At 71.6% G+C, this 45,035-nt stretch carries 42 protein-coding genes and 9 pseudogenes; 32 read left to right on the top strand and 19 right to left on the bottom strand.

Translation table 11 applies throughout. The features are described 5' to 3' along the window. The first annotated feature begins 462 nt into the window (after positions 1-462). Positions 463-918, top strand: a complete 456-nt coding sequence (locus ABZS71_RS29820; RefSeq protein ID WP_355853397.1) for a hypothetical protein — start codon at positions 463-465, stop codon at positions 916-918. A 381-nt stretch (positions 919-1,299) separates the two neighbouring features. On the opposite strand, the gene ABZS71_RS29815 is transcribed toward ABZS71_RS29820, so the two are convergent. From ABZS71_RS29815 to ABZS71_RS29805, 3 genes and pseudogenes are all read right to left on the bottom strand, one after another. Next, positions 1,300-1,560 (bottom strand): hypothetical protein, encoded by a 261-nt coding sequence (locus ABZS71_RS29815; RefSeq protein WP_356215041.1) that lies wholly within the window; start codon positions 1,558-1,560, stop codon positions 1,300-1,302. Between the two features lie 173 nt (positions 1,561-1,733). Continuing rightward, positions 1,734-1,871: pseudogene (locus ABZS71_RS29810) on the bottom strand (IS5/IS1182 family transposase); the annotation flags it as partial. Positions 1,872-2,528: 657 nt separating this feature from the next. Then, positions 2,529-2,666 (bottom strand): annotated as a pseudogene (locus ABZS71_RS29805) (antitermination regulator); the annotation flags it as partial. 251 nt (positions 2,667-2,917) lie between these two features. Between ABZS71_RS29805 and ABZS71_RS29800 the strand changes: the two are divergent. Both ABZS71_RS29800 and ABZS71_RS29795 read left to right on the top strand, forming a co-directional pair. Beyond that, a complete protein-coding gene (locus ABZS71_RS29800; RefSeq protein WP_356215045.1) occupies positions 2,918-3,679 on the top strand; it encodes a GAF and ANTAR domain-containing protein in 762 nt (253 codons plus the stop codon). A gap of 39 nt (positions 3,680-3,718) precedes the next feature. Continuing rightward, positions 3,719-4,462 (top strand): GAF and ANTAR domain-containing protein, encoded by a 744-nt coding sequence (locus ABZS71_RS29795; protein WP_356215039.1) that lies wholly within the window; start codon positions 3,719-3,721, stop codon positions 4,460-4,462. Positions 4,463-4,549: 87 nt separating this feature from the next. Here ABZS71_RS29795 and ABZS71_RS29790 read toward each other — a convergent pair whose 3' ends face one another. Then, positions 4,550-5,317 carry an anti-sigma factor antagonist gene (locus tag ABZS71_RS29790; RefSeq protein WP_356215037.1) on the bottom strand — a complete coding sequence of 256 codons (768 nt, stop codon included), beginning with the start codon at positions 5,315-5,317 and terminating at the stop codon, positions 4,550-4,552. A gap of 170 nt (positions 5,318-5,487) precedes the next feature. On the opposite strand from ABZS71_RS29790, the gene ABZS71_RS29785 reads away from it, so the two are divergent. Beyond that, on the top strand, positions 5,488-5,832 hold the full coding sequence (locus tag ABZS71_RS29785; RefSeq protein WP_356215035.1) for a winged helix-turn-helix domain-containing protein: 345 nt from the start codon (positions 5,488-5,490) through the stop codon (positions 5,830-5,832). Between the two features lie 202 nt (positions 5,833-6,034). Here ABZS71_RS29785 and ABZS71_RS29780 read toward each other — a convergent pair. Both ABZS71_RS29780 and ABZS71_RS29775 read right to left on the bottom strand, forming a co-directional pair. Then, a pseudogene (locus tag ABZS71_RS29780) lies at positions 6,035-6,559 on the bottom strand (hypothetical protein); the annotation flags it as partial. Positions 6,560-6,624: 65 nt separating this feature from the next. Then, on the bottom strand, positions 6,625-6,804 hold the full coding sequence (locus ABZS71_RS29775; RefSeq protein ID WP_356215033.1) for a hypothetical protein: 180 nt from the start codon (positions 6,802-6,804) through the stop codon (positions 6,625-6,627). A gap of 255 nt (positions 6,805-7,059) precedes the next feature. Between ABZS71_RS29775 and ABZS71_RS29770 the strand changes: the two genes are divergently transcribed. Then, positions 7,060-7,386, top strand: a complete 327-nt coding sequence (locus tag ABZS71_RS29770) for a plasmid stabilization protein (protein ID WP_356215031.1) — start codon at positions 7,060-7,062, stop codon at positions 7,384-7,386. 223 nt (positions 7,387-7,609) lie between these two features. Beyond that, positions 7,610-7,939 (top strand): annotated as a pseudogene (locus ABZS71_RS29765) (thiopeptide-type bacteriocin biosynthesis protein); the annotation flags it as partial. A 234-nt stretch (positions 7,940-8,173) separates the two neighbouring features. Here the strand turns inward: ABZS71_RS29765 and ABZS71_RS29760 are convergent. Next, positions 8,174-8,509, bottom strand: a pseudogene (locus tag ABZS71_RS29760) (DUF317 domain-containing protein); the annotation flags it as partial. A gap of 35 nt (positions 8,510-8,544) precedes the next feature. Here ABZS71_RS29760 and ABZS71_RS29755 point away from each other — a divergent pair. From ABZS71_RS29755 to ABZS71_RS29730, 6 genes are all read left to right on the top strand, one after another. Then, positions 8,545-8,907 carry a DUF6233 domain-containing protein gene (locus ABZS71_RS29755; protein WP_356215029.1) on the top strand — a complete coding sequence of 121 codons (363 nt, stop codon included), beginning with the start codon at positions 8,545-8,547 and terminating at the stop codon, positions 8,905-8,907. A gap of 727 nt (positions 8,908-9,634) precedes the next feature. After that, on the top strand, positions 9,635-10,141 hold the full coding sequence (locus ABZS71_RS29750) for an ANTAR domain-containing protein (RefSeq protein ID WP_356215027.1): 507 nt from the start codon (positions 9,635-9,637) through the stop codon (positions 10,139-10,141). A 28-nt stretch (positions 10,142-10,169) separates the two neighbouring features. Beyond that, a complete protein-coding gene (locus ABZS71_RS29745; protein ID WP_356215025.1) occupies positions 10,170-11,516 on the top strand; it encodes a four-carbon acid sugar kinase family protein in 1,347 nt (448 codons plus the stop codon). A 14-nt stretch (positions 11,517-11,530) separates the two neighbouring features. After that, positions 11,531-12,568, top strand: a complete 1,038-nt coding sequence (gene pdxA, locus ABZS71_RS29740; RefSeq protein ID WP_356215023.1) for a 4-hydroxythreonine-4-phosphate dehydrogenase PdxA — start codon at positions 11,531-11,533, stop codon at positions 12,566-12,568. A 53-nt stretch (positions 12,569-12,621) separates the two neighbouring features. Next, positions 12,622-13,938, top strand: coding sequence for an MFS transporter (locus tag ABZS71_RS29735; RefSeq protein ID WP_356215021.1), 1,317 nt, complete (start codon positions 12,622-12,624; stop codon positions 13,936-13,938). Then, positions 13,935-14,723 carry a DeoR/GlpR family DNA-binding transcription regulator gene (locus ABZS71_RS29730; protein ID WP_356215019.1) on the top strand — a complete coding sequence of 263 codons (789 nt, stop codon included), beginning with the start codon at positions 13,935-13,937 and terminating at the stop codon, positions 14,721-14,723. Before ABZS71_RS29735 ends, ABZS71_RS29730 begins: the two co-directional genes overlap by 4 nt. A 144-nt stretch (positions 14,724-14,867) precedes the next feature. Here ABZS71_RS29730 and ABZS71_RS29725 read toward each other — a convergent pair whose 3' ends face one another. From ABZS71_RS29725 to ABZS71_RS29700, 6 genes are all read right to left on the bottom strand, one after another. After that, on the bottom strand, positions 14,868-15,230 hold the full coding sequence (locus ABZS71_RS29725) for a hypothetical protein (RefSeq protein ID WP_356215017.1): 363 nt from the start codon (positions 15,228-15,230) through the stop codon (positions 14,868-14,870). A gap of 64 nt (positions 15,231-15,294) precedes the next feature. Continuing rightward, on the bottom strand, positions 15,295-15,870 hold the full coding sequence (locus ABZS71_RS29720; RefSeq protein WP_356215015.1) for a thioredoxin domain-containing protein: 576 nt from the start codon (positions 15,868-15,870) through the stop codon (positions 15,295-15,297). 310 nt (positions 15,871-16,180) lie between these two features. After that, entirely contained in the window at positions 16,181-16,762 is a 582-nt protein-coding gene (locus ABZS71_RS29715; RefSeq protein ID WP_356215013.1) for a hemerythrin domain-containing protein, read from the bottom strand. 257 nt (positions 16,763-17,019) lie between these two features. Beyond that, a complete protein-coding gene (locus ABZS71_RS29710) occupies positions 17,020-17,763 on the bottom strand; it encodes a TIGR03943 family protein (protein ID WP_356215011.1) in 744 nt (247 codons plus the stop codon). Beyond that, positions 17,760-18,770, bottom strand: a complete 1,011-nt coding sequence (locus ABZS71_RS29705) for a permease (RefSeq protein WP_356215009.1) — start codon at positions 18,768-18,770, stop codon at positions 17,760-17,762. The genes ABZS71_RS29710 and ABZS71_RS29705 overlap by 4 nt, the downstream gene beginning before the upstream one ends. Before the next feature lie 177 nt (positions 18,771-18,947). After that, positions 18,948-19,154 carry a hypothetical protein gene (locus ABZS71_RS29700; protein WP_356215007.1) on the bottom strand — a complete coding sequence of 69 codons (207 nt, stop codon included), beginning with the start codon at positions 19,152-19,154 and terminating at the stop codon, positions 18,948-18,950. 302 nt (positions 19,155-19,456) lie between these two features. Between ABZS71_RS29700 and ABZS71_RS29695 the strand changes: the two genes are divergently transcribed. Next, positions 19,457-20,344: an SDR family oxidoreductase gene (locus tag ABZS71_RS29695; protein WP_356215005.1), complete on the top strand. Its 888-nt coding sequence runs from the start codon at positions 19,457-19,459 to the stop codon at positions 20,342-20,344. A 233-nt stretch (positions 20,345-20,577) separates the two neighbouring features. Here ABZS71_RS29695 and ABZS71_RS29690 read toward each other — a convergent pair whose 3' ends face one another. Further along, complete coding sequence (locus ABZS71_RS29690; protein ID WP_356215043.1) at positions 20,578-20,835, bottom strand: DUF6328 family protein; 258 nt, start codon at positions 20,833-20,835, stop codon at positions 20,578-20,580. Beyond that, positions 20,836-21,201 (bottom strand): annotated as a pseudogene (locus ABZS71_RS29685) (CocE/NonD family hydrolase); the annotation flags it as partial. A 1-nt stretch (position 21,202) separates the two neighbouring features. Here ABZS71_RS29685 and ABZS71_RS29680 point away from each other — a divergent pair. Together ABZS71_RS29680 and ABZS71_RS29675 are read left to right on the top strand one after the other, a co-directional pair. Beyond that, a pseudogene (locus tag ABZS71_RS29680) lies at positions 21,203-22,130 on the top strand (CocE/NonD family hydrolase C-terminal non-catalytic domain-containing protein); the annotation flags it as partial. A 281-nt stretch (positions 22,131-22,411) separates the two neighbouring features. Then, the gene (locus tag ABZS71_RS29675; protein WP_356215003.1) at positions 22,412-22,975 is read left to right on the top strand and encodes a type 1 glutamine amidotransferase domain-containing protein; all 564 of its coding nucleotides are present in this window, start codon (positions 22,412-22,414) and stop codon (positions 22,973-22,975) included. A 145-nt stretch (positions 22,976-23,120) separates the two neighbouring features. Here ABZS71_RS29675 and ABZS71_RS29670 read toward each other — a convergent pair whose 3' ends face one another. After that, positions 23,121-23,969 (bottom strand): MFS transporter, encoded by an 849-nt coding sequence (locus ABZS71_RS29670; protein WP_356215001.1) that lies wholly within the window; start codon positions 23,967-23,969, stop codon positions 23,121-23,123. A gap of 711 nt (positions 23,970-24,680) precedes the next feature. On the opposite strand from ABZS71_RS29670, the gene ABZS71_RS29665 reads away from it, so the two are divergent. The 12 genes from ABZS71_RS29665 (at position 24,681) to ABZS71_RS29610 (ending at position 38,144) form a co-directional block, all read left to right on the top strand. After that, positions 24,681-26,060, top strand: a complete 1,380-nt coding sequence (locus tag ABZS71_RS29665) for an MFS transporter (protein ID WP_356214999.1) — start codon at positions 24,681-24,683, stop codon at positions 26,058-26,060. Positions 26,061-26,156: 96 nt separating this feature from the next. After that, positions 26,157-27,131, top strand: coding sequence for an NAD-dependent epimerase/dehydratase family protein (locus tag ABZS71_RS29660; protein WP_355853334.1), 975 nt, complete (start codon positions 26,157-26,159; stop codon positions 27,129-27,131). Between the two features lie 48 nt (positions 27,132-27,179). After that, entirely contained in the window at positions 27,180-28,856 is a 1,677-nt protein-coding gene (locus ABZS71_RS29655) for a carbamoyltransferase C-terminal domain-containing protein (protein ID WP_355853331.1), read from the top strand. 23 nt (positions 28,857-28,879) lie between these two features. After that, complete coding sequence (locus tag ABZS71_RS29650; protein WP_356214997.1) at positions 28,880-29,938, top strand: glycosyltransferase; 1,059 nt, start codon at positions 28,880-28,882, stop codon at positions 29,936-29,938. 1 nt (position 29,939) lies between these two features. Further along, the gene (locus ABZS71_RS29645; RefSeq protein WP_356214995.1) at positions 29,940-30,623 is read left to right on the top strand and encodes an HAD family hydrolase; all 684 of its coding nucleotides are present in this window, start codon (positions 29,940-29,942) and stop codon (positions 30,621-30,623) included. Continuing rightward, positions 30,620-31,678, top strand: a complete 1,059-nt coding sequence (locus ABZS71_RS29640; RefSeq protein ID WP_356214993.1) for a glycosyltransferase family 9 protein — start codon at positions 30,620-30,622, stop codon at positions 31,676-31,678. The genes ABZS71_RS29645 and ABZS71_RS29640 overlap by 4 nt, the downstream gene beginning before the upstream one ends. Beyond that, positions 31,675-32,640, top strand: a complete 966-nt coding sequence (locus ABZS71_RS29635; RefSeq protein ID WP_356214991.1) for a glycosyltransferase — start codon at positions 31,675-31,677, stop codon at positions 32,638-32,640. Before ABZS71_RS29640 ends, ABZS71_RS29635 begins: the two co-directional genes overlap by 4 nt. Continuing rightward, complete coding sequence (locus tag ABZS71_RS29630; protein WP_356214990.1) at positions 32,637-33,881, top strand: glycosyltransferase; 1,245 nt, start codon at positions 32,637-32,639, stop codon at positions 33,879-33,881. Before ABZS71_RS29635 ends, ABZS71_RS29630 begins: the two co-directional genes overlap by 4 nt. A gap of 266 nt (positions 33,882-34,147) precedes the next feature. Next, positions 34,148-34,786, top strand: a complete 639-nt coding sequence (locus ABZS71_RS29625) for an SIS domain-containing protein (protein ID WP_355853317.1) — start codon at positions 34,148-34,150, stop codon at positions 34,784-34,786. 12 nt (positions 34,787-34,798) lie between these two features. After that, positions 34,799-36,247 (top strand): D-glycero-beta-D-manno-heptose 1-phosphate adenylyltransferase, encoded by a 1,449-nt coding sequence (rfaE2, locus tag ABZS71_RS29620; protein ID WP_356214988.1) that lies wholly within the window; start codon positions 34,799-34,801, stop codon positions 36,245-36,247. Positions 36,248-36,297: 50 nt separating this feature from the next. Beyond that, the gene (locus ABZS71_RS29615; protein ID WP_356214986.1) at positions 36,298-37,326 is read left to right on the top strand and encodes a glycosyltransferase family 9 protein; all 1,029 of its coding nucleotides are present in this window, start codon (positions 36,298-36,300) and stop codon (positions 37,324-37,326) included. Beyond that, positions 37,323-38,144: an SDR family oxidoreductase gene (locus ABZS71_RS29610; RefSeq protein ID WP_355853304.1), complete on the top strand. Its 822-nt coding sequence runs from the start codon at positions 37,323-37,325 to the stop codon at positions 38,142-38,144. The genes ABZS71_RS29615 and ABZS71_RS29610 overlap by 4 nt, the downstream gene beginning before the upstream one ends. Positions 38,145-38,202: 58 nt before the next feature. Here the strand turns inward: ABZS71_RS29610 and ABZS71_RS29605 are convergent, their stop codons facing one another. Next, positions 38,203-39,108: a glycosyltransferase gene (locus tag ABZS71_RS29605; protein ID WP_356214984.1), complete on the bottom strand. Its 906-nt coding sequence runs from the start codon at positions 39,106-39,108 to the stop codon at positions 38,203-38,205. Between the two features lie 91 nt (positions 39,109-39,199). On the opposite strand from ABZS71_RS29605, the pseudogene ABZS71_RS29600 reads away from it, so the two are divergent. From ABZS71_RS29600 to ABZS71_RS29590, 3 genes and pseudogenes are all read left to right on the top strand, one after another. Further along, a pseudogene (locus tag ABZS71_RS29600) lies at positions 39,200-39,427 on the top strand (sigma factor-like helix-turn-helix DNA-binding protein); the annotation flags it as partial. Positions 39,428-39,557: 130 nt separating this feature from the next. Then, a complete protein-coding gene (locus tag ABZS71_RS29595) occupies positions 39,558-40,121 on the top strand; it encodes a DUF2243 domain-containing protein (protein WP_356214982.1) in 564 nt (187 codons plus the stop codon). Positions 40,122-40,171: 50 nt separating this feature from the next. Further along, positions 40,172-40,906: pseudogene (locus tag ABZS71_RS29590) on the top strand (cytochrome c oxidase assembly protein); the annotation flags it as partial. A 682-nt stretch (positions 40,907-41,588) separates the two neighbouring features. On the opposite strand, the gene ABZS71_RS29585 reads toward ABZS71_RS29590, so the two are convergent. After that, positions 41,589-41,828: a hypothetical protein gene (locus ABZS71_RS29585; RefSeq protein ID WP_356214980.1), complete on the bottom strand. Its 240-nt coding sequence runs from the start codon at positions 41,826-41,828 to the stop codon at positions 41,589-41,591. A 186-nt stretch (positions 41,829-42,014) separates the two neighbouring features. Here ABZS71_RS29585 and ABZS71_RS29580 point away from each other — a divergent pair, with 186 nt between their 5' ends. Further along, positions 42,015-42,770 (top strand): SDR family oxidoreductase, encoded by a 756-nt coding sequence (locus tag ABZS71_RS29580; RefSeq protein WP_356214978.1) that lies wholly within the window; start codon positions 42,015-42,017, stop codon positions 42,768-42,770. Positions 42,771-42,786: 16 nt separating this feature from the next. Here ABZS71_RS29580 and gcl read toward each other — a convergent pair whose 3' ends face one another. Continuing rightward, entirely contained in the window at positions 42,787-44,580 is a 1,794-nt protein-coding gene (gene gcl, locus ABZS71_RS29575; RefSeq protein ID WP_356214976.1) for a glyoxylate carboligase, read from the bottom strand. Positions 44,581-44,734: 154 nt separating this feature from the next. Between gcl and ABZS71_RS29570 the strand changes: the two genes are divergently transcribed. Next, entirely contained in the window at positions 44,735-44,908 is a 174-nt protein-coding gene (locus ABZS71_RS29570) for a GntR family transcriptional regulator (protein WP_356214974.1), read from the top strand. Positions 44,909-45,035 lie beyond the last annotated feature (127 nt).

The following is a 45,035-nucleotide window of genomic DNA, read 5'->3' as shown; positions in this document are numbered from 1 at the left end:
CCGATGCACACCGTTCGCTTCCGCCCACTCCGTAAGGTTCATAGACAAGATCATAACATCGCTTGAACCCGCTAACACTCACTCAATCGACCGCAGGGGCGAACAGTTGAACACCCCTCCGACGGCGGGGGATCACTGGGCTGGTACGAGCTGTGAGGTGAAAGGAAACGAAGCCATCCGGGCTTCACGCTGAACCTTGGCAAACGCGGGCCGTTACCGGCCACTGGGTAGGGTCAGGCCATGGTTTTCGGAAGGAACAGGAACCAGGATCCCCCAGTGCCCGCCGTGGACTGGCGAGAGGTCAGCAGGTTCAGGATAGACATCGTGGAGCGGGAAATGGGTCCGCATCGCAAGCGCCCGGTTTGCGGGCCCAACGCCGTGCGTGTGCCCCGGCGTGACGGCCCGGACCGGGTCAACGCTCCCTGTGCCTTTTTCCGCTCGAGTACGGTCGGGGTGCGCACGGTGGAGCGTGTTCTGTACGAGGACCGGGAGGCGCAACGGGTGCTGTGCGCCGTCGAGGAGTGCGCCGCTGAGGGGGAGGAGCGTCGCTACCGGGTGCGCGACGGCGGTGGCGTGGACATCGGGACGATCCGGCGCGTGCCACCGGCGCGGAAGCTGCTGCGGCACACCTGGCGCATCGAGCAGCCGGACCAGCCCGAGATCGTGGGGCGCAACAAGTGGGCCACCCTCGCACCCAAGGAGGCGGCGGGTCGGGCGGCGGGGAAGTTCCTCGGCGAACTGGTGGACTCCGCGTTGTCCTTCGGGGCGGAGGGGGACAACGGGCCGAAGGACCGGACATTGCTGTGGCTCGCGGGGGAGGAGCAGGTGATGCAGTCGGTGGGCAGAGACTTTCGCATCAAGAAGCGTTGGCTGGACCGCAGGCTGGCGTTCGCGGTCGCCGTGCTCGGCGACCGCTGAGGCGTCGCAGCGACCTCCAGTTGCCCGCGAAGGCGCTGGTCCTGGTCCCGGCCTCGATCGGCCGGGACCGGACCAGGGAGCACGTGATGGTCAAGGCGCTGCGCTGACTGAACAACCCACAGAGCCTCAGGGTTCGTCGCATTGGTCGAGCAGGTGGGCCAGGGCGGTGGCGTTCGAGCACCATGGTCTGATGGCGCAGGGCAAGGATCTCCGCATCCAGGGGCCGGGCTGCCGGGCGCGGCGCCGGCCCGGATGATTTACCGACGCGCAAAACCGTCGACTTCGACGACAGCTTCAGCGAAGGCTCGGGGCGCTTCCTGCGGCACGTTGTGACCGACCTTCAGAGTCTGGTGGTGTCGGTCGGGTCGGTCGCCGTGAAACTCAGGCCCGTGGCACGTGACCGGCGTCGGGCCGGCCACGCAGTGCGTGGCCCAGCAGAGCGTGGATTTCGTCGGCTGCCGCCTCCAGCGGGGCGAGGCTCCGCTCGGCCCGGCACATGATGACCGCGCCTTCGACCGCGGCGATGATGAACGCGGCCAGCCGCTGTCCCCGTTGGACAGACAGCCCGTGCCGGATCAACAGATCGGCGAGCGCGGCCTTCCAGCGGGCGAAGACCGCGGCTGCCGACCGGGCGCTTGTCACGGACGAGAGCACTCCCACCTGGCGAGGAACTTACTAGGGCATCAAGGGCAATCTGCCTACTTCAAACGCCCTCTAAGAGGTCGCTTTCTCCTGTTGTTTCATCCCGGAATCTACGGTTGGTGGGTCTTTGCGGGTCACGCCAGGAGGTGGTGTTCTCACCGGTGAGGCGGCGGGCTATGGAGAAGCGCGATGGCGGATTCGGCGACCCAGCGGACGCGGCCGAGCCCAGATCCGTGGGGCTGTCCGCGGCGCGCGATCCGCGGAGTGATGCGCCGTTCGTGGAGCCGTCGGCGGTAGATGTCGTAGTTGTACCAGCTGCGGGCGGCCGCAAGGTCAGTCGGGCTTCTTCCACGCCGCTCATGAAGGTCACGCACACCCGGGTGGCCGCTTCCACCTCGGCGAGCACGGCTTCCCGGTTGGTGGCGTCCCGTACCAGCGAGGTGGCGAAGGGGATCAGCTCGTCGACTCGGCAGGGCGACGAGCAGAAACGAAGACGCCGCGGTCAACGGAGCGGCAGGCGGCGCGCTATGAAGTGGTGAGGTAGGCAACTCGCCCTGTGCCCCTGCGCGCTGGACGCGACCAGTGAGAGTGGCCTGCGGCACGCCAATGGGCGGCCCCGGAAGACAGACGTGAAGCCACAAGCGAGTCGCCGACCTGGCTCACACAGCCGCCGAGTCAGCCGTGCGGCGCTCAAGGGAACCCCGCCGCTCTTGTTCGGTGCAACGACCACGCGAAGGGGAACTGGAGACCGGGAGGCCCGCGCATCTCGGCGTTCACCGGTTAGCGAGCGCGCCAAACGACGACGCGAGAGGAGATCATGGTGCCGCACGACAGGTGGGCGCGGGCGTGGCAGTGGCTGGGACGGGCCAGGTTCGTGGGCGGACATAAGTTGCAGGACCTTGAGTTGATTGGCAAGAGCGCGCTGGCGGCGAGCGCATCGTGGTGCGTGGCACATGACCTGGTGGCCGGATTCCGGCCGCGTCGCACCCCTCGACGATCTCCACGGCAGACGCGGTGATGCGCTCCAGGGTCGCGTCCACCGAGTCCTGCGCCAGCAGGTCTCGCGCCATCGTCGCCATCTGCGCGGCGAACCTTTCCCAGCCCATGACCACCGTTCCGCTCGCCATCATCCGCGTCTTTCGCACGCCCACGATGGGAAGTGGGCGTTAGCTCGTCGTCAGAGTAACCGGGGGCGCCAGGAGGCCGTGCAAATGTGTGCGGCGGTGATTCAGCGGATCTCGGCGTCTGGATGACGCATCCGGTGCGTATGCGGGGCGCAGCGTCCGGGTGGCGTGAGGAGCGCTGGGATATCATCAAGCGGAGGCAACGCCGACCCGGCTCGCTGGAGAGCATCGTGATGGAGGACGACGGCCGGTCCGACGGCGCTCCGGACGGGCTGGCCGAGGAGCGGTGGCGGGTCGCCTATGCGCTGGCGGACGGTATACGCGGTATTCCGGCCGAAGGCGTTCCCGCGAAGTTGTGTGAGATGTGCCTGCGGTTGCTGCCCGTGACCGGCATGTCCCTGTCGGTACAGGCGGCTGGGCCGGGTATGGAGACCCTGTTGTGCACGAGCGACAAGGTCGCCGCTCAGCTCGCAGAAATCCAGTACACGTTGGGCGAGGGACCTCGCCTGCGGGCGACTACGCTTCGCGCGCCCGTCTTCGCCGCTGATCTGCTCCGCGGCCCGGAGGTGAGCCGGTGGCCGGTGTTCGCTTCCCAAGCGCTGCGGGTGGGGGCCCAGGCCGTCTTCTCTGTTCCGCTCGGAGGTCCGGTCACGCCTCTCGGCACCATGGACATGTACCGCCGGGAACCCGGTTCGCTGTCGCCCCGCGATGTGCGTGTCGCCCTCTTCGCCGCCGATGCCATCTATGCGGCTATCAGGACGCTGGGCCGGCGGAGCACACAGGAGCCCGAGGAAGGCGTAGCGTGCTTGCAGGGGGCGGAAACGGACCGGGATGAGGTCCACCAGGCGACTGGGATGATCATGGTACTGCTGGCGGTGGGGCCCGAGGAAGCCCTGGCCCGCTTGCGTGCCCGCGCGTTCGTGCAGGGGAGAACCGCGACCGAAGTGGCGCACGACATCGTCAACCGGACGTTGGACATCACCGAGCATGACTGAAGCGCGAGCGGGGACTGGCAGCACGCCGAGGAGGCAACCATGAGCCGCGAACAGCGGCTGGCCAGGGCGTTCGTGAGCTTGTCGGACACCCTCAGTGACGACTTCGATCCCCTGATGCTGTTCCATCGACTGGTCGACGACTGTGTGACCTTCCTCGACGTGGACGCCGCGGGGGTGATGATGGCCGACGCCCGCGGCGGCCTGCGGGTCATGGCCTCATCCAGCGAGGAGGCCGCGTTCCTCGAACTGCTGCAGCTACAGGGTGGCGCGGGGCCATGCGTGGACTGCTACCGCAGCGGTGAGGCCGTGGGGGTGTGCGACATTTCCCGCGAGGAGGCGCGGTGGCCCGCCTTCGTGCCGCCGGCCCTTGAGGCCGGTTACCGGTCGTTGCACACGGTGCCGCTGCGTCTGCACGAGCGGGTGATTGGCGCCGTCAATCTCTTCCGGCACGACATGGGCGAGCTGCCGCATGATGACGAGCAGGTGGCACAGGCCCTGGCAGACGTGGCCGCGCTCGCCCTCATGCACTGGTCCAGAGAGCCCACCAACAACGATGAGGTCGTCACCCAGGTGCAGAGCGCGCTCGCTGCCAAGGCCATCCTGGAGACCGCCAAGGGTATGGTGGCGCAGCACGCGAGCGTCTCGATCGAGGAGGCTACTCGCCACCTGCGCGCGTACAGCGAGCGGCACCGCATCCGCCTGACCGACACCGCCCAGGCCCTCACCCACGGCACTCTGGACCTGACGGCCGTCTCTACGCACGCGGGCCAGGAACTCACCTGATGCCGCACCACGGCCGGGAATAGCCGTGATACCGGACGCGCCCTCTCGCTGACGATCACGTTTCAGCGGCACTTGGGCGCGCTGGGCCTACTGGGCCTGAGTGCCCTGCTCTTGTACCGCCGCAGCCAGATGGCCGGCGAGGGGGTCGGGCAGGGCTTGGCCGTTGACGGTCTGCAGGAGCGCGTCGGCGATCAGGTGCACTTTGATGTTGCTGCGCTGGGAGGCGGTCACCAGCACCTGCCAGGACTGCTGGCTGGTCAGCTGGAACAAAGCCATGAGGATGCCGCGGGCCATGTCGATCGTTGGCCGGGTCTGCATGGCCCGGCGCAGCTGGGCGTTCTCGGCCGCTTGATCGTCGCCGGATGATCCCGCTATCCGTGGCAGCCATTCCGAGGACGGCATGTGCTGTACGGCCGCGACCGCATCATCACCGGCGCGATCTGCCGGATCTCCCGCCTCGACGTACGCGGGATGGGATGAGGAGGCCGGATGCTGAGCCGTCCCCTCCTCTCCGGCGGTGAACAGTGGAAGGGTGCTGGTCAGGGCGAGCAGGCGCGCCACGGCCGGGCTGGTGGCACACAGGATGAAGCTCTTGGATGCCTGGAGGGCGCGGTGGCGCACGCGCAGCAGCACGTTGAGGGCGGAGCAGTCGCAGAACTCGACTCCTGCGAGATCCAGTTCCAGGCCGCCCACAGCGTGGTCCAGTGCGTCGCTCAGCGTGTGCTGCAGTACCTGATCGCTCTCCAGGTCGAGCTCACCGGACGCTGTCACGATGAGCCGGTCGCCGACCGTGTCGACATCCAGTGTCACAGGCGCCGGCGTCTGTGTTTCCTGCCAGGCGGTGACGCACTCCATGCAGGGCCCCTCGTCTCGGGCAAGAGTCGTGTCATGGGACATGGGAGCTCCCAGGGCATACCGTCGTCGCTGTGCTCCCAGGATCGCCATAACTCTGATTCACGTCAACCATTACATGAAACAGAGTTCCTGTTTTTGAACGCGTGAACCAGACACCGTATTGTGGTCAGATGGACCGAGCACCGGAACCGCATGCAGGCTGGACGTTCCTGACCAACCATGCGCGGGTACTGATCGTGATCTTTGAAGATCACACCATCCGTGTCCGCGACATCGCCGCCCATTGCCAGCTCACTGAACGCGCCGTGCAGAAGATCATCGCCGACCTCGAAGAGGGCGGATACCTCACCCACGTCCGACAGGGCCGGTCGAACGTCTACCGCATCGCGCCCGACACGTCTCTGCGTCATCCGGCAGATGTCGGCGCCACTGTCGCAGACCTGCTGTCAGTCCTGGCCCGCCAGGAGGATGGGGACGTAACCACCCTCGCCGCCGAGTCGCACGAGGAGCGCTGACCCGGCACCGGCGGCCATTCAGGATCAGACGTTTCCCAGCCTTGATACGTCGTCCACGGCGGCCTCTCTCCGTTCCCGAGGAGCCTGCTGCGTGTCCGTCGCAGCTTTTACGGGCACTCGGCCCGAGAACGGGACCTATGAGGAGGATGCGTGCAGCTGTCATTCCTTGAACCGCTCTTCGACCAGAGATGCCGCGCAGTCTCGCGCGCTGGGCGTCGGTCCTGGCGGCGAGCCGGGGGATCCACGGCCGCAGCCGATCCACGCTCAGGGTGCTTGCGGGGAAGGTGCCGGGCTTCGGCTTCGGGCTGCCGGTGAGGCGGGCCAGTTGGGTGAAGGTCTTGGACGTCGCGACGCACGAGACGGGTGCCGGGAGGTCGCGCAGTTCGGCCGTGGCCTCGCTGATCACGGAGCGTACGTAGGCCCGCAACTCCTTGACCTCCCGTTTCTTCACCGGGGTAGTTTCCGGGAGGTGGTGGCGGGTGAGGCGTCCCGCGCCCAGGGGGACGGAGATCGCGGCGTCGGGCTCGGCGCGGGTGCCGGAGGCGATCTCCATGGAGCCGCTGCCGATGTCCAGGGGCAGCATCCGGCCGGCGGACCAGCCGTACCAGCCGCGCGCCGCCAGGAAGGTCAGTCGCGCCTCTTCGAGACCGCTCATGAAGCTGGCGTGGATTCCGGTGGCGGCCTCGATCTCGGCGAGGACGGCCTCCTGGTTGGTCGCATCCCGTATGGCCGAGGTGGCATAGGCGACCAGGTCGTCGACGTGATGGACGCTCGCGACCGCGCCGGCCTCGGTCAGGCGCCGACGACACGGCCTATCGCCGCCTGGCCGATCACTCCCTGCCGGTCCGTGGCCTCGGCGAGGCGCACCGAGCGCTTCAGCGTCGCCACATGCTCGGGCGGCCCGCCCGGGGCGAGGTCAGCGATCTGGAGATGTACGGAACGGGAACCGATATCGAGCACTCCTAGCCGCATGCGCAACGAGTGCCCAAGAGGTTCGTCTCCAGTCCGCGCGATCGGTTCCCCACTATCTGGCCGCTCGGTGGTTAGAGCCGCGGTGTTGAGGGGGACTCGGGTCTCGATGCATTGGGGCCTCGGTGCCTGGACGCCGAACGTCGGAGACGGCAGAGGCATCATGGAACACATATGGCCATGGAGCATTTCCTTGGCGCATGCTCCGGTCGGAACGGGGCGCCTCGCGCGAGGAGGCGCAGAGAGAAAGGCAGTGACATGCCTGCTGGTTCCAGTTCCAAGCGTGAACGACAGTACGAGCACATCAAGGAAGGCGCGGAGAAGCGCGGCACGTCCACACGCCGTGCCAAGGAAATCGCCTCCCGTACCGTGAACAAGGAGCGCGCCCGCTCGGGTGAGGCCGAGTCGGCCAGCAAGACGTCCACCCGGGACCCGAAGTCCGCACCTCAGCGCGGTGGCGAACGCTCACACACTGGCCCCAAGGGCCCTACCCGTGACCAGCTGTACAACGAGGCGAAACAGCGCGGCATCGAGGGCCGCTCGCACATGACCAAGAAGCAGCTGGCCAAGGCCCTCGGCCGCTGACCGCCGGCCAAGCATCGAGCCGTACGCCGGGGCGCTGCCGATCTGCGGGACGGACAACCGGCTCAAGGGCATGTGATCGCTCCCCACATCGTGGGGCAGGTCCTCGGCGCGGGCAAGGACCCCGAGCGGCACGGTCGCGGTTCCACGCCAACCCCCACACCCTCGCCACCCGCGTCCAGCCACAACTAGCCCGCCTCGCCGACCGGCTGCACCACCGCGCGGCCTGCTCGGCCCCGGCGCTCTGCGCCTGGAACCGTACGAGCAGGAAATCGAGCGCTACGGCGGGCCGCAGGCCACCACCGCCGTCGAAGACCTCTTCTGCTCCGACAGTCGTCTCGCCCTGGCCGCCCTCCCCCACCCCGAGGACGAGCCCCTCCTCGCCGCCGCCAGCGCGAATACCTGCCACTGGGCCGCGAGGGCGGCCGTGCGCTTGCGGCGTGAACCGACCTTCAGCGCGACCGTCACGGCGACCACGAGAGCGACGGCAACAAGGACGCCGGGGGCGCATTGCCGCATCCTGCATCGTGCCATCACAGGGTGGCAAGCCCCAGGGACATCGAAGACCGGCCGACCGGCGACAGCGCCTCCCCCGAGCCAATATCCATCCCGACTGCCGGGGTGCAGCTCTGCTGACCTTTTCCGGCATGCTGCTCCCCACCGTCCGACCGCAGTGGCAGGGAGCCGCAGCCTGTTGTGCACACCGACCGTTCCGGCCAGGGAAGCAAGAAGCCCGGCCCTCCAATTGGGAGGGGCCGGGCTGCGTGCGTCGGGAGGTGAGCGGGGGACGTTAGATGGCTGGCGCGCGCAGGAGGCGCTCCTGGGTGGCCTCGGGCAGCACCCGGCGCAGGACCGGTGCGGTCGAGCTGAGGGATGCGGCGAAGGAGGCCACGAGGTCGTGCGCGACGCTGGCCCCGAAGGAGGCCGCCCACAGGCAGGGTGCGCCGAGCGAAGGCTCGGCCCACGCCTGCCACCCGGCCGGTCCCGCCTCATCGGCCTCGGCGGTCAGGGCGCGCGGGTCGGCGTCCTGGATGAGGGGCGGAACCTCCCCGAGACTGATGTGCGAGGTGAACGTCGGGTCCGTGGCTGCCGCGTGGGGCTGGTCGATGTCGCGGAGCCAGCCGTGTGGAGGTCGCCGGTCCCCATCCGTGGCGTTACCTCGTGGGCGTCCCCTCCTGGGTCGCGCGCCCGGACGGTGTCGAGGCGGCCGAGTACACCGTCTGGGTGACGGATCGGCAGCTGACGCCCATCGAAGGAGTGGATCTTTCCGGCGTGCCGACCCGGCGTCTGCCCGGCCCTCCACCACAGACGGCCCCCGGCTGGGTGGTCCGCCCCGCGCCCCGGCGCCGGGGCCGGACGGTCGTGCACGAGGCCACGTGCCGCCACGCCGCGGGCGGCGGAACGGAGCTGGGCACGCAGGAAGCCGTGGACGCCCTGATGCGAGAGGGCGCTCGTGCCTGCACCGACTGTGACGCGGCCGCTGTACTGGTCCCGGTGCTCGAACTCGGCCAAGGGCACGGATAGCAGAGCGATTACCGCTACCCTCTGCCTGCTATTGAGATCCCGGAGCCCACCGGCCCGCCATACCTCGATCCCGACCGAGGGGATCCGGAGCGGCCGGTCTGCGGAATCTGCCCGGCCACCCGGTACCCACGAGAGCAGTTCGTCGTCTACAGCAGGCCCTCCTGGGGATGTCCCTTCAACTCGGTGAACGGGCATCGCTACACCCACGACGAGGGAGTTCCGGCCTGCGTGCACCCGGACAAGGTCGGCCTGGATCCCGACAGGATCGCCCCGCCTCCGACGGCATCGCCGGCCAAGGAAGGGCACCGCCCCGCCTCCAGGGTTCGTGGACTTCCTGGAGTACTCACCTCACGCGCTGGCGAGGCCGGTCATGAAGCGCCGGTCCGCCAGGACGCACCGGGTTCGGCAGGATGCCTGCGAAGTGCGCCGCGCTGCTTCAAGGTCCTCCGAGGCGGGAGATAGACGTTGTCTCGGTAGGGACGAAAGCCCAGGCGCTCCCACCCTTGGGTCGCCTTGGCGGTCACGCGGTCCCACTCGGACCTGTCCATCAGACGTCGGCTGCTGAGGTCGGTGACGCCTGGCGAGCAGGCGATGGCCCGGCAGCCGGGCGGATGGCGGCGCTCTTGGTGAGGAGGCGCACGCCGCGGCAGGCGTGTGCTGGGGAGCGCGTGGGGCAGGTGCCTTTATGCGACCTCGCCAGCGCAGAGTTTCCCGACGTGCCCGAAGTGTGCCGACCGGTTGGTCCGCATGCGATGACACCTCTGAGCGGACAGAGCTGCTGGAGCAGGAAAACGCGCAGCTCAGGTATGCGATCAAGAGCCGCCCGGTGATCGATTTGGCCCGGGGGGCGCTGATGGCCAGCTTCGGCTGCACTGCCAGCGACGCGTGGGAGATTCTGGTGGAGGTGTCCCAGAACAGCAACATCAAGCTGCGGGCGGTGGCCGAGCAGGTGACGGCGGCAGTGAGCGGACAGGAATCGCTGCCCCCCGCCCTGCAGAGCCATCTGCAGACAGCCTTGGAGAGACGGCGGCCGGGCTGGTCGAGCCCTCCTGCGCAACGCCGCCCCAGCGCGCCGCCGGCAGACCGAGCATCAACTGTCGCGCGTTCCCAGGTGAACGATCCGCGCAGAATCGCGATGCCTGCACGTCTCTTGACAGGTCCATCAGGCAGCCATCACGGTTTGATGACTGGTTCACGCAGGGAAACTTGCGCGAACCAGTCAGTCAAGCGATGACGCCGACGGCAGCCGAGAGGGGAAACCCGTGGCACAGGTGCTCGTGGTCGCCGATGACCTCACCGGCTCCAACGCCACCGGCGCGCTCTTCGCCCGCCTCGGACTGAGGGCGGTCACGGTCAGCGACCTCGCGCACGTGCCGCGCTATGCCGACCGCGTCGACGTCCTGGTCGTCAACACCGGCTCCCGGCACTTTCCCCAGGCGGACGGCTATGCCGCCGTCCGCGCCGTCGCCGAGGCCGCCGGCGACGTCTCCCTCGTCGTCAAACGCGTCGACACCACCCTCCGCGGGAACCCCGGCCGTGAACTCGACGCGGTCGTCGAGGCACTGACCTCCCGGCACCCAGGGGCCCGGGTCCGGGTCCTCGCGGTTCCCGCGTTCCCGGACGCCGGCCGTACCACCGTCGGTGGCATGCACCTGGTGGACGGGGTGCCGCTGACCCGCACGGCGGTCGCCCGCGACCCCTTCGACCCCGTACGCCACTCTCGCGTGGCCGCCGTCCTCGGTGATCAGAGTGCGCTGACCGTCACCGAAATCCCTCTCGACATCGTCGAGTACGGCCCCGAGGCCGTCGCGGCGGCGCTGCGCACGTCCGCCGACGTCGTGGTGTGCGACGCCACCGAGAACGAGCATCTGCGCACCGTCGCCGTCGCGGCCGCCCGGGTGGCGGCCGAGGACACCGTGCGCTGGGTCTCGCTGGATTCCGGCCCGTTCGGCGCGGCTTTCGCGACGGAACTCGGCATCCGGCAGGCCGGCGCCGGCCCCGCGCGCATCCTGGCCGTCGTCGGCAGCGCCACCGACCGCACCCGAGAGCAGCTCGCCAGGACCGAGACCTCTCTCGGCGCGCACTACGCCCTGCTGGACCCGGCCGACCCGGCCCCCGACGCCGACCGGATCGTCCGTGACCTGCGGATGGCGGCCGAGGCCGGGGCGTCTGTGCTCGGGGTACGGGTCGCTCCCGGCGCCGTCCACGACCCGGCCGCCGCCACCCGCATCCTGCGCTGCCTGTCGGAGGTGGCCGCCCTGGCGGTGCCACGGCTGCGCCCCGGCGGGCTGTACGTCTCGGGTGGCGATGTCGCCGCCGCCGTCACCACCGCCCTGGGTGCTGACGGCTTCGCCGTCGAGTCCGAGGTGATGCCGCTCGCGGTGGCCGGTCATCTGGTGGGCGGCCCGCACGACGGGCTGCTCTTCGCCACCAAGGGCGGCCTGATCGGCGGGCCGGACGCCACCGCGACCTGTCTGGAGCATCTGCGGGCCATGTGTACGCGTCGTGCCACCGCCTGGGCGCCGGAGGGGAAGCGAAGAACCGGCCCCGCCGCCACCGACGCCCGGCATCCCGGCAACTCCCGGCTCCCGCACCCTCCGAACCAGTGAAAAGAGGCATCACCATGACCAGCCGTCGGCTCCCTGTCCTCGCCGTCACCCTCGGCGACCCCGCGGGCATCGGCCCGGAGATCACCGCCCGGACCCTGGCCGACCCGGACACCGGCGCCCTCGCTCACGCCATCGCGGTCGGGGACGCCGCCGTGCTGCGGCGTGCCGTCGCGGTGTGCGGCCTGGACGTCTCCGTGAACGCCGTCGGCTCGGTCGGCGAGGCCCGCTTCGAGCCGGGCACCATCGATGTGCTCGACCTCGGCATCGCCGGAGACGACCTGGAGTGGGGCACGGTCAGCACCGTCGCCGGACGCTCCGCCGTGGCCGCCATCGAGGCCGCCACCCGAGCCGCCCTGGCCGGCGAGGTCGACGGCATCGTCACCGCACCCATCAACAAGGAGGCGATCTGGGCCGCCGGTTCACGGCACCTCGGCCACACCGAGATGCTGGGCGAGCTCACCGGCGCCGAGCACTTCGACACCATGTTCGTGGTCCGGGGGCTGAAGATCTTCTTCACCACGCGACACGTGTCCCTGCGCACGGCGCTGGACCAGATCACCGAGGAGCGGGTGGCGGGCAGCATCCGTCAGGCCCTCACCGCGCTGCGCGTCTTCGGTCACCAGGAGCCGCGGCTCGCCGTCGCCGCGATCAATCCGCACGGTGGCGAGGGCGGCCACTTCGGGGACGAGGAGATCACCGCGCTGCGCCCCGCCGTGGAGAAGGCCGCGGCCGAGGGCCTTGGCGTCGTCGGCCCCATCCCGGCCGACTCGGTGTTCCACCAGGGGCTGCAGGGCCGCTTCGACGGTGTCCTCTCCCACTTCCACGACCAGGGCCATATCCCCGCCAAGACCGTTGACTTCGAGGGCACGGTCTCGGTGACCGTAGGACTGCCGATCCTGCGCACCTCGGTGGACCACGGCACGGCCTTCGACATCGCCGGCACCGGGCAGGCGTCACCCGCGACCATGGCTGCCGCGTTCCGCGCCGCCGCCGAGTTCAGCGGTTCCAGGGACCGCATCCGGGCCGCCTACGGCACCGGGTCCCGCGGCTGAGCAGACCGGCCCACCGGCACCGCCCCCTCTCAATCCCACCCGCAGGAGCCGCCATGTCCCCGAACCCGGCAGCGCCGCCGGCCACCGGCGCGATACCCGCCCAGCGATGGACCTACGTCATCCCCGTCGCCGCCGCCATGTACATGCTGGCGTATCTGGACCGCAACAACATCTCCGTGGTGCTGCCGTATCTGGACGGCGATCTCGAGCTCTCCGGCGCCGACCAAGGGCTGGTCAGCGGGATCTTCTTCATCGGGTACGTCTTTCTGCAGATACCCGCGGCGATCCTGGCCCAGCGCTGGAGCGCCCGTAAGACCGTGCTGATCCTGATGGTCGCGTGGGGTCTGGCCGCGATGGTCTGCGGACTCGTGCAGACCAAGGGGCAGTTCTATGCGGCGCGCCTCCTCCTCGGCTTCTTCGAGGGCGGTGTGTGGCCGGCCGTGCTCATCCTGCTCGCATCGTGGTTCCCGCTGCGCGAGCGCGCCCGCGCCAACGCCCTGTGGATGGCCTGCCTGCCGGTCTCCTCCATCCTCATGGCGCCGCTGTCCGGGGCGATGCTGGACCATATGAGCTGGCGCTGGGTGCTTGTCGCCCAGGGTGTTCCGCCGCTGGTGTGGGGGCTGGTGTGGTGGTTCGCCGTCGCCGACCGCCCGGACCAGGCACGCTGGATCACCCCCGCCGAAGCCGACCATCTGCGGCGCGAGCTGGCCGCCGACGAGGCCGCCAAGCCGGCCGCGGGCAGCGGCTCGTACCTCGCCGCGATCCGGCAGAAGTCCGTACTGGTGCTCATCGCCGTCTACTTCTTCTGGATCACGGGCTTCTACGGCTTCAGCCTCTGGCTGCCGTCCGCCATCAAAACCCTCTCCCACGACGGCTCCTCGACGGAAGTCGGCCTGCTCACCGCCATCCCGTTCACCGCGGCGCTGGTGGCGATGGTGGCGTGCGCCGCCTGGTCCGATCGCACCGGCAAGCGGCGGCAGGCCGTGGCGGTGCCCCTCGTCGTCGGGGTCGTGGCACTGCTGCTCGGCCGGACCGTGCACGGGGCGTTCCTCCAGATGGTGCTGCTGTGCGTGGTCGCCGCGGCGGTGTACGCGCCCTACGGTCCGTTCTGGGCGATACCGGGAGAGCTGCTGCGCATCGAGGTGGTGGCGGTCGCGATGGGGCTGATCAACGCGCTCGGGAACCTCGGCGGCTTCGTCGGCCCGTATCTCGTCGGCTGGCTCACCGACATCACGGGGACGAGCCTGACCGGGTTCGCGGTGCTCGCCGGCTTCCTCGCCGTGGCCGTGGCCCTGGTGACGCTGGGGCTGCCGCCACACGCCCCCGGCCCGGCCGCCACCCCCGCCCGGGCCGTCGAGGGGGCACGATGACCGGCACCCGCCCGCGTGCCCCCCACCGTGGCACCGCACAGCGCCGTGGCGACATGCTGCGGGAGGTGCTTGCCGGCAACGGTGACATCGCCGAGCTCGCCGCCCGCTTCCAGGTGTCGGTGTCCACCGTCCGGCGCGACCTGCAGCACCTGGCCGGAGAGGGGCACGTTCACCGTACGTACGGGGGTGCGGTCGCCGGGGAGCACACCGTCGAGCGCACGCTGGACGAGAAAGAGTCCGGCAACCGCGCGCAGAAGGAGGCCATCGCCCAGGTCGCGGCCGAGTGGGTCGCGGACGGCGATGTGGTGCTGATCGACGCGGGCACCACCACGGGGCGGCTCGCCCGGCACCTGCGCTCGCGCGACGGACTGACGGTGATCACCAACTCCACCACCGCGCTGCGCCACCTCGCGGACGCACCGGGCGTCGAGCTGATCGTGCTCGGCGGCCGGGTACGCCGGCCGAACGGCGCGATCCTGGGTCCGGCGGGGGAGGAGATGCTGCGGCTGATGACTCCCGACCGCGTCTTCCTCGGCGCCGACGGCGTCCACGCGCGTGACGGCCTCTCCTGCCCGTCCCTCGAACAGGCGCACGTCAAGCAGGTGATGGCGCGGCGCGGGCGAGAGGTGTGCGTACTCGCCGACGCCACCAAGCTGGGCAGCAGTCCGTTCCCCTACCACGCGCTGCCGGAACGGGCCTGGACGCTGCTCACCGACGGCGGGGCCGAACCGGAGGCGGTACGGGGACTCGCCGCCACCGAGCTGTGCACGGTGATCACCGCGTAAGACGGCATCGCGGTGCCCCTCACCCCCGAACCGCCCGCGGAGCGGGCCGACGATATCCGACACGCCGCAGCGGTCTGCCCGGCACTGGCCATGGCACCGCCGAGCACTCGGCTGCGGAGGAGTCGGTGGGCGCCCAGGCCCGCCTCATGACTCCTCGGACCGCATGCTGTCCAGCAGGCCGTGCAGGTGAGCGGCCGCCAGCTCGATGTCCGTGTATTTCTGCTGTCCGGCGCGTACTTCCGCGGAGAGCACGCCGCAGCGGTGCACCTTCTCGAAATCCCCGTACGGGAATTTGTACCGCCCCTTGGTCTCTTCGCCATGCTCGTCATCGACGCCCAGATACCAGCGGCCGTATGCCTCGAATCCATGCTTTTCGAGGTATGCGTTCTCGTCCGCGGTCGAGGGCTGGTGCTCGCTCCAGGCGTCCCGGTCGTCCAGGACCACCTGCCCCTTCTCGATCAGCCTCTTCGCGTGGTCGTACGCCTTGTCGTTCAGCTTCACCGTCATACGGAACCACCTTTCACGCGCTGCCCGCCGGCCTGCCGGCCCTGGCGCCGGCGCCGGTCGCCGGTCACACCCCGGAGTGGAGGGCGGCCGACACCGCGGTCCGGATCAGGCCCGGGTGGGGCCGCACGACGACGCCCTCGACGAGGACGGTCGGCGTGGTGCTGACCCCGCGTTCGGCCGCCCGCGCGGTGACGTACGGGGGCCAGTCCAGATGGACGCCACCGCGCACGCACCCGGCGAAGGCGTCGGTCAGCCCGATCTGCAGGCCGAGCGCGATCAGTTCCTCGTCGCTGAGTCCGGGCCCGCCCTCCGACGGCTGGTTGGCGAAGAGTGTGTAGAGGTACTCCGAGAACTTCCCGCCGTCGGAGGCGCAGCCCGAGGCGGCCGAGGCGCGGGTGGAGTACCGGTTGGTCGACATGGCGTCGAGAAAGGCCATCGGGTGGTAGATCAACGTGATCCGGCCGTCGGCGACCATGCCGTCGAGCATCGGCCCCGATGCCTCCTCGAACATCCGGCAGAAAGGACACTGGAAGTCGATATACGAGTCGGTGGTCACCGGCCCGTCGCCGATGACGATGCCATCGCCTTCCTCGTTGGCGTCAGCCGGCACCTGAGCCGGGAGCGGCATCTGCGGGTACATGCGGGTTCTCCTCGAGACAGGAAACGGTGGTGGGGGCACCGGCTGGATGTCCCGCTGCTCTGCGTCGTGCGAGTACCCACATTTCCGTACATCATCGGCATCGTGTCGCCCTGCCCGGGGCGGCTTCGTCCCGTGCGGTCGGCGGGGACTGAGGGCGCGGGCCCTCGCGGGTGCGCCGCGTGCCGCGGATGAGCCCCGTCAGGGGCGTGAACCGCACGTCCGGACATCGGAGGAGCCGAGAGCCGCCGAGGGGCGGGTCGCTGTCGCGATCCGCCCCTCGGCATCGCTCTCCTGCTCTCGCCGCACGCGGTCAACTGGCGGCGCTCTTCAGAAGGTCCTTTGTCCGGTCGACGAGTGATGCGAACGGACCCACCACCCACTGAGCCGCGGGGGACCCGGCCACGCCCGGATGCGGGTGGGTCGGGGCGATCTTCTCCGTCATCTGCAGCTTCGTTCCCATGCTCCGGCGCTTGTCCTCGGGACACTCCCGCAGCACAGCGGGAAACTCTTCCCGCTCCTCACGCTCCGCGTGGTCGATGACGGACCTTTCGAATTCGGCAAGCTTCTTGTCGAATTCGGCAGTCGAGACGTCCATCTTCTCGAGTTCGGCGAGAACCTTGTTCGCCTCCTTCTCTTCCTTGTTGCGGGCGTTGGCCTCCTGCTCGCCGGCCGTTTCCTTCGCGACCGGGCGCAGGATCATCTCCTCGGCGGTCTCATGCACCGCCAGAAGGGCCCGCAGCTCATCGAAAGCCTGCTGTTTGTGCTCGCCCTCGGCGCTCTTCACATCCGAGAACAGGTCGCGGACGCGGGCGTGCTGCTCGAGCAGAATGGCCACCACATCACCGTTCGGCAGCTTCGCCGCCTCCGCGCGTTCGGTCTGTGCACTGCTCATGACGTTGCCCTCCGTTTTCGCTGGGCGTCGGGCCGGGCCCCAACGTCGAACATCCGGCTGGAGCCCGTTCACGACCATCGGGTGACCAGGATCGGGCGGCGGAAACCGGTGCGCCATTCTGATTGGTTCCTCCGGATACGGGCACCTCACGGCGAGGCACGATGCGTGACGATCGTCACTCTACGTGTTCAGATGGGGTCGCTCACACGCTGAGGCCCCTGGGCCGGACGGGCGGGCGGCGGGTTCCGGTGACGCGCTCAACTACTGAAGTCTTCGTACGGGTCATGCGGGACCGGGACCGGACTGGCCCGGCTGATGTTGATGAACGGGATGGCGCCGTCGTTGACGGGGTCTTTGGTCCGTTTGCTGGTGTAGGTGCCGGTGACTTCGACCCAGGTGTCGGGTTGCAGGACGGGAGGGATCCGCCCGGACAGGCCGATCTTGACCGGTTGGGCGTCGGCAGCGCAGCAGCTGAGGACCATGCGGACGAGATAGGGGTTGCCGCTGCGGTCGAGGGCGATGAAACCGGTGATTTTGATCCGCCGGTTGCCGAGGGAGCGTCCGTGGTCGTAGGCCGCGCGGCCGGCGTAATCGACCACGCTGAGCCGGAGAGGGTCGCCGGCGGGGAGGGTGGGGAAGCCCCAGGGTGGCTGCAGGGCCGTACCGGTGCGCATGGCGCTGTAGGAGCCCAGTGCGGGAGGGGCGACCAGGATGAGAGCGAGCAGAGGAAGGACGAGGAGCCAGGAGATACGTGGTTCGCGGTGGGCGTGGCCGTGCCCGTCGTGGTACTCACGCTCGGGTTGGTCCTCCGGGGTCGCGGGCGGCCGTCGCAGTTCGTACCGGACGGTGGCGATGGCGGCGACGATCAGGACGATGCCGGCCACGATCAGCAAGGGGCGCAACCCCGCCTTGACGTAGCGCAGGTAGAGGTCGGTGAAGCCGGCGTGCAGCACCGCCACGCCGACGAGGAACAACACGGCTGCTTGCGCTTGACGGTTCACAGCAGGACCGCCCCGACCAGGGCCGACACGAGGATGGCCAGGGTGAAGGTGACGGGGGCGAACCGCAGCGCGAACCCGCGGCCGAACGCGGCGGCCTGCATGGCGAACAGTTTCAGGTCGATCATCGGTCCGACGACGAGGAATGCCAGCCGGGCGGTGAGCGAGAACTGGGACAGGGACGTGGCCACGAACGCGTCGGCCTCGGAGCAGATCGACAACACCACCGCGAGGATCGCCAGGGTGAGGACCGACACCACAGGGTTATGGGCCGCGGTGTGCAGCCAGCTCGCCGGTACCACGGCTTTGAGAGTGGCCGCGGCCATCGCGCCGACGACGAGGAAGCCGCCGGCGTGCATCACATCGTGCCGTACGGACCCCCAGAACGCCGCCCCCTTGCTGAGGCCGTCGAACGACGGGTGGGCCGGTGGGCGCAGCCAGTCGGTGCGGCCCAGCCGCTGCCACAACCAGCCCATCGTGCACGCCACGAGCAGACTCGCCGCGAATCGGGCCAGGACCATGTGCGGGTGGTGGGGAAACGCGACGGCGGTGGCGGTCAGCACGATCGGGTTGATCGCCGGGGCGGACAGCAGGAACGCGAACGCCGCGGCGGGCGTGACCCCCCGGCGCACAAGCGCCCCGGCCACCGGCACGGAGGCGCACTCACAGCCGGGCAGGATCGCCCCGGCCACCCCGGCGACCGGCACCGCCAGGGCGGGCTGTCTCGGCAGCGCGCGGGCGAAGAACGATGGTGGGACGAACACCGCGATGATCGCCGACAGCAGCACACCGAGGACGAGGAAGGGCAGGGCCTGGACGACCACCGCGACGAACACGGTCATCCAACTCTCCATCACCGGTGCGGACAACGCCCGGCGGATCGGCCCCTGCAGCGCGACCACCAGGAGCAGCAGCAGGGTCAGGACGAGGGGCGAGTTGAACTGCCAACCCCGGGGATCGTCCGCGTCGCGGTGGTCAGCCCGGGTCGGGGCTGCCTTGGTGGTGGCCACGGGTGAGGTACCTCCGTAGGGATGGGCTTCCGGCTTCGTGGGGTGGTTTCCCTTCACCTTCAGTACGCCCGTTCAGGCCCGGCTTCTCAGCTTGATCTGTAACCTCCGTGTGCCGGCTTCAGGGGGCAGCCCGTATCGCCCACCGCAAGCGCAAGGGTGACAGCGGCGGTCGGACGTTCAGTCCCACCTCGCGTAGGTCATGACCGTGACACCGCTCTCGAACACCGTGCCCGAGACGACGGTGTAACGCTGGGGCGCGTAGGGGGAATCGAAGATCGGGATGCCGGAGCCGATGACGACCGGGTTGATCTTGACGGTCAGCTCATCGATCTCGTCGCGGAGTGAGCGGCCAGCTTGCCGCCTCCGATGCGCGCATGGGCGCACGGGGGCCGGTGGATCGGCTGCGGTACCGCCCGTTTCGACTCTGCATCCCTTCTCGACGGCCCGCTACTTCGACACCCACTGGTTCCAGAGTTATGAGAGCGAGGGCTGGCCAGGCGCTGCGCGCGAGGCCGTCGACGTCGAGTAGCGCCATAGACGACCCAGCCAGGGACCGCCGTCCGAGGGAACGTCTGCGGCACTGCGTGCGAGTTACGGCCGCACATGGTGTCGATCCAGCATTGTGCGTGCAGAGGGGCCCGACCACCCCTTCGGCCTCGGAGTACTACGTGGGAAACACCAGCCCTTTGACCGGACGTCTCGCCGTCGTGACCGGTGCCGCCCGCGGCCTGGGCGCGGGCATGGCCCGGGAACTCGCACGGCACGGTGCGCGAGTGATTCTCCTTGGCCGGGAGGAGGAATCCCTCAGGAGGGTGGCGGACTCGCTCCCCGGCGAAGCGCACTGCTTCGAGGCCGACGTCACGGATGACGACGCGATGGCACGCGTGGCCGCGCGGATCCAGGACCGTATCGGCCGGCCGTCCGTGGTCGTCGCCAACGCGGGCGTGGCCGAGGGAGGCCCCTTCGGCGAGTCGGACCCGGCCACCTGGCGGCGGGTCATCGAGGTGAACCTCATCGGCAGCGCCATCACCGCGCGGGCCTTTCTGCCCAGCCTGCTGGCGACACGCGGGTACTTCCTGCAGATCGCCTCGACGGCTGCCTTCGGTTCAGCGCCCATGATGAGCGCGTACTGCGCCTCAAAAGCCGGCGCAGAGGCCTTCGCCCAGTCCCTGCGTGCCGAACTCGCCCACCAAGGGGTCGGTGTCGGGATCGCCTACCTGAGCTGGACCGGCACCGACATGATCCGTGACGCGGACCAGCACGGGGTGCTGAGGGAACTGCGCTCCCACATGCCGCCACCGGCCAGACGCATCTACCCGGTCGAAACGGTCGCCGCACGCATGGTGGCAGCCATCGAACGCCGCGCCCCCACCGTCTACGCACCGCCATGGCTACGCCTGACACAGCTGGTCCGCCCCGTGCTGCCGCCGCTGGTCACCTGGCTCTCCAAGCGCGAGGTGCCCCGGCTGGCCGGCCAGACCCGCTTTGAAGCAACAGGGCTCCTCGGCGCCGGCGGCCGCGCGGACCAGACGGCCACCACGCGGAGCCCACGCCGGGGCCCGCAGCGCGATTGAGCGCCAAGGGGCGCAACGGGGATCACCGGGATGCCGGCCCGGATCGAGGGCACCGCCGCTGGCGAACCGTTCACCGCGCGCCTGCGCTGCACCCGCACGTGGGTCCATGCCGAGGGCGTCTGGCGCGTCCTCGCCGCCCACGCCGGCCAGGGCTGACCGGGCCGCGTCCGCCCTGCCGGCAGCCCGGGCGACGAACGGGAAGGCGAGGGTACGCGGCGGAGCCGCACGGGTCGTCAGCCCTCCTCGCGCGAACGGCGTCGCAGCCAGCCCGCCGGCGCGAACCAGCAGGTGGCGAACCACATCAGGGCCGCGGCCGTCAGCCACAAGGCGGTCCCGTCGGACACGACCACGCGCAGGATCAGCAGGAGCGCCGAGGCCACCGTGCACAGGAGCAGTACGAGCCCGGCCTTGGCGAAACGCGATGCCCAGTCCACCCTTTCGGGCTTCAGACGGTGCCCGGTGACGATCCGGTGCAGCGAGACCGGGGCGATCGGGCCGGGCTCGCCCAGGTGCGGGAACTTGTGCGACCACGGTCCGATCAGTCCCTTGCGGGGTACGTCCGGGTGGCCCAGCAGCCGGGTGACGGCGTTGGAGTAGCCGTCCGCCCAGCCGCCGGACGCCAGGACCGGGCACCGTACGGCCTGGTAGTCCTCGCACACCGAGGCGTGGCGCCAGTAGTCGTCGCGGCGCTGGTGGCGCAGCCACTCCAGCACCCAGGGGCGGGTGTGCTCCAGTCGTTCGTGCCACGTCTCGCGCCACCGCTCGCCGACCACGGCCGGGTGGGGCGGGCAGGTGGCGTAGGCGAACATGGTGCCCGCCTCGGCCAGGTTGTCCGACAGCAGGGCGCCACCCATGTGGCTGACCGTGCAATCGCCGCTGTCCGTCGCCCAGTTCGCCGGCAAGTGGGCCTCCTGCAACGCACCGCCGGACCTGCCGTACGACCAGCGCGAGGAGGACGGTGGGTCGCTGGTGTTCGACACCGACATACTCACCGAGCGGGTGGAGATTCTCGGCTCCCCCTCCGTCGAGCTGGAGCTGTCGGTCAGCGAACCGGTCGCCATGGTCGCCGCCCGGCTGTCCGATGTGGCCCCCGACGGGCGCGCCACCCGCGTCACGTACGGCCTGCTGAACCTTACCCACCGCGATGGCGTCGGCGCCCCCCGAACCGCTGGAACCCGGTCGGCGCTACCGAGCCACCGTGCAGCTCAACGGCGTGGCCCAGGCGTTCCCGCCCGGCCACCGCATCCGGCTGTCGCTGTCCACGTCGTACTGGCCCCCCCGGCCTGGCTCCCGCCGGGGCCGGTCCTGCTGACCGTGTACGAGGGCTCCAGCGCCCTCACTCTTCCCCTGCGCGGAAACCAGGAGCCCGACGAGGCCCCACAGCGCCCCTTCGGCGAACCCGAGGGCACACCACCCGTCGCCACCACACAACTGACGCCCCCCGAACAGCGCTGGGACGTCAAGCGCGATCTGGTGGGCTACCACTCCGAGCGAGATCGTCAAAGACGGTGGGACGGTGCGCTATGAGGACATCGGTCTCGACGTCGGCCGCCGCGCCTACGAGCGCTACGGCGCCGTCGGCGACGACTTCACCTCGGTCAGCGGCGAGTCGACCTGGACCATGCGCTTCCGGCGCGACGCCTGGGGCGTACGGGTGGTGACGCACACGGTGCTGCGGTCCAGCGAAACGAGGTTCTTCGTCGATGCCACGCTGGACGGCTACCAGAACGAGCGGCGGGTGTTCTCACGCAGTTGGAACGAGACGCTGCCCCGCGACTCCCTGTAAGCAAGGCCGAAGGGACCCGCCGTGGCGAACGCCAACTCTCGGTGATCGGGCCTGTGGCTGCCTGCAGTTGACATGCCTGAGGAGAGTGGGAGGGTGGAAAAAGAGGAGCGATGGTGCGGCAGCTGGAGCCGTCACCGAAGCCCGGGGCGTGTGTGTGGCGCGGCGTCGCCTCGCCGCCTGAAGGGGGAAAGCCTTCGCGCGCCACTTCCGTCCCGCATCGTGCGGAACAGGTGCCTGAGCCGTTGCACACAGGTGTGCGATGCAGAAAGGCAGAGAAAATCATGAGAGACGAACTTCGCGACCGGAAGGTCGCGATCCTGGCGGTCGACGGGGTGGAGCGGGTGGAGCTCGAGCAGCCCCGCGGCGCCCTCTACGGCGCCGGAGCCAAGAGCGACGTCATCTCCATCCACCCCGGTGAGATCCAGGCCCGGCAGTTCGACCTCAACCCCGCCGGGACCTTCCCCGTCGACCGGCTCGTGGCCGACGCCTCCGTGGACGACTACGACGCTCTGCTTCTGCCGGGTGGCACGATGAACCCGGACCAACTGCGCATGAACAAAGACGCGGTCGGTTTCGTGAAGGCCTTCGTGGCGAGCGGTAAGCCGATTGGCGTGATCTGCCACGGCCCCTGGACCCTTGTGGAAGCCGACGCCGTCCGTGGCCGCCGTCTCACCTCCTGGCCGAGTGTGCGCACCGACTTGCGCAATGCCGGAGCCGAGGTCGTCGACGAGGAAGTGGTGATCGACGGCCAGTTCACCTCCAGCCGTTCGCCCGCGGACCTGCCGGCTTTCTGCGCGGCCATCCTCGACCAGTTCGCCGAGGCCCCCCACAAGGTGGCCGGGTAGCCACCGCTCGGGCCGCAGGGTCAGCGGTTGAGACACCGCACCTCCTTCGGAGCAGAGGCATCCCGCTGTCCGCAGCGTACCGCGCGGGCAGCGGGATGCCCTCTGCTCACTGACGCACTCACCGACGACCAGCGCGAGTGGTACATCATCGGCGGCGGCGGGAACGGTTACGCGGCAGCGCCGCTGCCGTCTTCGACCCACGGGCCACGCCGCACTCACTGGCGTCCTTCCCGCAACGCATCCGTCGGCGGCTTGGCAGGAGTGTGAAGCCCGCGTAGAGGGCGAAGCCGAGCAGGAACGACGCGAGGCTCGCGCCGATGGTGCCGCGGTGGGTCAGCATCGAGATGTCGACCAGCGGGTTGGGGGAGCGGCGCTCGATCACGATCCAGACGACGAGCAGTATCACCGCGGTGATCAGCAGGCTGATGACCGGAGCCGACGTCCAGCCCCAGCTCCTGCCCTGACTGACCGCCAGCAGCAGGCAGACCAGCGCCGCCGGGAAGACGATGGCACCAGGGATGTCCGGCTGCCCGCCCGAGGGGGGCGTCACATCGCGCACGGCGATGGCGCTGGGCACGGTCGCGGCGGCGGACAGACCGGCGATGAGCCAGAACACGATGCGGTATCCGCTGGTGTACTGGGCGACGAGACCGCTGATGATCATGCCGAGGCCGAGGCCGACGCCGATGCCCATCGTGGCACTCAGGATGCCGATGCCGGTGGCCATCTTCTCGCGTGGGAGCAGGTCGCGTACGGCGCCGATGGACAGGGGGACGGTCGCCGCGGAGATGCCCTGCAGCACCCGGGCGATCATGAGGGTGGTGAGGGAGGTGGACAGCGCGCCGAGCACCGAGCCGGCTACGAGCAGCACGAGCGTCGTCAGCAGCATCCGCCGCCGGCCGTACATGTCGCCGAGCCTGCCGAACAGCGGTGTGGCGACGGCGCCGCACAGTCGCCGAGCCTGCTGAACAGCGGTGTGGCGACGGCGCCGCACAGCAGGCTGACCGTAAGGGCCCAGCTGACCGCCGAGACGGACGCGTGCAGCGACTGCTCCAGGCGGGGGAGCAGCGGAATCACCGCGCTCTGCTGGATGGACTCTGTGGAGGCCGCGATGGACAGCGCGAGAACGACGAGGCCCTGGCGCCGGGGAGGGTCTGGCTTTCCTGGAGCAGGCCGAGGCCGGCGAGCGGCCCGCGGGAGATGAGGGCGCGGACGACGGCGGTCGCTCCGGCCGGCGGGAATCCGGATCCGGTGGCCGTCGCGGGCCGGGAAGCCAGGGCCGGGAAGGCGGAGTCCGCAGGGCGGAGCGTACCGATCCCCGCTGACCGCGCCCTCCCGGCGTGCACAACGACATGCGGAGCCCGCCGAAAGGCGGGCTCCGCATCGATGCGGCCGCCCCCCCGCGAGATCGTCCTGGCCCCCCACCTGGTCCCGCGCGCCACCATCAGCGCATCCGCTTGACCACGCTGAGCTCATGGGGATCCGAGCGGGCTCTCACTCATGTCTGTGCGTGGCCATCGCGTACTGCTCGCTGTGAGCAAAGCCACTGGTGGTTGTGGCCTACTTACTCGGAGCGATCTGTGACCATGGCACTTTGCTGGGCCGTAGCGATGTCGCCGGCTGTCAGCGGGGCCCGTGGACGGGCTCTTTTTCTGCCCTCTACCTGTTTTCCGCCCTGTACATGGATTGCCGGCGTGGCCTTGCGATGACTTCTTCTCTCCTGTCCTCGATACCCACGCCCCGCTCGCCCGAGCGGGGCGAGCGTTCTCCCTGGCGCTGCCTTCGCCACCGCGGCATGCGGTGGTGGTCGGCGGCGAACATGGTGTCCAACACCGGTACGTGGATGCAGCTGACCGTGCAGAACCTGCTGGTGCTGCACATCACGGGCTCCGCCGCCGCCACCGGGCTGTCACTGTCGGTGCAGGCCGCTCCCGGGCTGCTCCTCGGCCTTGTCGGGGGAGCCGCGGTGGACGCCTGGCCACGCAAGGTCACCGCGGCCGTCAGTCAGGCGGTGCTGGGTGTGATCGCGTTCACCACGGCCGCCCTGGTGGCGTTCGACCTGCTCAATATGGTCTCGCTCATGGCGCTCGCCGCGGTGACCGGCCTGGTCGCCACCGTGGACGGGCCGGCCTGCGCCTTGCTCGGCAATGATCTGGTGCCCGCCAAGGACGTGCCGTCGGCGATCGCCCTGGGCTCCGTCGTGCACAGCGCCGGACGGCTCCTCGGCGTGGCACTCGCCGGCGTCGCGGTGGCGACGCTCGGCACGGCGTCCGCCTATGCGGCCAATGGGCTGTCGTTTCTCTTCGTGGCCGCGGTCATCCCCTTCCTCAAGCCCGTCGCGGACAGCGTCCTGAGCCGGTCGGGCGCGGCGCCCCGCGCGCCCGACCGGGACGCGCCCGGCCGGCAGGGGCGGCGGCCCGGTATGGGCGCCCGGGAGGGAATGGCCTTCTTCCTGAGCAGGCCGCGCCTCGTCGCCCTCACGGTGATCACCGCGGTGAGCGCCGTCTTCGGGCGGAATTACGGGCTGACCCTGGCAGTGCTCGTCACCGGCCCGCTGGCCGGGGGCTCCGAGGACTTCGGGACCGTCGCCACCGTGCTGGCCGTGGGTGGCATCGCCGGCGCCGTACTCGCGGGGCGCATGCAGCGGCCCTCCGTGCGGTGGGTCGGCGCGCTCGCCGCCACCGGGGCGCTGCTCCAGGTCGCGGCGGGGCTCTCGCCCGGTCTGATCGCGCTGCTCGTGCTGGTGGCCCCCATGGCCATCGTCGAGGCGGTCTCCGACACGGCCGGGACGACGGTCCTCCAGACCGATCCGCCGCCCGGTATGCGCGGCCGCGTCCTCGGCGTCTGGCGGACCGCGGAGACGGGCTGGGGGCTGGCGGGGCCGCCCCTGCTGGGGCTGCTCATGCAGTGGGCGGGGCCGCGCGGCGCCCTGGTCGCCGGTGGGCTGATCATCGCCGCGGTGATCGGCGCGGGAGCGCTGCTCCACGGCCGCCGCGCCGCGTCCCGTTCGATACCGGCGGAGCCGGCCGCGGCGAGCCTCCCCGCTCAGCGGGTGCCCGTGGAGGAGCTGTCCGCCACCGCCTGACCCGATAAGGGGCGGTAAGGGGTGTGGTGTCCTGATTGTTCCCTGAGCTCGCGGGTAACCGGGGAGGGCCCCATCGCGCGAAGGGAAGGAACAGCCATGGTGCAATCCGACTCCAACGTCCCCGCCCACTCCTGGTCACACGCCGTGGTCACCGGCGGAGCCGGCTTCGTCGGCTCGCACCTGTGCACGGCCCTGCTCGATCAGGGCGCCGCCGTGACGTGTGTGGACGACTTCTGCACCGGCATGCCCGAGAACGTCGCCCACCTCGCGGCCCGGCCCGGCTTCAGCCTGCTGCGCGCCGATGTCACCGAGCCGTTCGACGTGGCGCGCCGGGCCGATCTCGTCCTGCACTTCGCGTCCCCGGCCTCGCCCGCCGACTATCTGCGGCTGCCGCTGCACACCCTGGAGACGGGCAGCCTCGGCACCCGCAACGCTCTGGCCCTGGCCCGCCGCCACCGGGCCCGCTTTATTCTGGCCTCCACCTCGGAGGCGTACGGCGACCCGCAGCAGCACCCGCAGAGCGAGCGGTACTGGGGCAATGTCAATCCGGTGGGCCCGCGCAGCGTCTACGACGAGGCCAAGCGCTTCGGCGAGGCCCTGGCCACCGCGGAGGCCGGGGTGAACGGCACGGACACCGGCATCGTGCGGCTGTTCAACACCTACGGCCCGCGGATGCGCGGCCATGACGGCCGGGCCGTGCCCACCTTCATCCGGCAGGCGCTGGCCGGGGAACCGCTCACGGTCACGGGCGACGGCACGCAGACGCGGTCGCTCGCCTTCATCGAGGACACCGTGCGCGGGATCCTCGCCATGGCGGCCTCCGAGCTGCTCGGACCGGTCAACATCGGCAACGCGGCCGAGATCACCGTGCTGGATCTCGCCCACAAGATCATCAACTTGGCCGGGTCGCGCTCCATCGTGGACTTCGTCGAACGGCCCACCGACGATCCGGCCGTCCGCTGCCCGGACATCACGCTGGCGCGCGGCAAGCTCCAGTGGGAGCCGGTCGTCCCCGCCGACGAGGGGCTGGCCCGCACCATCGACTGGTACCGCGAGCAGGCCGCCGCCTGATTCACTGCCCGCTTCCGCCGCGGCCCCGGGCCGCCGAAAGGCCAGCCCATGCGCATCCTCGGCATCAACGCCCTGTTCCACGACCCGGCCGCCGCCCTGGTGGTCGACGGCCGCACCGTCGCCGCCGCGGAGGAGGAGCGGTTCTCGCGGCGCAAGCACGGCAAACGGCCCGTGCCCTTCTCCGCCTGGGAGCTCCCCGGGAGGTCGGCGGCCTGGTGTCTGGAGCAGGGGGGTCTGCGGCCCCAGGATCTCGACGCCGTCGCCTACTCCTTCGACCCCGCCCTGGCCCGCCCGGCCGACAGCATGGGCCTGGACGACCCCTGGGACCATCTGCGGCTCACCTACGCCCGCCAGGCCCCCGGATTCCTGCGCACCGCCCTGCCGGGGCTCGACCCGGACACCGTGCGGTTCGTCCCCCACCACATCGCGCACGCCGCCTCCAGCGCGCTCGCGGCGCCCGGCGCCGAGACCAGCTCCGTCCTGGTCCTCGACGGCCGGGGCGAGGCCACCTCCCATCTCGCGGCCCGCCGCGTCGGCGACCGGCTGGAGCCGCTCCACGGCCAGGAGCTGCCCCACTCCCTCGGTCTGGTGTACGAGGAGCTCACGGAGCATCTGGGCTTTCTGCGGTCCTGTGACGAGTACAAGGTGATGGCCCTGGCCTCATATGGCACCCCGCGGATGCTGCCCTGCTTGCGGCGGTACGTGTACGCCACGGGCGACGGCGGCTTCCATGCCGCGGGGGTGCCCTGGCACGAGCTGTGCTCCCCGCTGCGCTCCGGCGAGGCGTGGTCGCAGGCGCACGCCGATCTGGCGGCGAGTGCCCAGGCGTGCCTGGAGGAGACGCTGCTCGACCTGGTCCGCTGGCTGCACGGGCGCACCCATGACAGCGTGCTGACCCTGGCCGGGGGAGTGGCGCTCAACTGCGTCGCGAACTCCCGTATCGCCCGGGAGGGCCCGTTCGACCGGGTCTGGGTCCAGCCCGCCGCCGGGGACGCGGGCACCGCGCTCGGAGGCGCGCTCTACCTCGCCGCGGAGGCCGGCGACCGGCCCGCGCCGATGACCGGTGCCGACCTCGGGCGCCGCTGGTCGGAGGCCGAGCTGGAGGCATGGCTGAAGACGGCCGCTGTGCCGTTCGAGCGCCCGGCCGATGTCGCCGAGACGGTGGCCGGGGCCCTCGCGGACGACGCGATCGTCGCGTGGTTCCAGGGGCGCTCCGAGTACGGGCCGCGGGCGCTGGGCCACCGCTCCCTGCTCGCCCACCCCGGCCGGTCGGGGAATCTGGAGCGGCTCAACGACGTCAAGGGGCGGGAGCAGTTCCGGCCGGTCGCGCCGATGGTGCTCGCCGACCGCGCGGCCGAGATCTTCGACGGCCCGCTGCCCAGCCCGTACATGCTGTTCGTGCACGATGTCCGGCCGGCGTGGCGGGAGCGCATCCCGGCCGTCGTGCACGTGGACGGCACGGCCCGCATCCAGACCGTCGACCCCGGCGCGGAGCCGCTGGTGGCGCGGATGCTGGGGGCGTTCGAGCGACTCACCGGCCTGCCCGTGGTCGTCAACACCAGCCTCAACACCTCGGGCCGGCCCATGGTCGACGACCCGCGCGACGCGCTGGAGTGCTTCGGCTCGGCGCCCGTCGACGTCCTGGCCATCGGGCCGTTCGTGATCCGGCGCGGCGCCTTCTTCGCGGGCGGCCGGCCGGATACGGCCACGGCCCAAGGGGCGTAGCGAGCACGGAGGAGGACCCAGGAATGAAGGACGAAGGACAGCCGGCGCCCGCACCCGAGTACGCCGTCGTCATTCCCACCGTGCTCCGCTCCAGCCTCTCCGTGTGCCTGCGGGCGCTCGCCGACGCGCGGGGGCCCCGCCTCCGCAGGATCGTGCTCGTCGTCGACTGTCCGCTCGACGACTGCACCGGGCTGCCCCTGGTGATCCCCGAGGGGCTCCGTGACGCGGTGGAGACCGTCCCCGGGCCCGCCGCGGGCCCCGCCGCCGCGCGCAACACCGGGTGGCGGTCCGTGGGCGAGGAGTGGATCGTCTTCCTCGACGACGATGTCGTACCCGGCCCCACCTGGGCGGCCGACCTCGCCGCCGACCTCGCGGCGGCGAGCGCCGGCACGGCCGGCGTCCAGGCGCGTATCACCGTCCCCCTCCCACGGGACCGCAGGCCCACCGACTGGGAGCGCACGACCGCCGGGCTCGCCACCGCCCGCTGGATCACCGCCGACATGGCGTACCGGCGGGCCGCGCTGGAGGCCGTCGGCGGCTTCGACGAGCGTTTCCCGCGCGCCTTCCGCGAGGACGCCGACCTGGCCCTGCGGATCATGGCCGCTGGCTGGACGCTGACCCGGGGCTCACGCCGTACGACCCACCCGGTGCGGCCGACCGACCGCTGGGTGTCGGTGCGCACGCAGGCGGGGAACGCCGACGACGTGCTGATGACCAGGATGCACGGGCGTGGCTGGTGGGCCAGGGCGGGCGCCCCGCGCGGTCGGCTGCCGCGGCACCTGGCGGTCGCCGCGGCCGGGGCCGCCGCCCTCGTCGGCGCTGCGACGGGCCGGCGCCGGGTGGCCGCGGGCTGCGCGGCGCTGTGGCTGGCGGGCACGGCCGAGTTCGCCCGGGCCCGGATACGCCCGGGCCCGGGGACGCGGAGCGAGATCGCCACGATGGCGGTCACCAGTGCCCTCATCCCGCCCGTGGCCGCGGCTCACTGGCTGGCCGGGCTGGTGCGCCACCGAGCGGTGGCCGCCGCGGGCCGGACCATGCCCGATCAGAGAGATCGCACATATGTAGCGTTTTGTCGCGTTTAGTATGCGGTCTGCGGGAGACTCGGGGTCCGTGTTCACCACAGCAGTCCCTTGGGCCCCACCCGTCGCTGGAGGGGAGCCGTGGCTGTTCACCCCGGGTGTGCGGCGCGGCCCCTGCGGCGGTCCGGCTGTGCCCCTCAGCCTTCCCGGCCTTCCCGAGGCGGTGCTCTTCGACCGGGACGGCACGCTCGTCCACGACATCCCGTACAACGGTGACCCGGACCGCGTGCGGCTCATGCCGGGCGCGAGGGCCGCGGTCGACGCCGTACGGGCCCGGGGCCTGCCCGTGGGTGTGGTCACCAATCAGTCGGGCGTCGCCCGTGGCCTGCTCACCCGCCGTGCGGTCGAGGCCGTGCGAGAGCGCCTGGAGAAACTGCTCGGGCCCCTCGACGTCTGGGCCGTGTGCCCCCATGGCCCCGCCGACGGCTGCGCCTGCCGCAAGCCGTCCCCCGGGCTGATCCAGGCCGCCTGCGCCGCGCTGGGCGTCGAGCCGCGCCGGACCGCGGTGCTCGGCGACATCGGCGCGGACCTGGCGGCGGCGCGCGCCGCCGGCGCGCGCGGGGTGCTCATCCCCACCCCGATGACCCGTCCGCGGGAGATCGCCGCCGCTGAACGGACCGCGCCGGACCTGCTGACCGCGGCGCGCGGCCTGCTGCGCGCCTCCGCCGGCCCCGGAGGTGACCATTGACCAGCAGCCTCCTCACCGGGCCCCGCACCCTGGTCGTACGCCTCGACAGCGCGGGAGACGTGCTGCTCGCGGGGCCCGCCGTACGCGCCGTCGCCGCCGGCTCCGCCTCCACCGCGATGCTGTGCGGCCCGCTCGGCGAGCCGGCCGCCCGGCTGCTGCCCGGCGTCGACGAGGTGCTCGTCCACGACGCGCCCTGGGTGGGTTTCTCGGCACCGCCCGTCCGGCGCGAGACCGCCGACGCCCTCGTGGACTCCCTCGCCGCCCGCCGCTTCGACCGCGCCCTGATCCTCTCCTCGTACCACCAGAGCCCGCTGCCGGCGGCCCTGCTGCTCAAGCTCGCCGGAATCCCCTGGACGGCCGCCGACAGCGAGCACTACCCCGGCACCCTGCTCGATCTGCGGCACCGGCGGGCGCCGCACCACCACGAGGCGCGCGCCGCGCTCGACCTCGCGGAGGCGGCCGGGTTCGCCCTCCCGCCCGGCGACGAGGGAGCCCTGCGCCTGACCGCGCTGCCCGACACGGCCCCGCTCACCGGGAGCGACCCCTATGTGGTCGTCCACCCCGGCGCCGCCGTACCGGCCCGCGCCTGGAGCCCCGGGCGGGCCGCCCGGGCGGTCGCCGCGCTGGACGAGGCGGGCCACCGTGTGGTGGTCACCGGCAGCCCGGCCGAGAAGGAGCTGACGGCCGATGTCGCCGACGGCATCGCGCTCGATCTCGGCGGACGCACCGGCTTCCCCGAGCTCGCCGGAGTCCTCGCGGGCGCCGGCGTCGTGGTCACCGGCAACACGGGGCCCTCCCATCTGTCCGCCGCCGTCGGCACCCCGGTCGTCTGTCTGTTCGCGCCCGTCGTGCCCGCCGAGCGGTGGGCCCCCTACCGCGTCCCGCACCGCCTCCTCGGCCGCCAGGACGCGCCGTGCGCGGGCAGCCGCGCCCGCGTCTGCCCGGTACCGGGCCACCCGTGTCTCGACTCCGTGACCGACACCGACGTGCTCGCCGCGGTGGACTCGCTGCTGGCGTGCCGAGCCCGCGACGACCGTCCGGAGGCGACGGCATGAACATTCTTCTCTGGCATGTGCACGGCTCCTGGACCACGGCCTTCGTCCAGGGCCCGCACCGCTACCTGGTGCCCGTCCTCCCCGGCCGGGGGCCGGACGGGCGCGGCCGGGCCCGGACCTTCTCCTGGCCCGAGTCCGTCACCGAGATCACGCCCGAGGGACTGCGGGACGCCCCGGTGGACCTCGTCGTCCTCCAGCGGCCGCACGAGGCAGGACTCGCCGAGCGCTGGCTCGGCGGCCGGCGCCCCGGGGGTGATGTGCCCGCCGTCTATCTGGAGCACAACGCCCCGGACGGGAACGTCCCCGAAACCCGTCACCCGTGCGCCGGCCGGGACGACCTCACGCTGGTCCATGTCACCCACTTCAACCGGCTCTTCTGGGACAGCGGCCCCACACCCACAGCCGTCATCGAGCACGGCGTCGTCGACCCCGGACACCTGTACACCGGGCAGCTCGCCCGCGCCGCCGTCGTCGTCAACGAGCCGGTACGGCGCGGCCGTTACACCGGAACCGACCTGCTGCCCGCCCTGAGCGAGGCGGCGCCCCTCGACGTCTTCGGCATGGGCACCGAAGGGCTCGCCGAGCACCTCGGCCTGCCGCCCGGACGCTGCCACGCCCAGGACCTGCCCCAGGCCGCTCTGCACCCCGCCATGGCGCGCCGCCGTCTGTATCTGCACCCCGTCCGCTGGACCTCGCTGGGGCTCTCCCTCCTGGAGGCCATGCACCTGGGCATGCCCGTCGTGGCCCTGGCCACCACCGAGGCCGTCGAGGCGGTACCCGCCGGCGCCGGTGCGCTCTCCACCCGGCCCGAGGTCCTCGCCCGCGCGGCACACGCCTATCTGCACGACCCGGACGCGGCGGCCGAGGACGGGGCGCGGGCCCGCCGGGCGGCGCTTGACCGGTACGGACTCAAGCGCTTCCTCGACGACTGGGAGCGGCTGATCGAGGAGGTGGCCCGATGATCCCGCGTCGCGACCAGGCCGAATCGCTGGTCATCGCGCTCGTCTCGGAGCACGCCAGCCCGCTCGCCGCGCTCGGCGGCGTGGACGCCGGGGGCCAGAACGTCCATGTCGCCCGGCTTGCGGGAGCGCTCGCCGACCGCGGCCACCGCGTCCGCGTCTACACCCGCCGCGACGCACCGGACCTGCCGGCGAGCGTACGGCTGCGCGCGGGCGTCGAGGTGCGGCATGTCCCCGCGGGTCCGGCCCGGGCGCTGCCCAAGGACGAACTCCTGCCGTACATGCCGCAGTTCGGCGCGTATCTGGAGCGCGAGTGGCGGCACACGCCGCCCGACCTGGTGCATTCCCACTTCTGGATGTCCGGAGTCGCCTCACTCCAGGCGGCCCGCGCGCTCGCACTGCCGCTCGCGCACACGTATCACGCGCTCGGCACCGTCAAACGGCGCCACCAGCAGGACGCCGACAGCAGCCCCCCGGAGCGGATCGCCTGGGAGACGGCGGTCGGCGAGGGCTGCGACCTCATCATCGCCACCTGCCGCGACGAGGTCGACGAACTGGCCGCCATGGGCCTCGGCCACCGGCAGATCACGGTCGTGCCCTGCGGCGTCGACCCCCAGCTGTGCACCCCGCGCGGACCGGCCGCGCCCCGCTCGACCCGCCGGCCTCTGCTGGTCCAGCTCGGGCGGCTGGTGCGGCGCAAGGGGGCCGGCGTGTCCATCGCCGCCCTCGCCCTGCTGCCGGACGCCGAACTCGTCATCGCCGGAGGCCCCCCGCCCGCCCGCCTGGACCAGGACCCGGAGGCCAGGCGGCTGCGTGCCCTCGCCCACCACCTGGGGGTCGCCGACCGGGTCCGCTTCACCGGCGGTCTGCCGCCCGAGCGGGTGCCGAGCCTGTTCCGCGCCGCCGACATCGTCCTGTGCCCCGCCGACTACGAACCCTTCGGGATCGTCCCCCTGGAGGCCATGAGCTGCGGAACGCCCGTCGTCGCCACCGCCGTCGGCGGCCAACGCGACACCGTGGCCGACCCCGGCACCGGCCGCCTCGTCCCGCCGCGCGACCCGGTCGCCCTGGCCGAGGCCGCCGCGGGGCTCCTCGCCCGCCCCGAGCTGCGTGCCGCCTGCGGCGCCGCGGGCCGCCGCCGCGTCCTGACCCGCTACAGCTGGGACCGGGTCGCCGCGGCCACCGAGGATGTCTACCGCGACGTACTGGCACGCCACCCGGCAGCCGTCACAGGAGCGGCATGAACTCCCCACCGGCCGACTCCCCACCGACCTCTCGGCGAGTGAGGGGAAGGGGCGTGTCGCTGTCGAAAAGGAGAGCGCGCGCAGGCCCTGGGGTTCCGTCTCGCTGTGGGGTGCCCGCCCGGCGAGTGAGCCGAAGGGGCGCGTCGCTGTCGAAAGGGAGAGCGCGCGGAGGCCGCGAGGAACGAGTGGCCGAGCACGGTCGACTGTCGACAGTGGCTTGAGCGCCCCGGAGGCGAACCGAGCCCAAAAAGAAAGGGGTGACAGCCATGACCGACACACTCCGCACCGCCCACGCCCACTGCCAGGCGCTCCAGGACGCCCTGGTCCGCTTCCGAGAACACGGCCTGGAGCAGGTCGCCGAGTGGGGCCGGCACCTCGCCGCCACCCTCCCCGTCGGCGGCCGGCTGCTCGCCGCGGGCAACGGCGGCAGCGCCGCCCAGGCCCAGCACCTCACCGCCGAACTCGTCGGGCGCTACCACCGCGAGCGGCCCGCGTACTCGGCCATCGCCCTGCACGCCGACACCTCCAGCACCACCGCCATTGGCAACGACTACGGCTTCGAGGAGCTGTACGCCCGTCAGGTCGCCGCCCACGGCAGGCCCGGCGATGTGCTGATGCTCCTGTCCACGTCCGGGCGCAGCCCCAACCTGCTGGCCGCCGCCGACACCGGCCGGGCCGCCGGACTGCGCGTATGGGCCATGACCGGCCCGCGCCCCAATCCGCTCGCCCTCCGCGCCGACGAGGCCCTGTGCATCAGCTCCGGCTCCACCGCGACCATCCAGGAATCGCACCTGGTCGCCCTCCATCTGCTCTGCGAGAGCTTCGACGCGGCCGCGGACGACGCCGAGCCCCTGACCACCGGCCGGGCGGTCGCTCCGGCTCCGGGCCCGTACCCGTCCCCCTGACCGGAGGTAGCCATGACCGCCGCCCAGCGACCGCTCGTCGTCGTCGGTGACGCCTTGCTGGACCAGGACATCGACGGCGAGGCCACCCGCTTGGCGCCCGACGCCCCGGCGCCCGTCGTCGACGTGCTCTCCGACCGCAGCAGGCCCGGGGGAGCCGGGCTCGCCGCCTTCCTGGCCGCGCGCGAGGGACGCGAGGTGGTCCTGGTCACCGCCCTGGGCGACGACGCCGCCGGCCGGACCGTACGGGACGCCCTGGCGCCGCATGTCGAGCTCGTGGAACTGCCGCTGGAGGGCACCCTTCCGGTCAAGACCCGGGTCCGCGCCGCGGGCCGGCCGCTCGTCCGCGTCGACCGTGGCGGCGGCACCCCCGGCCGTGCCGGGCCGGCCGTGGTCGCCGCGCTCCGTGCGGCCCGCGCCGTGCTGGTCGCCGACTACGGCCGCGGCATCGCCGCGGCCCTGCGCCCGTACCTCGGCGAGGCCGCGCGCCATGTGCCCGTCGTCTGGGACCCGCACCCGCGGGGCCCGGAGCCCGTCGCCGGCGTACGGCTCGCCACGCCCAACGCCGCCGAGGCCCGGGACCTCGCCCCGGCCGGCCGGTACGGCGACGCGGGCGAGGCCGACTCCCTGCACGCCCACGGCAGCCGCGGCGCCCGGCTCGCGGAGCGCTGGCGGGCCGCGGCCGTCGCCGTCACGCTCGGCGAGCGCGGCGCGATCCTCACCCTCCCGCACAGCGACAACCCCATGTACGTCCCCGTGTCCCGACGCGTCGAGGGCGACTCCTGCGGCGCCGGGGACTGCTTCGCCGCGACCGCCGCCGGAGCCCTGGCCGACGGCGGGCTCCCCGAGGAGGCGGTCCAGCTGGCCGTCGCCCGGTCCGCCGCGTTCGTCGCGGCGGGCGGCGCCGGAAACGCGGACCTGTGGGAGACCCGCGGCGGCGCCGGGGGACAGGGCACGCGCGAGCCCCGCCCCACCGACGCGTACGCCCTCGCCGGCGCCGTCCGCGCCCGGGGCGGCACAGTCGTCGCCACCGGCGGGTGTTTCGACCTGCTCCACGCCGGCCACGTCGGCCTGCTGCAGAACGCCCGCCGCACCGGGGATTGCCTCATCGTCTGCGTCAACTCCGACGCCTCGGTCGGCCGCCTCAAAGGCCCCGGCCGCCCGATCAACCCGGTGGCCGACCGGATACGCGTCCTGTCCGGACTGGGCTGCGTGGACGCCGTCGCCGTCTTCGACGAGGACACCCCGGAGGCGCTGCTGCGGCGGCTGCGCCCAGATGTGTGGGTCAAGGGCGGCGACTACAGTGCCGACACCCTGCCCGAGGCCGCCGTGCTGCGCGAGTGGGACGGCCAGGCCCTCGTCCTTCCGTACCTCGACGGGCGCTCCACCACCGAACTCGCCCGCCGGGCCGCCCTCGCCCCCGTATCCCTCCCCGGCCACGCCCCGCTCCGGGCCGACCGATGACGCGGCGCACGGACGCCGTCCCACTGACGCGGCGCACGGACGCCGTCGCGATGACGGACGCCGTCCCCCCGCGTCTCCTCGTCCTGCGCGCTCTCGGGTTCGGCGATCTGCTCACCGCCGTCCCCGCCCTGCGGGCGCTGCGCCGGGCGTACCCCGGCCACCAGCTGCTGCTGGCCGCACCCGCCCGGATGGCGGAAGCAGCCAGAGCGACGGGAGCCGTCGACCGGCTGCTCCCCACGTCCGCACCCGGCCGGACCGTCCCCGGGCGGATCGACTGGGCAGGGCCGCCCCCCGATGTCGCGGTGGACCTGCACGGCAACGGCCCGCCCAGCCATCTGCTGCTGCGCGCTCTGCGCCCCGCCCGGCTGCTGGCCTACGCGCACCCCGGCACGCCGGACATCCCCGGGCCCGGATGGCGCGACGACGAGCACGAGGGGGCCCGCTGGTGCCGGCTGCTGTCCTGGTACGGAATCCGGGCCGACCCTCGGGACCTGCGGATTCCCGCGCCCGAGCGGCCCTCGCCCGCGCCCGGCGCCGTGGTGCTCCACCCCGGCGCGGACGCCGCGGCCCGCCGCTGGCCCGCGGACCGCTTCGCGGCCGTGGGCGGCGCGCTGCGCGCGGCCGGGCATCGCGTCGTCGTCACGGCGGGCGCCGGGGAGGCGCGGTCGGCGCACGCGGTGGCCCGGGGCGCCGGGCTGCCCCGGTCTGCCGTGCTCGGAGGCGACGCCGATGTGCCGTTCGCCGTACTGGCCGCGCTCGTCGCCCGCGCCCGCGCCGTGGTCGTCGGCGACACCGGTCTGGCCCATCTGGCGACCGCTCTCGGCACCCCCTCGGTCGTGCTGTTCGGCCCGGTGGCCCCCCGGCTGTGGGGGCCGCCGCGCAGCGCGCTCCACCGCGCGCTGTGGCGCCCGGACGGCGACGCCCCGCGGCCGGGGGACGCCCATGGGGACGTCCCGGACGAGCGGCTGCTGCGGATCACGGTGGCCGACGTGCTGGAGGCGGTGGAGCGGCTCCCCGAGCCCGGCCCCCGCCGCGAGCACCGTCCGCATCCCGGCACTCTCACCGGAGTCGAAGGATGAACACCCACCACCACCCCGGACCTGCCACCTCCGCCGGTGTCGCCGTCGTCACCGGCGCGGACTCCGGCATCGGCCGCGCCACGGCCGTACGGCTGGCCGCCCGGGGGATGGACGTCGGCATCACCTGGTACAGCGACCGGGAGGGAGCCGAGGGGACGGCGGCCGAGGTCCGGGAGGCCGGCCGCCGGGCAGCCGTCGAGCGGATGGACCTCACCGGTCTCCCGGGCGCCGCCGACACGATCGACCGACTGGCCGACGCTCTCGGCCGCCTCGACGTCCTGGTCAACAACGCCGGCACCGGAACCCTCACCCCGTTTCTCGACCTCGACCTCACCACCGTTCAACAGGTCGTCGATGTCGACCTCATCGGCCCGCTCCTGTGCGGGCAGCGCGCCGCCCGCCGCATGATCCGCCAGGGCGGGGGCGGCAGCATCGTCAATGTCACCAGCGTCCACGAGCATCAGCCGCGCGTCGGCGCCGCGCCCTACTGCGCCGCGAAAGGCGGACTCGGCCTGCTCACCCAGGTGATGGCCCTGGAGCTGGCCGAGCACGGGATCCGGGTCAACGCGGTCGCGCCGGGCGAGATCGCCACACCGATGACGGGGCAGGAGGACATCGATGTGCGAGCCCAGCACCGGCCGGGGGTGCCGCTGGGGCGGCCCGGCGACGCCCGGGAAGTCGCCGCCGTGATCGCCTTCCTCGCGAGCCCGGACGCCGGCTACGTCACCGGGGCCTCCTGGGCCGTGGACGGCGGCATGCTCCGCATGGGCCCGATGGCCGGGTCCCATCTGGAAAGCGATGCCTGGCGCCGGGTCTGAGCCCCGGTGCGCCGCCTCCCGTACCACGGCCCGTCCGCCTCACCCGGCGCGGCCCGGGTCACGGCCCGGACGTTCCGTGTCCCTCCATGCGCTGCACGGCCCTCTCGACATGCGGCGGCAGCGGACGGCGCAGCCGTAGCGCGGCCGGGAGCCGGGCGCATACCTGCCGCAGGGCGCTGCGCGCCACCGGGTCCCGGCGGGCCTCGACAAGGAGTCCGGCGGTGTGCCTGGCCGCGAGCGGGAGCGGGCGCCGCAGCCAGTAGCCCAGCAGCTCATTGCGGCGCATGATGGCACTCCGGCCCTCGCGCTGCGTCGAGGCCGGGTGGTGGTGGGCGACCACCTCCGGGCAGTACGCGACGCCCCAGCCGCTCGCCGCGAGGTCGTAGGCGAGCATCGTCTCCTCCCCGCCGAAGAAGATCACCGGATGGAACCCGCCCGCCTGCAGATACGCGCTGCGGCGGACCACGGACGCGCAGGCGAGGAAGCCGAAGACCTCCGGACCCGGGAGGTCGTCGGCCCAGCCGGCGGTGGACGCGGCCAGCGCGGCGTTGATCGGATCGGGGCGCTCGTCCGGACCGACGCGGACCTGGGCCGCCAGAAGGCCGAGGCGCGGATGGTCGCTCAGGACGCGGGCGGCCCGGGCCAGCGCGCCGGGTCGCCACCACGAGTCGTCGTCGCAGAAGGCGATGTACGGCACCTTCATGGCGCGTACTCCGTCATTGCGGGCGAGCGCCCCGCGGTTGCCGGAGAGCGCCAGGACGCGCACCTCGGGGAAGCGGTCGGCGATCATGGCTCTGGTGTGGTCGGTCGAGCCGTTGTCCACGACGAGGACCGGCGGCCGCTCCGGCAGGGCCGTCATATGCTCCAGGGTGGTGGCGAGCGACTCGGCGCGGTCGCGGGTGGCGATGACCACTCCGACGGCGGGTTCCGGCGCCGTCACGTCCTCGGGAGAGTTGCTGCGCACTGCATCGGGGTACCCCGAACGCGAACTGCGCATGTGTGGCAGAGGGGTGATCGCGGTGGCGCGGGAGGGGCGGTGGCCCAGGAGGGGCGGCAGCTTCAGGACGCTCTCCCTGGATGCCGAACTGCCGGGCGCGGACGACTGCTACTCGCTGGTCGACACCATCGGCTCGGCGGAACCGGCCTACGAGCGGGTCATCCAGGGCGAATCCCTCAAGCCGCGGCTGCGGGAACTGCCCGCTCGGGAGCGGGAGATCCTGTACCTGCGCTTCTTCTGCGACGAGACGCAGAGCCGGATCGCCGACCGGCTCGGCATCTCCCGGAATAGGCCATCCGGACCACGGCCGGGCGGTGAAGTTCCGCTCGTGCCCGTGACCGCACCGCCCCAGCCGGGAAACGCGTCCTGACCAGAGGTTCACGGACTCAAGGACTCCGACGGGACGGAGAACACGGATGGCCACCACGGCGGGCCAGGCCCAGGACGGCAGGGCACCCAGGAACATCCAGCTGCCCGGCATCGTGCTGGGGGTGGGACTCGGCGGATTCGTCGACGGCATCCTGCTGCACCAGCTCCTGCAGTGGCACCACATGCTCACCAGCACCAACCACGATCACATCGGGGTGAAGTACTACTCCCCGCACACCGTTTCCGGCCTGGAGATGAACACCGTGTGGGACGGCATCTTCCACGCCGTGTGCTGGATCTCCGTCCTGCTGGGCCTTGCCATCCTGTACTCCCGCGTCACCCACAACCGCCGCCGGGTATGGACCTCGCGCGTGCTGTGGGGATGGATCCTGGCCGGCTGGGGCATCTTCAACCTCGTCGAAGGCGTACTGGACCACCACATCCTCGGTATCCACCACGTCCATGGCGGCCCGCGGCAGCTCTGGTGGGACATCGGCTTCCTCGTCCTGGGGGCGCTGCTGCTCGCCGGTGGCTATCTGCTCCAGCGCGGCGGCCGGCCCTTCGACCCCGAGGCCCCCGACGCCTCCGGGCGGGCGGGGCGGGCCGCCTGATGACCGGCCACATCCACACCGGACACCGCCACAGCGCCGGCAGCGGCACGATGGAGGTACTGCTGCCCGCGCTCGTGCTGCTGGCGATCGCCGCCGCCTACCTCCTGCTGGCTCACCGAGCCCACCGCGCCCATCCGACCCGGGGCTGGAGGCAGTGGCGGACGGTGAGCTTCCTGACCGGAGTCGCCCTGCTGGCCGCGGGGCTGCTCCCGCCCCTCGCGCCCTTCGCACACGAGGACTTCCGCGGCCACATGGCCCAGCACATGCTCATCGGCATGTACGCCCCCCTGGCACTCGTGCTGGGCGCCCCCGTCACCCTCCTGCTGCGCACCCTGCCCGCCGCCCGTGGCCGGCAGCTGACCACCGTGCTGCGCAGCCGACCCGCCGGGCTGCTGGCCCACTGGGCCACCGCCCTGTCGCTGAGCACGGGAAGCCTGGCGGTGCTCTACTTCACGCCCCTCTACAACGTGGCCATGAGCCGGCCTGTACCGCACTGGCTGCTGCACGCCCACTTCCTGCTCTCGGGCTGCCTGTTCGCCTACGTCATCGCCGGCCCCGACCCCGCCCCACGGCGGCCCGGCGTCCGCACGCGGCTGGTCATCCTCGGGATCGCCATCGCGGCCCATGCCGCGATCTCGCAGCTGATGTACGGCGGCTTCCGCACCGATATCCACGCCCCCGTCGCCCAGGTCCAGGGTGGCGCGGAGATCATGTACTACGGCGGCGACATCGCCGAACTCCTGCTGGCCGCCGCCCTCGTCGCCACCTGGCGCCCCGACCGCCGCCATGCCCCCATGCGCCCCCGGATGCGTGGCATCCGGGGGCGCGAGGGGAGCGCCGTAGCTCGGCGACCGCGGTCGCCGGCGCTCCTTCAGGGGTCAGCCGCCGATGAGGTTGGTGCAGGTGCCGCCGACGTTGATGTCACCGGTCGGGCCGTCCGCGCCGAGCTGAGTGTTCTCGCCGGTGGCGGCGTCACAATCGTTGATCTGGAAAATGAAGCCGCCGAAGCCACCGGTGCCGGCGCCGGAGCCGGTGCCACCGTAGGCGGACGCGCCGCCGGCCCCGACCAGCACCGCCGTGGCGGCCGCTGCGGTCAGAAGAGCTGCCTTCTTCACCATGCGCATGTGATTCCTCCGAATGAGTCGCTGTGAGAGCACTGACGATCCGATTTAACGAAGAAGACGTGCCGGTAGTCGGGGAACCGCGCCGGAGGTTAACTCGTCCGGTGTACTGGTGTGGTCCTTCCGGTGCCGCAGCCGGTTACCGTGGATCATGAGAGCGGCATCGAAAGGTCTGTCGCGTGGTCGTCCTCGGGATCGCGCCGAACTCCTGCTGGCCGCCGCCCTCGTCGCCACCTGGCGCCCCGACCGCCGCCATGCCCCCACGCGCCCCCGGACGCGTGGCATCCGGGGGCGCGAGGGGAGCGCCGTAGCTCGGCGACCGCGGTCGCCGACGCTCCTTCAGGGGTCAGCCGCCGATGAGGTTGGTGCAGTTGGAGCCGACGTTGATGTCACCGGTCGGGGCGACTCCGCCGAGCTGAGTGTTGGCGCCGGTGGCGGCGTCACACTCGTTGATCTGGAAAATGAAGCCGCCGAAGCCACCGGTGCCGGCGCCGGAGCCGGTGCCACCGTAGGCGGACGCGCCGCCCGCCCCGACCAGCACCGCCGTGGCGGCCGCTGCGGTCAGAAGAGCTGCCTTCTTCACCATGCGCATGTGATTCCTCCGAATGAGTCGCTGCGAAAGCACTGACGATCCGATTTAACGAAGAAGACGTGCCAGTAGTCGGGGAACCGCGCCGGAGGTTAACTCGTCCGGCGGACCTGGTGTGGTCCTTCCGGTGCCGCAGCCGTTACCGTGGATCATGAGAGCCGCAGCCGCATCGAAGGGGATGTCGTGAAGATTGTCGTCATCGGTGGCACCGGCCTGATCGGCTCCACACTCGTGCGCACGCTTGCCGAACACGGCCATGACGCGATCCCGGCGTCACCACGCTCGGGTGTCAATACGCTCACGGGCGAAGGGCTTGCCGAGGCGCTGCAGGGCGCGCAGGTCGTGGTCGATGTGTCGAATTCGCCGTCGTTCGCCGACGACGCGGTGATGGAATTCTTCCGGACCTCGACCGCGAACCTGCTGGAGGCCGAGACCGAGGCGGGAGTCGGACACCATGTCGCCCTGTCGGTCGTCGGAACCGAGCGGCTCGTCGAGAGCGGCTATTTCCGCGCGAAGATGGCGCAGGAGAATCTCATCGAGGAATCGGGCGTGCCGTACTCGATCATCCGTGCGACGCAGTTCTTCGAGTTCGTCGAAAGCATCGCCCAAGGAGCCACCGACGGCACCACAGTGCGCCTGTCGTCGGCACGCATTCAGCCGATCGCGGCCGCCGACGTCGCCGGCGCGGTGGGACGTACCGCTGTGGCCGCGCCGCTCAACGGCACCGTCGAGGTCGCGGGTCCCGAGCAGTTCGGCCTCGACGAGCTGATCCGCGAGGGCCTGGCCCACCGTGACGACCCGCGCGAGGTCGTCACGGACCCCGAGGCGCGCTACTTCGGAGTCCCGCTTGAGGAGCGCACCCTGCTGCCCGGGGACGGCGCGCTGCTGTCCGACACCCGCTTCGCGGACTGGCTTGCTCGGACCCCGTCGGCGAAGTAGCCCGAACCGCCGGGGCTCAGTCGAGGCCGGTGCGGATCGCTGTGGGTGCGTGGCCGGGGCGGGTGGCGAGTTCCTCGAACTCGGTGACGTTGTCGAGTTCGGTGCCCATGGCGACGTTGGTGACGCGTTCGAGGATGATCTCGACGATCACCGGCACCCGGTACTCGGCCATGAGCTTCTTGGCCTCCTCCAGCGCGGGTGCGATGCGCTCGGGTTCGAGGACGCGGAGGGCCTTGCAGCCCAGTCCTTCGGCGACCTTGACGTGGTCGACGCCGTAGCCGCCGACCTCGGGGGCATTGGCGTTGTCGAAATTGGCGTTGTCGAAGGACAGCTGGACGCAGTAGTCCATGTCGAAGCCGCGTTGGGCCTGGCGGATCAGGCCCAGATAGGCGTTGTTGACGACGACATGGAGGTACGGGATCTGGAACTGCGCCCCGACGGCGAGCTCTTCGATCATGAACTGGAAGTCGTAGTCGCCGGAGAGGGCGACGACGGCGGCGTCCGGATCCGCCGTCGCGACACCCAGGGCGGCGGGGACGGTCCAGCCGAGCGGCCCGGCCTGGCCGGCGTTGATCCAGTGGCGCGGCCGGTAGACATGCAGCATTTGGGCCGCCTGGATCTGGGAGAGGCCGATGGTGGAGACATATCGTGTGTCGCGGCCGAACGCCTTGTTCATCTCCTCATAGACCCGCTGCGGTTTCACCGGCACCTGGTCGAAGTGGGTCCTGCGGAGCATCGACGCCTTGCGCTGTCGGCAGCTGTCGGCCCAGGCCCAGCGGTCCTTGAGCGCTCCGGTCCCCTTGAGCTCCCGGGCGGCCTGGACGAACAGTTCGAGGGCGGCCTTGGCGTCGGAGACGATGCCCAGATCAGGGGCGAAGACCCGGCCGATCTGGGTGGGCTCGATGTCCACATGGACGAAGGTCCGGCCACGGGTGTAGGTGGCGAGTCCGCCGGTGTGGCGGTTGGCCCAGCGGTTGCCGATGCCCAGGACGAAGTCGGACTCCAGCAGCGTGGCATTGCCGTAGCGGTGGGAGGTCTGGAGGCCGGCCATGCCGGCCATCAGGGGATGGTCGTCGGGGATGGTGCCCCAGCCCATCAAAGTGGGCACGACCGGCACCCCGGTCACCTCGGCGAATTCCACGAGCAGATCGGCGGCGTCGGCGTTGATGATGCCGCCGCCCGCCACCAGCAGCGGCCGCTCGGATGCCTGGAGCAGGGATGTCGCCTTGTCGATCTGCGCCCGGGTGGCGGCCGGCTGGTAGACGGGGAGCGGGGCGTAGGTGTCCGGGTCGAACGCGATCTCGGCCATCTGGACGTCGATGGGCAGGTCGATGAGGACCGGTCCGGGGCGGCCGGAGCGCATGAGGTGGAAGGCCTGCTGGAACGCGCCGGGCACCTGGGCGGGTTCGAGGACGGTCATGGCCATCTTGGTCAGCGGTCCGGCGATGGAGGCGATGTCGACCGCCTGGAAGTCCTCCTTGTGCAGCTTGGCCACGGGCGCCTGGCCGGTGACGCACAGGATCGGGACGGAGTCCGCGGCGGCCGAGTAGAGACCGGTGATCATGTCGGTGCCGGCGGGGCCGCTGGTACCCACGCACACGCCGATGTTCCCGGCCTCGGCACGGGTGTAGCCCTCGGCCATGTGCGAGGCGCCCTCGACATGCCGGGCGAGGATGTGGGTCAGGCAACCGTCGCCGCGCATCGCGGCGTAGAAGGGGTTGATCGCCGCACCGGGGAGGCCGAAGACATGGCTGACGCCTTCACGCTTCAGGATCTCCACCGCTGCCCGAGCCGCGGTCATACGCGCCATCAGAATCTCCTGTCGATGAGTCACCGCTGGTCTCGACGCCGAGCTGAACTTCTGCGATGCGGATAGTATTTTCTGCATCGCGGAAGCGCGCAACCCCTCCGTGGGGCGGCGCAGGCTGTATACAGCGCGGAGTGCGCCGTGGCGGAGGAGAGGGATGGCCCGGGCGACTGGCAAGAGCGAGGCGGTCTACGACCGGCTCAAGAGGGACATCGAGACCCTGCGACTCACGCCGGGAGCGAAGCTGAGCGAGGTACAGCTCGGCGAGGAGCTGGGGGCGTCGCGCACCCCCGTGCGGGAGGCGATCCGGCGGCTGGCGCGGGAGGGCTAACAACTGATGCGTGATTCATCAGTGAACCTCAGTCTGGTGAAGCTTTCCGAGTGGGCGGTACGCAACGGCGTGCATTACCAGACCGCGTGGACGTGGGCGAAAGAGGGCCGCATGCCGGTCCCGGTGC

The sequence above is a fragment of the Streptomyces sp. NPDC005393 genome (genome assembly GCF_040606675.1).
In the GTDB taxonomy this organism is placed as follows: Bacteria; Actinomycetota; Actinomycetes; order Streptomycetales; family Streptomycetaceae; genus Streptomyces.
The sequence above is the reverse complement of the archived record's forward strand: the minus strand, read 5'-3'. Positions and strand labels throughout refer to the sequence as shown.

What these genes read in the sequence shown, in the direction of transcription:
- ABZS71_RS29800 (WP_356215045.1), top strand. Translation starts at nt 2,918, where the DNA reads ATGGAGGACGACGGCCGGTCCGACGGCGCTCCGGACGGGCTGGCCGAG.
- ABZS71_RS29795 (WP_356215039.1), top strand. Translation starts at nt 3,719, where the DNA reads ATGAGCCGCGAACAGCGGCTGGCCAGGGCGTTCGTGAGCTTGTCGGAC.
- ABZS71_RS29790 (WP_356215037.1), bottom strand. Translation starts at nt 5,317, where the DNA reads ATGGAGTGCGTCACCGCCTGGCAGGAAACACAGACGCCGGCGCCTGTG.
- ABZS71_RS29785 (WP_356215035.1), top strand. Translation starts at nt 5,488, where the DNA reads ATGGACCGAGCACCGGAACCGCATGCAGGCTGGACGTTCCTGACCAAC.
- ABZS71_RS29775 (WP_356215033.1), bottom strand. Translation starts at nt 6,804, where the DNA reads ATGCGGCTAGGAGTGCTCGATATCGGTTCCCGTTCCGTACATCTCCAG.
- ABZS71_RS29770 (WP_356215031.1), top strand. Translation starts at nt 7,060, where the DNA reads ATGCCTGCTGGTTCCAGTTCCAAGCGTGAACGACAGTACGAGCACATC.
- pdxA (WP_356215023.1), top strand. Translation starts at nt 11,531, where the DNA reads ATGACCAGCCGTCGGCTCCCTGTCCTCGCCGTCACCCTCGGCGACCCC.
- ABZS71_RS29735 (WP_356215021.1), top strand. Translation starts at nt 12,622, where the DNA reads ATGTCCCCGAACCCGGCAGCGCCGCCGGCCACCGGCGCGATACCCGCC.
- ABZS71_RS29730 (WP_356215019.1), top strand. Translation starts at nt 13,935, where the DNA reads ATGACCGGCACCCGCCCGCGTGCCCCCCACCGTGGCACCGCACAGCGC.
- ABZS71_RS29725 (WP_356215017.1), bottom strand. Translation starts at nt 15,230, where the DNA reads ATGACGGTGAAGCTGAACGACAAGGCGTACGACCACGCGAAGAGGCTG.
- ABZS71_RS29720 (WP_356215015.1), bottom strand. Translation starts at nt 15,870, where the DNA reads ATGTACCCGCAGATGCCGCTCCCGGCTCAGGTGCCGGCTGACGCCAAC.
- ABZS71_RS29715 (WP_356215013.1), bottom strand. Translation starts at nt 16,762, where the DNA reads ATGAGCAGTGCACAGACCGAACGCGCGGAGGCGGCGAAGCTGCCGAAC.
- ABZS71_RS29675 (WP_356215003.1), top strand. Translation starts at nt 22,412, where the DNA reads ATGAGAGACGAACTTCGCGACCGGAAGGTCGCGATCCTGGCGGTCGAC.
- ABZS71_RS29665 (WP_356214999.1), top strand. Translation starts at nt 24,681, where the DNA reads ATGACTTCTTCTCTCCTGTCCTCGATACCCACGCCCCGCTCGCCCGAG.
- ABZS71_RS29660 (WP_355853334.1), top strand. Translation starts at nt 26,157, where the DNA reads ATGGTGCAATCCGACTCCAACGTCCCCGCCCACTCCTGGTCACACGCC.
- ABZS71_RS29655 (WP_355853331.1), top strand. Translation starts at nt 27,180, where the DNA reads ATGCGCATCCTCGGCATCAACGCCCTGTTCCACGACCCGGCCGCCGCC.
- ABZS71_RS29650 (WP_356214997.1), top strand. Translation starts at nt 28,880, where the DNA reads ATGAAGGACGAAGGACAGCCGGCGCCCGCACCCGAGTACGCCGTCGTC.
- ABZS71_RS29645 (WP_356214995.1), top strand. Translation starts at nt 29,940, where the DNA reads ATGCGGTCTGCGGGAGACTCGGGGTCCGTGTTCACCACAGCAGTCCCT.
- ABZS71_RS29635 (WP_356214991.1), top strand. Translation starts at nt 31,675, where the DNA reads ATGAACATTCTTCTCTGGCATGTGCACGGCTCCTGGACCACGGCCTTC.
- ABZS71_RS29630 (WP_356214990.1), top strand. Translation starts at nt 32,637, where the DNA reads ATGATCCCGCGTCGCGACCAGGCCGAATCGCTGGTCATCGCGCTCGTC.
- ABZS71_RS29625 (WP_355853317.1), top strand. Translation starts at nt 34,148, where the DNA reads ATGACCGACACACTCCGCACCGCCCACGCCCACTGCCAGGCGCTCCAG.
- rfaE2 (WP_356214988.1), top strand. Translation starts at nt 34,799, where the DNA reads ATGACCGCCGCCCAGCGACCGCTCGTCGTCGTCGGTGACGCCTTGCTG.
- ABZS71_RS29615 (WP_356214986.1), top strand. Translation starts at nt 36,298, where the DNA reads ATGACGGACGCCGTCCCCCCGCGTCTCCTCGTCCTGCGCGCTCTCGGG.
- ABZS71_RS29610 (WP_355853304.1), top strand. Translation starts at nt 37,323, where the DNA reads ATGAACACCCACCACCACCCCGGACCTGCCACCTCCGCCGGTGTCGCC.
- ABZS71_RS29595 (WP_356214982.1), top strand. Translation starts at nt 39,558, where the DNA reads ATGGCCACCACGGCGGGCCAGGCCCAGGACGGCAGGGCACCCAGGAAC.
- ABZS71_RS29585 (WP_356214980.1), bottom strand. Translation starts at nt 41,828, where the DNA reads ATGGTGAAGAAGGCAGCTCTTCTGACCGCAGCGGCCGCCACGGCGGTG.
- gcl (WP_356214976.1), bottom strand. Translation starts at nt 44,580, where the DNA reads ATGGCGCGTATGACCGCGGCTCGGGCAGCGGTGGAGATCCTGAAGCGT.
- ABZS71_RS29570 (WP_356214974.1), top strand. Translation starts at nt 44,735, where the DNA reads ATGGCCCGGGCGACTGGCAAGAGCGAGGCGGTCTACGACCGGCTCAAG.